This window comes from Egicoccus sp. AB-alg6-2, from assembly GCF_041821025.1.
Lineage (GTDB): Bacteria > Actinomycetota > Nitriliruptoria > Nitriliruptorales > Nitriliruptoraceae > Egicoccus.
Genome location: NZ_JBGUAY010000005.1, coordinates 56,842 through 114,512 on the forward strand (window position 1 = coordinate 56,842; position 57,671 = coordinate 114,512).

Sequence of the window (57,671 nt, forward strand, 5' to 3'; positions counted from 1 at the left end):
CCGGCCACCCCCGCCCCGTGATGCGAGGCCGAGGCGGTGCTGGCAGGGCGAGGTCTGCCTCTGGTCGACCGCACGCCCGCGCCGCCGCATCACGGGGTTTGCGCGGCCTTTACGGAAATCTCACCTTCGCGTGCGCATGCCGGCCCATGCGCTCGCGCCCGCGGGACCATGGCCGATGGGACGGTTAGCCTGATTGCCCGCTGCCTTGTCACGACCCGTGAGCACGCCGTGCAGAAGTCGCGCCGACCCGGATCGTCCCGGTCCGACACCGTCACCCGCCGCCGCACCTTCGGTTCCGGCCCACCGCCGGAGTCCGAGGCCTGGCGCGACAAGCGGGTCTGGCTCGCCACCGCCGCACTGGCCGTCCTCATCGGTGGCTGGATCGCGCTGAGCTGGCCGGCGCCCCAGGCGCTTCCTCAACGGGTCGTGCTCTCCGAGGCCATCGCGCACATCCGGACCGGCGAGGTGGCGTTCGCCAGCATCGACGACAGCCGCCGCGAAGTGCTGCTCGTGCTCGGCGCCCCCGCGGCCGACTCGCCGCAGGTCGCCGCCGACGGCAGCTTCGCGCTGCCCGAGGGCGAACAGGTGGTGGCGGCCTACAACGACGGCTACGGACGCGACCTCGCGGCGATGCTGGCCGAATCCGACGTGCCCTTCACCGGCGAGCCGCGGCCGATCCCCGACCGCCTGACCCCGGTGCTGACCAACCTGCTGCCCGCCGTCATCATCGTCGGGTTCCTGCTGTGGTTCGTGGCCCGCAAGGGCGGCTTCGGCCAGTTCGGCAAGTCCAGCCGCGGGCCGGCCGCCGTGCCCTCGACCCGGTTCACCGACGTCGCCGGCGCCGACGAGGCCGTCTCCGAACTGGCCGAGGTCGTCGAGCTGCTGCACGACCCGTCCCGGTTCGCCGCCAGTGGCGCCACCGTCCCGCGCGGTTTCCTCCTCGAGGGCCCTCCCGGCACCGGCAAGACCCTGCTCGCCCGTGCGGTCGCCGGCGAGGCCGGGGTCCCGTTCTTCTCGCTGTCGGGCTCGGAGTTCGTCGAGATGTTCGTCGGCGTCGGCGCCAGCCGCGTCCGCGACGTGTTCGCCAAGGCCCGCAAGCACGAGCGCGCCATCATCTTCATCGACGAGATCGACGCCATCGGCAAGTCGCGTGGCAACGGCCCCACCTCGGGCGCCAACGACGAGCGCGAGGCCACGCTCAACCAGCTGCTCGTCGAGATGGACGGCTTCGAGGGCTCGGGCATCATCACCCTGGCCGCCACCAACCGCGCCGACGTGCTCGACCAGGCACTGCTGCGGCCCGGCCGCTTCGACCGGCGCATCGTCGTCCCGGCGCCCGACCGTGTCGGCCGCACCCGCATCCTCGAGCTGCACACCCGCAACCGCCACCTGCACGAGGACGTCGACCTGGTCGCCCTCGCCCGCCGCACCCCCGGCATGACGGGCGCCGACCTCGCCGCCCTCGTCAACAGCGCCACCCTGGAAGCGGCACGTCGCGGCGACGAACTGGTCGGCAACGACCACCTCGAAGCGGCCCTGTCGACCGCGATGCTCGGGCGCGAACGCCGCTCGGCCGTCACCACCGACCGCGACCGCACCATCACGGCATGGCACGAGGCCGGACACACCCTGGCGGCACTGCTGCAGCCCGACGCCGACGACCCGGTCACGGTCACGATCGTCCCCCGCGGTCCCGCCGGCGGCGTCACGTGGATGAGCGGCAACGACAACGCGTTCCTCACCGCCGACGAGGCCCGCGCGAAGCTGGTCACGGCGATGGCCGGCCGCGCGGCCGAGGAACGCCTCCTCGACGGCTCGTACACCCAGGGCGCCGCGAGCGACTTCCACCACGCGACCGAGCTGGCCACCAACATGGTGACGCGGTTCGGCATGAGCCCGCTCGGGGTGGTGAGCCTGGCGCCGGAGCAGGTGGTCAACGGTCCGCTCGCCGAGCAGGTCCACGCCGCCGTCAGCACCCTCCTCGAGGAGGCGCTCGCCGAGGCCCGCGCGCTGCTGCAGGTCAACAGCGCCCTGCTCACCGCGGTCTCCGAGGGGCTGCTGCTCGAGGAGACGCTGCACCTCGCCGACATCCTGCGGATGCAGGCGGAGCTCGGCTCGGTCGGCGCCGTCTGACGATGTCGCGCCTCCGCGTCCATGTCATGCCGATCCCGCAGCGATGCGGGATCGCCGCGACAGAGCGCTGCTGACGCGACAAGGCACGGCCGACGCGACCTGGCGCGGGCGGCACTAGCGTCGCCGGTTCCACCCGACGTCGCGGGTGGCGCCGAGGAGGCCACCGTGCACGTCGATCTGCCGCTGGACGAGCTGTGGCGCTACCGCCACCGGGTCGACGAACCGGCCGACTTCGACGCCTTCTGGACGGCGCAGCGGGCCGAAGCGGACCGGCACGACCTCGCGGCCTCCTTCACGCCGGTGGACGCAGGGCTGACGACCGTCGAGGTGTTCGACGTCACGTTCGCCGGCCACGGTGGCGCGCCGATCCGCGGCTGGTTCCTGCTCCCCCGTGACCGGCGGGGTCCGCTGCCCGCGGTGGTCGAGTACGTCGGCTACGGCGGCGGGCGCGGCCTGCCGCACGAGCGGCTGTTCTGGTCGGCAGCCGGCTTCGCCCACCTCGTCATGGACACGCGCGGGCAGGGCGCGTCGTGGTCCGTCGGTGACACCCCCGATCCCGGTGACACCGGCGCACCGTCGACCCCGGGGTTCCTGACGCGCGGCATCGGCGATCCCCACGACCACTACTACACCCGGCTGTTCGTCGACGCCGCCCGGGCCGTCGACGCGGTGCGCACCCGCACGGAGGTCGACCCCGACCGGGTCGCGGTCCTCGGGGGCAGTCAGGGCGGCGGGCTCGCGCTGGCGGCCGCGCATCTCGCCGAGCGCCCGGCCGCCGTCAGCGCCCAGGTGCCGTTCCTGGCCAACTTCCCGCGTGCCCTCGAGGTCACCGACGCCCGTCCCTACGCCGAGCTGGCGAAATACTGCAGCGCCCATCGCGACCGCGTCGACGACGTGTTCCGGACGCTGAGCTACCTCGACGTCGTCAACCACGCCACGCGGGCGTCCGCGCCGGCCCTGTTCTCGGTCGGGCTGGCCGACCGCGTCTGCCCCCCGTCGACGGTCTTCAGCGCCTTCCATGCCTACGACGGCGACAAGGACATCGAGGTGTACGCGTTCAACGAGCACGAGGGCGGCGGTGCGCACCACGTGCGCAAGGAGCTGACGTTCCTGACCAAGGTGCTGGCGTAGAGGCCACGACGTGCCATGCGGCGCTGCTTCAGCCGAGGTCCGCGAGTGCCGCGGCGATCTGAACGGCGGCGGCCACCGGGTTGTCGGCACGGGTGATGGGGCGGCCGACGACGAGCAGGTCGGCACCGTCACGCACGGCGGCGTCGGGCGTCGCAGCGCGGGCATGGTCGTCCTCCCCCGCACCGGCGGGACGCACGCCGGGCGTGACCAACAGCACCTCGCTGCCGACCGTGTCGCGCACGGCCGACAGGTCCCGGGGGGCGCACACCAGTCCCGGCACGCCCGCGTCGACCGCCAGCCTGGCCAGGAGCGGCACCTGGGTCGCGGCGCCCGGCGCGCTGACGTCCGCGAGGTCCTGCTCCGACATCGAGGTGAGCACCGTCACCGCCAGCACACGGCCGTGGTCACCGAGCCCCTCGACGGCGGCCTCGAGCATGGGCGTCCCCCCGCCGGCGTGGACGGTCAGCAGCCCCACACCGAGGTCGGCGATGCGCTGCGCCGCGCGTGCGACCGTGGTCGGGATGTCGTGCAGCTTGACGTCGAGGAAGACCGGGCCGAACGCCCGGATCGCTTCGACGGCCGCCGGTCCGTGCGCGGCGAACAGCTCCAGACCGACCTTGAACCAGCCGACGTGCCCGGCCAGCTGCCGTGCGAGCGCCTGCGCCTCGTCCAGCGTCGGGACGTCGAGCGCGACCGCGATCCGTTCGTGGGGTTGCATCAGTACACGGCTCCCTGGAGTTCGGCGATCGAGCGGATCCCGCGCGTCGCCAGCCACGCGCGCAGGTCGTTGACGAGGGTCTGGCCCGCGAAGGGGTCGACGAACGTGGCCGTGCCGACGGCGACCGCGGTCGCACCGGCGCGGGTGAACTCGATCACGTCGGCGACGTTTCGCACCCCGCCACACCCGATGATCGGCACCCCGGGCAGCGCCTGGTGCACCTGGTGGACGTTGCGGACCGCCACCGGTCGGATGGCCGGCCCCGAGAGTCCGCCGTAGGTGTTCGACAGCCGCGTCCGGCCCGTCTCGGGGTCGATCGCCATGCCGAGGAGGGTGTTGATCAGCGTCAGCCCGTCCGCGCCGGCGTCGACGACCGCGCGCGCCACCGCGACGATGTCGGTCACGTCGGCGGTGAGCTTGGCGAAGACCGGGACGTCGGCCTCGCGGGCGACGGCCGCGATGACGGTCGCGGACTGGTCGGGCGAACAGGCGAACACCAGACCGCGGTGTTCGACGTTCGGACACGACAGGTTCACCTCGAGCCCCACGATGCCGGCCTGACGCCGCAACCGATGGGCGACCTCGCGGTAGTCGTCGACGGTTCGACCCGCGATCGAGGCGATGACCTTGGCGCCCCGCCCCTGCAGCCACGGCAGGTCGCGGTCCAGCCAGGCGTCGATGCCGGGGTTCTGCAGGCCGATGGCGTTGAGCATGCCCGACGGCGTCTCGGCCATCCGGGGCGTCGGCAGCCCCTCGCGCGGTTCCAGGGTGATCGACTTGACCACGATCGCCCCGAGTTCGGCGACGTCGTAGAAGCGATCGATCTCCGCGCCCGAGGCGAAACAGCCCGACGCCGTGGTGATCGGGTTGTCGAGCGCGATCCCGGCCAGGTCGACCGACAGGTCGACGTCGTCGGTCGGGATGGCGCGTTCGTCGACCTCCGCGAGGGCGGCCGGGTCGATGCGGCGGACGTCGGGGCTCATGCGTCACCCCACAGCTCGGCGTCGGTGAGCCGTTCGACGGGCTCGTCGGGTTCAGGTTCCTCGTCGAGTACCAGCGGTTGCGAGGCGTAGCGGGTCTGGTCCCAGGCGATCCGCGCACCGTTGAACACCGGGCCGTCGATGCAGCTGCGCTTCATGCGTACCTCGCCGTCCTTGGTCCGCAGCGGCAGGACGCACGTGAAGCAGACCCCGATGCCGCAGGCCATCTGCTCCTCGACTGCGACCTGGACCGGCAGCTCGAGCTCCGCACAGCGCTCCGACACGGCGCGCAGCATCGGGTTGGGACCACACGCGTAGACCACACCGGTCCGGCACTGGGTCGCGACGTCCTCCAGCACGTCGGTCACCCGGCCCCGCTCCCCGAGCGAACCGTCCTCGGTGGTGAAGGTGACGCTGGCCGAGATGCGTTTCGCCTCGATGACGTTGAGCATCCGCGCCTGGCTGGCGGCGCCGACGATCATGTCGACCCGTAGGCCCTGGCGTGTGAGCTCCTCGGCGAGGAAGAACAGCGGCGCCGCGCCGTATCCGCCGCCGACGAGCAGGCAGGACACCTTCCGTTGTGGCAGCGGGAAAGCCCCGCCGAGCGGTCCGACGACGTCGATCACGTCGTGCACCGCGATGCCCGTCAACCACTCGGTGCCGGGCCCGTGGGCGTCGAACACCACGTCGACGGTCCCCGCGAAGGCGCCCTGCCGCGACACGCGGGCGATCGAGAACGGGCGCCGCAGCAGCGCACCGGGGCTCTGCACCGCAATGTTGACGAACTGTCCCGGACGGGCCCGTTCGGCGATCTCCGGCGAGGAGAACGAGAGCAGCCAGTACGCGCCCTCGCGGCGCCGGGCGACCACCTCGCACCGCGCCCGGACCGGCAGGTCCTTGTCGTCGCGACCCTGGACGGCGGCGGGCCGCCTCATACCCCCACCTCCGCGTCCTGGTCCCGGAACGCCGCCTGGTACTCCTGCAGCGAGTGGACCTGGAACCGGCCCCGCTTCACGGCCTCGACGCCGTGGACGGCCGCGAGAATGCCCGACAGCGTCGTGATGCAGGGCACGCCGTTGGTCACCGCCGCCTGGCGGATCTCGTAGCCGTCACCACGCGTGCTCGACCCGAACGGGGTGTTGAGCACGAGGCCCACCAGGCCGGACTCGATCCGGTCGAGGATCTCGCTGGATCCGTCGGAGACCTTCCGTACGACGCTGACCGGGATGCCGGCGCGGTCGAGCACCTCGGCGGTGCCCGCGGTGGCGACCACCTCGAAACCGAGGTCGATCAGGCGCATGACCGGGAACACGATGGCGCGCTTGTCGCGGTTGGCGACGGAGACGAACACCTGCGTCCGTCGCCCCGACACGTCGGTACCGGCCTGGTCGGCTCCGGGAGGAAGATCGGGCGCGGGCAGCACCATGGTCCCGGTGCCGGCCTGCGACTTGGCGAAGGCGGCCCCGAAGTCGTGGTCGATGCCCATGACCTCACCGGTCGAGCGCATCTCGGGGCCGAGCAGGGCATCCACGCCCGGGAAGCGGTCGAAGGGCAACACGGCCTCCTTGACGGCGATGTGGCGCGGCCGCGGTCCCTGCACGGCGTCGGTCGCGGGCAGCACCCCGGCGGTCCGCAGCTGCGCCAGGGTCTCGCCGGCCATCACGCGGGCCGCGACCTTCGCCAGTGGCACGCCGGTCGCCTTGGACACGAACGGCACGGTCCGCGAGGCCCGCGGGTTGGCCTCGATGCACCACAGGACGTCGTCCTTGAGGGCGTACTGGACGTTGATCAGGCCCCGGACACCGAGGCCGCGTGCGATGCCCTCGGTGACCCGGCGGATCTCCTCGACCTGTGCACCGCCCAGCGTGATCGGCGGCAGCGTGCAGGCCGAGTCGCCCGAGTGGATCCCGGCTTCCTCGATGTGTTCGAGCACCCCGCCGACGAAGATCTCGTCACCGTCGTAGACCGCGTCGACGTCGACCTCGATCGCCCCTTCGAGGAAGCGGTCGACGAGGATCGCAGGGGGCCGCGAGGCCGAAGGGTGGGCGGCATCGAACAGCTCGGGGGCGGCCCGGAGCGCTTCGCGCAGGTAGCGCTGCAGCCCCTCCTCCTCGTAGACGATCTGCATGGCCCGGCCGCCGAGCACGTACGAGGGCCGGACCAGGACCGGATAACCGATGGACCGCGCGATCTCGCGGGCCTCCTCGAACGAGCCCGCGATGCCGCCGGGCGGCATCGCCACCCCGAGGTCGCGCATCAACGCGCCGAAGCGGCCCCGGTCCTCGGCGGCGTCGATCGCGTCGGGGGCGGTGCCCCAGATCGGGATCCCCGCAGCTTCGAGCTGGCCCGCGAGCTTGAGCGGGGTCTGACCACCCAGCTGGACCAGCACCCCGACCGGCTGTTCACGGTGACAGATCTCGAGCACGTCCTCGAAGGTGAGTGGCTCGAAGTAGAGGCGGTCGGCGGTGTCGTAGTCGGTGGAGACGGTCTCGGGGTTGCAGTTGACCATGATGGTCTCGTAGCCGGCGTCGCGCAGCGCGAACACCGCGTGCACGCAGCAGTAGTCGAACTCGACCCCCTGCCCGATCCGGTTGGGGCCCGATCCGAGCACGATCACCTTGTCGCGGCCGGAGTCGGTGACCTCGTCCTCGTCCTCGTAGGTCGAATAGTGGTAGGGCGTGTACGCCTCGAACTCCGCCGCGCAGGTGTCGACGGTCTTGAACACCGGCCGGATCCCGGCCGCGTGACGGCGCGCCCGGACCGCGTCCTCGGACGTGTCGAGCAACCGGGCGAGATGGGCGTCGGAGAACCCCTCGGACTTGGCGGTACGGAGCAGCCCGTCCGGCAGCGCCGCCAGATGCTCGTGCGCACGCAGCTCCCGCCGGCGCTCGACCAGCTGCAGCAGCTGGTCGGCGAACCAGGGGTCGAACCCGGTCAGTTCGCTGACGCGCTCCACGGTCCAGCCGCGCGTCAGGGCTTCGTCGACGGCGTCGAGTCGTGTCGCGGTCGGCCGGCGGAGGCGGGCTTCGAGTTCGTCGTCGTCGATGTCGAGCGATGGTGCCGCGCCGAAGCCGACCTGACCGTCCTCGAGGCTGCGCAGCGCCTTGTTCAGCGCCTCCTTGAAGGTCCGGCCCATGGCCATGACCTCACCGACCGACTTCATCTTCGTGGTCAGGGTGTCGTCGGTCCCGCCGAACTTCTCGAAGGCGAAGCGCGGCACCTTGACGACGACGTAGTCGATGCTGGGTTCGAAGGCGGCCTTGGTGCGGCGCGTGATGTCGTTGGCGATCTCGTCGAGGGAGTACCCGATCGCGAGCTTGGCGGCGATCTTCGCGATCGGGAAGCCGGTCGCTTTCGACGCCAGCGCCGAGGAGCGCGACACGCGGGGGTTCATCTCGATGACGAGCTGCCGGCCGGTGGCCGGGTCGACGGCGAACTGGACGTTCGAACCGCCGGTCTCGACGCCGATGCGACGCAGGACCGCGAACGCGGCGTCGCGCATCTGCTGGTACTCGGGATCCGACAGCGTCATGGCCGGCGCGACCGTGATCGAGTCGCCGGTGTGCACGCCCATGGCGTCGAGGTTCTCGATCGAACACACGATGACGCAGTTGTCGTTGCGGTCGCGCATGACCTCGAGCTCGTACTCCTTCCAGCCGAGCACCGATTCCTCGACCAGGACCTCGTGCACCGGGGAGTCGGCCAGGCCCTGACGGATCATGCGGCGCAACTCGTCCTCGCCGTAGGCGATGCCGCCGCCCTTCCCGCCGAGCGTGAACGAGGGCCGCAGCACCACCGGGTAGCCGTATTCCGCGGCGGCCTCGAAGGCCTGCGACTCCTCCTTGACGTAGGTGGAGCGCGGCGACTCGAGCCCGATCTCGGCCATCGCCTCCTTGAACCTGAGGCGGTCCTCGGCGGTCTGGATCGCGAGCAGGTCGGCGCCGAGCACCTCGACGCCGTACTCGTCGAGCACACCGGACTCGTACAGTTCGACGGCGAGGTTGAGCGCGGTCTGTCCGCCCAGCGTGGGCAGCAGCGCGTCGGGGCGTTCCTTCTCGATGACGGCCCGCACGGTCGCGACCGTCAGCGGCTCGATGTAGGTCGCGTCCGCCATGGCCGGGTCGGTCATGATCGTGGCGGGGTTGGAGTTGACCAGGACGACCCGCAGGCCCTCCTCGCGCAGGACCTTGCAGGCCTGCGTGCCCGAGTAGTCGAACTCGCTGGCCTGCCCGATCACGATCGGGCCGGAGCCGAGCACCAGCACACTGGCGATGTCGTCACGCCGTGGCACCACGGACCTCCTCGATCAGGCGGGCGAACCGCTGGAACAGGTAGCGGGCGTCGGTGGGGCCGGGCGCCGCCTCGGGGTGGTACTGGACGCTGAAGGCGGGCACGTCGAGCGCGGTCAGCCCCTCCACCACGTCGTCGTTGAGGTTGACGTGACTGACCTCGACGCGACCGTGGTCGCGGGTGGCGAACGTGTGCCCGTCGACCTGCTCCCCCAGTGTCGAGGCGCGCACCGCGAACCCGTGGTTGTGGCTGGTGATCTCCACCGCGCCGTCGCGACGGCGCAACACCGGCTGGTTGACGCCGTGGTGGCCGAAGTCGAGCTTGTAGGTGTCGGCACCCAGCGCCTGCCCGAGCAACTGTGAGCCGAGGCAGATCCCGAAGGTCGGCACCTCCCCCAGCAGCGCCGCCGTCGTGGCGATGCCCTGCGACACCGTCGCCGGGTCGCCCGGCCCGTTGGACAGGAACAACCCGTCGGGTTCGCGTTCGCGCACCTGCTCGGGGGTGGCGAACGCCGGCAGCACGTGCACCTCGGCGCCCTGCTCGCGCAGATGACGGCTGATGGACCGCTTCATGCCGAAGTCGAGCGCGACGACCCGGAACCGCCGTTCGCCGACCGCATCGAGCACGTACGGCTCGGGCGTGGTGACCTCGCTGGCGAGCTCGGCCCCCTCCATGCCGGGACTGTCGAGGACGCCGGCGAGGAGCACGTCGGCGTCGAGGACGTCGGTCGACAGCCCGGCGCGCATCGCCCCCTTGTCGCGGAGCAGACGCGTGAGGCGCCGGGTGTCGATGCCCTCGATGCCCACGACCCCGGCGTCGGCCAGCGCATCGCGCAGGTCCCGCTGTGACCGCCAGTTCGAGGGGCGGCGTGCGGCCTCGCGCACCACGAAGCCGGCGACCTGGATCCGGTCGGACTCCATGTCGTCGTCGTTGAGGCCGTAGTTGCCGACGTGGGGGGCCGTCATCGCCACGATCTGGCGCCGGTAGGAGGGGTCGGTCAGGACCTCCTGGTAGCCGGCCATCCCGGTGTTGAACACGGCCTCGCCGTACACCGTGCCTGCGGCGCCGATGGAACGGCCACGGAAGGCGCTGCCGTCCTCGAGCACCAGCAGGGCCGGCAGGCTGCGCCGGGGGGCACCGGGGAGCGTCTCGTAGCCGGTCATGCCTCGACCTTCCCGTCGCGCAGGGTGAAGCGTCCACGAAGCAGCGTGTGGACCGGCCGGCCGACCAGCTCGGAGCCGTGGAAGGGCGTGTTGCGGGCCTTGGAGTGCAGGCCGCGACCGTCGACCGTCCAGCGCGCCTGCGGATCGAGCACGGTGAGGTTGGCCGCGCCGCCGGTGGCCACCGCCGACCCGTGCGCGCCGACCGAGCGCACGCCCGCGGGCCCGGTCGTCAGGCGGGCGATCGCGGTGATCGGGTCGAGCAGGCCGCTGCGCACCAGCTCGGTGTTGACCACGGCGAACGCCGTCTCCAGGCCGAGCATCCCGCACGGGGCGTGCTCCCACTCCTGGTCCTTGAGCTCGGGCGCGTGGGGGGCGTGGTCGGTTGCGACGCAGTCGATGGTCCCGTCCACCAGGGCGTCCCGCAGCGCGGTGACGTCCGCCTCGGTGCGCAGCGGCGGGTTGACCTTGAGCACCGGGTCGTAGCTGCTCACGAGGTGGTCCTGCAGGCTCAGGTGGTGCGGCGTCACCTCGGCGGTGACGCGGACGCCTCGGGCCTTCGCGGCCCGGATCAGCTCGACCGCGCCGGCGGTGGTGACGTGCGGCACGTGCAACCGGGCGCCCAGGCCGGCGGCCAGGATCAGGTCGCGCGCGATCATGATCTCCTCGGCCTCGTGCGGCCAGCCGGGCAGCCCCAGGGTCGAGGACATCTCGCCCTCGTTCATCTGGGCCTCGGCGGTGAGGTCGGGATCCTCGGCGTGGTTGCAGATGACGGCGTCGAACGCGCCGGCGTACTGCAGGGCGCGACGCATGACGAGGCTGTCGGCGACGGGCTTGCCGTCGTCGGAGAAGAAGTCGACGCGGGCCGCCGAGTGGCGCAGCTCGCCGAACTCGGCCAGCTCCTCGCCGCGCAGGCCCTTGGTGATCGCCCCGACCGGGAAGAGGTCGACGAGCCCAACCTCCTGGCCGCGGCGCCACACCGACTCGGCAACGGCCGCGGCGTCGCACACGGGGTCGGTGTTCGCCATCGGGCACAGGGCGGTGTAGCCGCCCGCGGCGCCGGCGGCCGAGCCGCTGGCGATGTCCTCGGCGTCCTCGAAGCCCGGCTCGCGCAGGTGGGTGTGCAGGTCGACGAATCCGGGCGCCACCCACAGGCCGTCGCAGTCGACGACCTCGGCCGCGACGGCGGACAGGCCGGAACCGGTTTCGACGACGAGTCCGTCGCGGACCAGGACGTCGGTGACGGTGTCGGTCCCGGAGGCGGGATCGAGGAGGCGTCCGCCGCGAAGCAGCACCGGCTGAGCGCCCGAAGCGGCGGTGGTGTGGTCGGTCATGCGCTCACCTCGGTGCCCTCGGCGTCCCCGGACAACAGCAGGTACAGGCAGGCCATGCGCACCGCGATGCCGTTGGTGACCTGCTCGACGATCACCGCCCGGTCGGAGTCGGCCACGTCGGCGGTGATCTCCACGCCACGGTTCATCGGGCCGGGATGCATGACGATCGCGTGCTCGGGCAGCAGGTCGAGCCGGGCCACGTCGACGCCCCAGATCCGGGAGTACTCGCGCGAGGTGGGGAAGAACGCGCGGTGCATCCGCTCGCGCTGCACCCGCAGCAGGTAGACCACGTCGGCGTCCGGCAGGACCGCGTCGAGGTCGCCGGTGACCTTCACCCCCCAGCGTTCGACCTGTGGTGGCAGCAGGGTGGGCGGACCGACGAGCGTGACGCGGGCGCCGAGCAGCTTGAGCGCCTGCACCTCGCTGCGGGCCACCCGCGAGTGCAGCACGTCGCCGACGACGACGACGTGACGTCCCGCGAGGTCGCCGAGGTGGCGTCGCATGGTGAACACGTCCAACAGCGCCTGCGTGGGGTGCTGGTGCCAGCCGTCCCCGGCGTTGAGGATCGGGACCTCGAGGTAGCGCGAGAGCTGCAGGGGCGCTCCCGAGGAGCCGGATCGCACGACGACGCAGTCGACGCCCATCGCGTCCAGGGTCAGGGCGGTGTCCTTGAACGACTCCCCCTTGGAGACCGAGCTGCCCTTGGCGGAGAAGTTGATGACCTCGGCGGAGAGCCGCTTGGCCGCGAGGTCGAAGCTGATGCGGGTGCGCGTGGAGTCCTCGAGGAACAGGTTGCACACGGCCTTGCCGCGCAAGGTCGGCACGCTGTTGCGGCGCCGTTCGGCGATCGGCAGCAGCTGCTCGGCGGTGTCGAGGATGCCGACCACCTGGTCGCCGTCCAGGTCCTCCATGGAGATCAGGTTCCCGAGCGGCTTCATGCGTGCACCTCCGCGGACGGGGCGGGCCGGGACGGCGGATCGGCCACGACGCCGTCGCGGCCGTCGACCTCGTCCAGCAGGACCCGGATGCGGTCGTCGGGTGCGGTCGGGAGGTTCTTGCCGACGTGGTCGGCCCGGATCGGCAGCTCCCGGTGGCCCCGGTCGACCAGCGCGACCAACCGGATGCGGGCGGGACGCCCGAGCTCGAGCACGGCCTCCATCGCGGCGCGGATCGTGCGGCCGGTGTAGAGCACGTCGTCGACCAGCACGACCGTGCGCCCGTCGACCGACACCGGGACCCGGGTCTCCCCGAGCGGCAACGGCCCGCGGCGGGTCAGGTCGTCGCGGTAGAGCGTGACGTCCAGCGCGCCGGCGGGGACCTCGGTGCCCTCGATGTCGCGGATCAGCCCCGCGAGGCGGCGCGCGAGCGGCACGCCGCGGGTCTGGATGCCGACCAGGACCAGGTCGTCGGCACCGTGGTTGGCCTCGAGCAACTCGTGGGCGAGGCGCTTGAGCGCCCGCGAGACCTCGTCAGCCGTGAGCAGTTGCGTCACGCCGGCTGCGAGCGGCGGGGACGCGCGCCCGGACGACGGGCGCAGCACGACAGGGAACGCACCTTGATGCTCCTTCCCGGCCTCACAGGACCGGTCGTTAAAGGAAGCGCGCCGCTCGGGTTGCCCGCGAGCGACCGCGGGGTTCGCCGGGCGACGCTAGCACGCCCACTCGCCTGCGCCACCTCACCGACGTGCGCCGAGCCAGGCGCTGGCGGCGGCGCGACCCCGGTCGGCGAGTGCAGCGCGTTGCTCCGCCGACAGGCCGAAGTCCAACGACGGGTAGCCGGTGGTGTCGACGAAGATCGTGCGCTCGATGACGCGGGGATCGTCGAGGTGGCGCTGGTCCCATGCGGTCACGGCGGTCCCGATCACGGCGCGCAGGTAGCTGACCGGGCCCGTGACGGGCTGGACGATCGCTGCGGTCCCCTCCGGACGTGCGGAGAGCTTCACGCCGATCGTCGGCCAGCGCGGCGGCTGCCCGTCGTGGCGGTCGAAGACGTCGACCGGGAAGTTCGACAGCAGGCCGCCGTCGACGAGGACCGCCGTGTCGGCACGGTCCGGGAACGGCAATCGGACGGGTTCGAAGACCAGCGGGATCGCGGCCGAGGCCGCGACCGCCTGCACGACCGGTTGGGCGTCGGGGTCCAGGCCGTAGTCGGCGTAGTCCCACGGCAGCAGGACGCGGCGGCTGCGGGTGACGTCGGCCGCGGCCAGCACCAGCCGGTACTGGCGCCGGCCGCTGGGGTCGTCGCCGTCGTCGTCGCGACGGAGGTCACCGAAGGTGCGTACGCCCAACGCCGACAACCGCTCGTGCAGCCACGCCTGCATCGGTCGGTGGTCGTACAGGCCGAGTTCGAGCAGCACCGACAGTCCCCGAAGCCCCTGCCCGAGCGTGCCGAGACGGTCCAGCGGTCCGGCCGGCACGAGGTCGCGCAGGTCCAGGTCACGGGCGAGTGCGTCGAGGTCGGCCGGGCGCATGCCCGCGGCGAGCAGGGCGGCCACGACGGCGCCGGCCGACGTGCCGGCGATGCGTTCGAACCGGACCCCGCCGGCATCCAGTCCGGCCACGGCACCGGCGAGCGCGACGCCCTTCGCGCCGCCGCCCTCGAGCACCAGGTCCGCCTGCACGCCTCGCTCCCGTCGGGTGCGCGGCGACCTTAGCCCTCGGCCGGAACGTCCTCGCCGGCGACGGAACGGCGGACGGACTCCAGCACGCCGTTGACGTAGCGGCCCGAGTCGTCGGTCGAGAGCGATTTCGCCAGCTCGACCGCCTCGTTGATGACCACGGCCGGGCTCGTGTCCTCGTGGGTCAGCTCGAAAGTGGCGAGTCGCAGGACGGTGCGGTCGACGACGGGCATGCGGCTGATCGCCCAGCGTCGCGCGAACCGTTCGATGAGCTGGTCGATCTCGACGCGGTGCTCGTTCACGCCGACCACGAGCCGACGGGTGAACGCGTCGATGGGCGAAACCTCGCCGGCCGCTGGCACGTCGAGGTCGTCGAGCATCGCGCGGGCGGACGCGTCGGTCGTCACCCGCTCGAGCGTCTCGAGCGGGTCCGCGTTGCGCAGGTCGGCCTGGAACAGGATCTTGAGCGCCCGTTCACGCGCACGGCGTGGGTCGTGGGTGCCCTGCCGGCGGCCGCTCCTGCGCCGCCCCTGTGGCGCGTCGTGCGGCGCGTCGTGCGGTTGCGTCATCAGGCGCGCGAGAGGTAGGCGCCGGTGCGCGTGTCGACCTTGATCTTCTCGCCCTGTTCGATGAACAGGGGCACCTGCACCTCCTTGCCCGTCTCCAGCGTCGCCGACTTGGTGGCGCTGGTCGCGGTGTTGCCCGCGACGCCCGGCTCGGTGTAGGTGATCTCGAGCGCCTTGGACGCCGGCAGCTCGACGCCGACGATGCGGCCGTCGTACATCTGGATCTGCAGCTCGTCGCCCTCGACGAGGTAGTCCGAGGCCTCACCGATCGCGGCGGCGGGCGCGGTCTGCTGCTCGTAGGTCTCGTTGTTCATCAGGACGTAGTCGTCGCCCTCGCGGTACAGGAACTGCACCGTGGAACGCTCGACGATCGCCTGCTCGACGTCCTCGCCGGCACGGAAGGTCTTCTCCACCACCTTGCCGGTCTCGACCTCCTTGAGCTTGGTGCGGACCACCGCGCCGCCCTTGCCGGGCTTGTGGTGGTTCCAGTCGACGATCTGCTGCAGCTTCCCGTCGATCAGGAGGGTCATGCCGTTCTTGAGGTTGTTGGTCGAAACCACGATGGGACCTCGCAGGATGCCGTGGCGCGCTCTAGAGGATGCGCAGCTCGCGGGGGGCGGTCGTCAGGATGCTCGGCGGTCCGTCCGCGGTGACCACGATCGTGTCCTCGATGCGGACGCCGCCGACTCCGGGCAGGTACACCCCGGGCTCGACGGTCAGCGCCATTGCGGCCGAAAGCGTAGCAGCCGACCCTTTGGCGACCGCCGGGGCCTCGTGGATGTCGAGCCCGACACCGTGACCCGTGCCGTGGACGAAGTGGTCGCCGTAGCCGAGGTCGTCGAGGAGGTCGCGACAGGCCGCGTCCACGTCACCGGCGCTCGCGCCGGCCACCGCAGCGGCCCGGCCCCTGGCCTGCGCGGCCTCGACCGCCGAGTGGACACGCACGAGCTGGTGGTCGAGGTGGCCAAGCGCGACCGTGCGGGTGCAGTCGGCGTGGTAGCCGTCGACGAGGGCGCCGCAGTCGACGGTCAGCAGGTCACCGGGCCGCAGCGGGCGTTCCGTCGGGGCATGATGGGGCACCGACGCGTTGGGACCGCTGGCGACGATGGACGCAAAGGCCACCCCGTCGGCGCCGAGGTCGACGAAACGGCGTTCGAGGGCGGTCGCGAGCTCACGTTCCGTCCGGCCTTCGGCCACCACCTCGGCGAACAGCCACGCGAGGGCGTCGACGGTGAAGGCGCAGGCGGCTTCGAGGCGGGCGAGCTCGGCGTCGTCCTTGACCACCCGCAGCCCTTCGACCACCGGAGCGGTCGGGCGCACCTCGATGCCGGCCTCGTCTGCGCGCTCGCACCAGCGCTGTGCCTGCGCCCACGGCACGTGCTCGGCTTCGATGCCGAGGACCGCCCCGGAGGCGGCGCCGTCGAGCGCGACGGCGAAGGGGTCGCGGCTGAGCGCTACCGCCAGGCCGGGCGACTCGGTGGCGGCACGCTCCTCGTACCGGGCGTCGGTGACGAGGCGGTCCGTGTTCGCGTCCGCGCCGACGAGGACCTGACCGTTGCTGCCGGCGAACCCGCTCAGCCAGCGGACGTTGGCGGGCGCGGTCACCAGCAGTGCCTCGACACCGTGGTCGGCCAGCGCTGCACGCAGCCGGTCGCGACGCCGCAGATGGTCGGCCGCCGGCAGGTCGCCTCGCGGCCCGGCCGGCGCTCGCCCGTTCGTTTCCGCGGCGCTCACGCCGACGTCTGCGGCAACAGCGCCATCGCAGCGCGGACGGCGAGTGGGTAGCCGGCCGTTCCGAAGCCGGCGATCGACCCGTCGCAGGCGGCGGCGATCACCGAGTGCTGGCGGAAGTCCTCGCGCGCATGCACGTTGGACAGGTGCACCTCGACGCAGGGAACGGGCAGCAACTCGAGCGCGTCCCGCAGGGCATGGCTGTAGTGGGTCAGGGCGCCGGCGTTGATCACCACCGCCCCGGTGCCGTCCGTGCGGGCGGCGTGGAGGCGTGCGACGAGCTCACCTTCGGACTCGTACTGCTCGGCGACGAGCTGCGCGCCGGCGTCGACCGCTTCGTCGCGGGCGGCGGTCACGACGTCGTCGAGCGTGTCCATGCCGTACTGCAGCGGGTCCCGGGTGCCGAGTTGCGACAGGTTGGGGCCGTGCAGCAACAGAATCGTGGTCATCGTCCGCCTTGGTCGCCGATCGCGCCGGCAACCCTACGCAACCGTGGCGCCGGGACCGGTGCGGCGTCGCACGCCGCGCCGGTCCAGCGCCACGGAGAGGTTCAGTCGTCGAGCTCGAACGTCACCAGCAGGTTGACCTGGTACCCGGTGACCTTGTTGTCGGTGATGGCGACGCGCTGTTCCTTGACCCATGCCGACTCGACGTTGCGGAGGGTCTTGCAGGCGCGTTCCACACCGGCGTTGATCGCGTCCTCGAAGCTCTTCTCCGACCGGGCGCTGATCTCGGTGACGCGTGCGACGCTTGCCATGGGTGCTCCTCGTGGTTGGGTGCGATCCCCATCCTGCACCCTTCACGCGGCGGCACAACCCGCCCGCCCCCACATTCCGACCGTGCTCGCCGGTACGGGTTTCCGGGGGCCGAGAGGAGCTTTGTCGGGGGCCCCGCGGCGCGTCAGCCGGCCAGTTGGTCGCCCTCGGTGCCGTCGCCGGCGTCGGGCGCCGCGAAGGCACCGAGGTCATCGAGGACCGCTTCGACGTCGACGCGGTCGGGGGTCACCACGGACGGGTCCGCCAGCGCATCGAGCACGACGAAGCGGACCCCGCCGGCGTCGGCCTTCTTGTCACGGGCGATCGTCTTCCAGACCTCGTCGCGGTCCAGCGCCGGTCCGCGGGTCGGCAGGCCGAGCCGTTCGAGCAGCGCCTCGGCCCGTTCGGCGAGCTCCGGCGGTGTCCGTCCCAGCCGGACACCGAGGCGGAGTGCGACGACGGTGCCGATCGCGACCGCCTCGCCGTGCAGCACCTCGTCGTAGCCGGTGAGCGATTCGACGGCGTGGCCGTAGGTGTGTCCGAGGTTGAGGTGGGCACGGACGCCGCCCTCACGTTCGTCCGCCGCGACGACGCGGGCCTTGACCGCGACGGCGCGGTGCACGATCTGTTCGAGCAGTCCGGGGTCGCCCTCCAGCACCGACTCGGAGCGGGTCTCGAGCAACTCGAGCAGCTCGGGGTCGGCGATGAGGCCGTACTTGACGACCTCGCCGAGCCCCTCGACCCGGATGCGTCGGGGCAGCGTCGCGAGCGTGGCGACGTCGCAGGCGACCGCGACCGGCTGGTGGAATGCCCCGACCAGGTTCTTGCCCTGGGGCAGGTTGATCCCGGTCTTGCCCCCGATGGCGGCGTCGACCTGTGCCAGCAGCGTGGTCGGCACCTGCAGCACGCCGACACCCCGGTTCCAGGTCGCGGCCGCGAAACCGGCCAGGTCGCCGACCACGCCGCCACCGAGCGCGACGACGAGATCGCGGCGGCTGAGCGGCGCCTCGGCGCAGGCCTCCCACAACTCGCGCAGCACGCCGGCGGTCTTCGCCGCCTCGCCGTCGGGCACGTCGTAGCGGTGCACCTCGATACCGGCCTGCTCCAGCGTGGCGACCACGCCGTCGACGTGGCCGGCCGCGTCGATCGGTTCCTGGGTCACGAGCACCACACGTGCCACACCGTCGGGAAGGCTGACGTGGTCGAGGAGCCGGTCGAGCCAACCGGTGCCGATGATGACGGGGTACGCCCGGCCTGCGAGCTCGACCTGGACTCGGGTGGGAGCGCTCACCGCATCACCTGTTCGTGTTCAGACGGCGTCAGCACGTCGCCCTGGGCCAAGGCCCATTCGAGGATCTCGTCGACGACCTGTTCGGGTGCTCGGGCGGCGTCGACGGTGACGTCGGCGACCGCCCGGTAGCGCGCCTCGCGGGCCTGCCAGGTGGCGTGGACGCGGCGTTCGAGTTCGTCGGGCGCGCCGAGCAGCGGGCGGTCGCTGCTGTCCTGAAGACGCGCAACGAGGACGTCGGGCTCGGCCCGGAGTTCGACCAGGACGCCGGTCAGCAACAGCGAAGCGACGTTGTCATCGCGCAGGACGGCGCCGCCGCCGAGGGCGATGACGAGATCGTGGAACTTCGCCAGCTCCTCGATCACCTGCCGCTCGAGGTCGCGGAAACCCGACTCGCCATATTCGGCGAACAGCTCCGGGATGGAGCGGCCGGTCCAGCTACGCAGTTCGTCGTCGGTGTCGGCGACGCGGCGGCCGAGGCGGTCGCCGAGCAGCGTGGCCACGGTCGACTTGCCGGCCCCCATCATCCCGTGGAGGGCGAGATTTCGACTCATCATCAGCGTTCGGCCACCTCGGCGAGATACGCCGCGAGGTTGCGCTGGACCTCGGCGAGGGTGTCACCACCGGTCTTCTCCAGCAGCGCGTCCGCGAGTTCGTGCGCGACGACGGACTCCAGCACCACGCCGGCGCGCGGCACCGCGCAGGCGTCGGAGCGCTGCGTGATCGCGACCGCCTCGTCGTGGGTGTCGATGTCGACCGTCCGCAGCGGGCGGGGCAGCGAGGAGATCGGTTTCATCGCGACGCGCAGCCGCAGCGGTTGTCCGGTCGACATGCCGGCCTCGAGGCCGCCCGCGCGATCGGAGAGCCGGGCGTAGGTGGAGCCGTCGTGGACGATCTCGTCGTGGGCCTGGGAGCCGGGGCGGTCGGCGAGCGCGAAGCCGTCGCCGAACTCGACGCCCTTCATGGCCTGGACCGACAGGCACGCGGCCGCGAGCCTGGTGTCGAGCTTGCGGTCCCAATGGACGTGGCTGCCGAGTCCCGGAGGCAGGCCGTACGCGATCACCTCGATGGTGCCGCCGAGCGTGTCGTTGTCGGCATGGGCCCGGTCGATGCGCTCGATCATGGCCCGAGCGGTGGCGTCGTCGAAGCAGCGCACCTCGGAGGCGTCGATGCGGTCGAGGTCGTCGGGTCCCGGACGCGGGGCGTCGTCGGGGGCGCGGACCCCGCCGATGTTGACGACGTGGCTGACGACGGCGATGCCGACCTCGGCCAGCAGCCGCTTGGCGATCGTGCCGACGACGACGCGAGCCGCGGTCTCGCGGGCCGAGGCGCGCTCCAGCGCGTCGCGGACGTCGTCGTAGCCGTACTTGAGCGCGGCGGTGAGGTCGGCGTGTCCGGGCCGCGGACGCGTCAGGCGTTGTCCCCGGCCCGTTTCCCGGATCGTGTCGAGGTCGTCCCGAGGCTCGGGATCCATCGCGTCGACCCACTTGGGCCACTCGGTGTTGCGGATCAGCACGGCGATGGGCGCACCCATGGTGCGGCCGTGACGGACGCCGCCGAGGATCTCCAGCTCGTCGACCTCGAACGCCATCCGTGGCGAGCGGCCGTGTCCGAGCCGGCGGCGTGCGAGCTCCTCACCGAGCAGCTCGCTGGACACCGTCAGGCCCGCCGGCATGCCCTCGAGCGTGGCGACCAGCGCAGGACCGTGCGACTCCCCTGCGGTCAGGTAGCGCAGACGCGGCACGGCGAACAGTCCTCGGACGGCGGTGATGCACGGCGGAGCCTACCGGCGCGCCCACCTGCGCCCGACGCGGGGTCGGCCGCTCAACCGGATCCGAAACTGGTGGTCCCGGTGTGCTCCTCGCGCCAGCCCTGCACCGTGAAGTCGTCGGCGACCACGTCGCGGAACCGTTCGTCGTAGTGGAACTTCCAACCACCACGTCCGTCGAGCGTCCGACAGACGATCGACCCGTAGATGTCGCCCTGCGCGTTGGGGCCGGCGCAGTCGGAGGTGGGGGCGTAGATCCCGGCCGCGATACTGGTGTGGTTGTTCGCCGAGACGGTCCCGTTCGCGAGGTAGATCAGCAGCGCGGTCGCTTCCGGTCGCGGTGTCAGCGTGCTCGCGTTGAAGCCGCTGGGGAGATTGACGCAGGCGACCTTGGTGCAGTCGGGGTCGTTTCCCTGTCCCTCGAGCCGCAACGTGCCCGACGGCGCGATGTAGATCCGCGTGGGCTCGGTGGTTGGCGGGTCAGCGGCCTGCAGCTGGTGGTTGCCCGCGGGAAACGTGACGTTGCTGAAGCAGTAGGTGTGCCCCCTCACCAGGCGGTACTGCCCGGTGTACGCGCCGTCATTGCGGCCGAAGCAGGGCCCGTCGTCGGCGTAGGCCTGCTCACCGAGGTTGGGGAGGTAGGCCGGCTCGGGAACGGTCTCCACCCCGACGACCACGGTGCCCTTCTCGCCATAGGTCGCGTTGTTGTAACGCATCACCCAGTCGACGGTCGCGTTGCCGCGAAGTGTGATCTCGTTGTTCGAGCCGACGCGTCCCAGGCGGTTGGTCCCCGTGGCGTTGTAGGAGTCGGAGACGTTGCCGCCTCGGAGTTCGATCCGCAGATCGGCGAACGCGGCCAGGCTGAACACCTGGTGGGGGCCGATGGTGGCCTCGACCACGCGGGTTGCCTCGCCGAACCGGCCCTCCGAGCGCACCTGCCACCGCGTCTCGCCGACGCGGGTGGCCGTCCAGCTGGTCTCGCCACCGTCGATCGGCAGGACTTCGTCGAGACTCTGGATCGGGTCGTCCGGCTCGATCAGCGCCAACTGCGTGAAGGCGCGCTGCACACCCGCGTCCGCCACCTGGATCGCCTGGTTGAAGTCGCGGTCGCTGCGTGCGGTGAGCTGGCCGGTTCGTACGTCGCTGAAGACGACCACGATCAGCCCGCCGATCACGATCGACGCGAGCAGGACCATGATCAACGAGCCGGACTCGTCCCGATGAAGACGTGTAAGCATTTCAGCCGCTCCTGTACCGCATGTTGCGGACGGTGATGTAGGTCTCGGCGCGCACCGGCGACTGGTCGGACAGCGTGCGTTCGAGGCGGAGGCCGATCTTGTAGGCGTCGGAGTAGGCCAGGTCGCACGCCTCCGACGGACCAGGCGTCGGAGGGGTGCACACGATCGGGTCCCCGTAGTCGTCGAAGTAGGTGAAGACGGGGTCGGAACCGTTGTCGACGGCGGTGACGAGGGTTCGGCGCGGCAGGGTCGTGAGCTCGACGACGCCGCTCTCGATGTCGGCGATGTCGCCGATGGCCGTGTCCTGGACCAGGAACTGCTGGCCGTCCTCCTCCACCACGGCGAACGAGATGACCTGCACCTGACCGTTGCGCACGACCTCCGCACCGATCTGGGTGCCGTAGGCGCCGTTCTCGCTGACGTAGAGCGGGTCGGCGGCGCGAAGTTCACGACCGACGCGTTGCAGGGCCACCTCGAGCTCGTGGATGGCCATGGTGCGTGCCGTGGTCGTTCGGGCGCTCTGCATCCCGGTCACGATGGCACTGACGACCACCGATCCGACGACACCAAGCAGCACCATCGAGACGAGAAGCTCGACGAGGGTGAATCCCTGTTCCGACGATCGCTTCATTCGCAGCTCGAGTCGAGTTCGACCCGGTTCGGCTGGCGGACCTCGAGCTGCGAGGACTGGACCGGACCGGCCGACCCTCCATCAGCCGTACGCGCGGCGCTGACGCTGAATCGCGTGCGGTCGTTCTTGCGGAATCCGTGGCTGTCGCCCATCGGCAACGTCAGGGTGAAGTACGTGCCGGCCGGCGAGATGGTGGCCGGGTCGGGAGGAACCATGGCCTGCGTGCGCTGCTCGCGGTTGGCGGTGTAGCTGACCGTCACGGAATAGTCGCCGGGGGTCATGCCGGTGACCAGCGCAGTCACCTCGACGGTGCGGTAGAAGCGTCCATTGGCGTCGAGGCAGACCCGATGCCGGTTGACGATCGGTGTGCCGACCGTCACGGCATACGACGTCGCCGGTTCATCCCCGCCAGGAGGCGGCGTCACGACGGGCGGCAGGGCCTCACCGGAGTCCGTGGGATCGAGGCGCTGCGGGAAGGGCGTGCCGCCCCAGAACGACGCGGTCGTCGTGCCGCCGAAGGTCTCGGTGCCCGAAGCAACGGTGAGCGAGCCGGTGACGCGAAAGGGCCGCGGTCCGTTCGGGAAGCGGTGTTCACTCGGCACGGTGCCCTCGAAGGCGAGGAACAGGCCGGTTTCGGGATCCGTGACGGACGGCGTCAGGTGCAGGGTGCGCTGCTCCAGCGGCGGTGGTGGCGCCTGTTGTGGCTCCTCCTCCGGCGGCTCGGTCGGCGCCTCCTCGGATTCGTCGACCGGTTCGGGCTCCTCCGGCACGAAGAAGTGGTCCGCGGGGATGCTGAAGTAGCTGACCGACGCGGCCTCCACCCCCCGACTGAACCGCACCACGACGTTCAGCGGCTGCGTCGGGCTGTCCACCAGCGATCCGGCGTCGGGGCCGCGCAGCTCCATCGGCGACGGACCGACCTGGAACTGGATGACCCGTGGACGGAGGGGGTCACCGGCCTCCGCTGGCGTGGCCGCGCGCATGCTGTCGAAGCGTTGCGTGATCGTGTTGCCCATGACCTCCCACCGCAGGAAGGTGGTGAAGCGCTTGATGCCGCCGTCGTCCTCGTCCCAGGTGACGAGCTGGAACACCTCGTAGTCACGTCCGTCGATGGTCAAGGTCGGCGGCACGGCATAGGGCACGAGGTCACGGCGAGAGGAGCACGGGGCGGGTGGCGCGGGGCAGGCGCCCGGCCCCTCGAGGAGCACGAGGTCGCGCCCCTCGAAGGTCTCGGCGTCCGGGTCGAAGGTCGCCGCGATCTCCGGGAGGTCCGCCAGCCCGTCCAGTTCCTGGTCGTAGAGGGCGGTGTCCGACCAGGGCAACGCCTGCAGTTCCTCGTGGAGGCGATTGGCGACGGCCGTGGCCTGCACCCGGCGCTCGTTGTCGACGGCGCTGCGCCCGAAGGTGATGAGCGAGCCGGCCGCTGCCGCAAGGATGATCGAGAGCAGGCTGAACGCGACGATGAGTTCGACGAGGGTCAGACCCGCCTCGTCGCGCATGGGCTTGCCGTCGGTTCTCACGTCCGGGCACTCCGACACGTGTGGAGGGACCGCGATCCGGTCCCTCCACACATCGGCACCTCGACCGGTCACCTTGAGCTGGCCGGGGCCACTGGTTCGGCCTCCAGGCAGAGTCGAATGGCACCCTCGACATGCAGCACCTCGGTGCAGGTCCCGTCGATGGCCAGGAGCACGAACTCGTCCGCGAACGACTGGCCGGGCACGACGCCGTACAGGCGGGGACCGACGCGGATGACGGCGAAGGCCGAACCGTCACCGATGGGCTGGACGGCAGCCAACGTCACCGGCCTGCCGGCGCAGAGGATGATTCCGTCCTGCAGTGTGCAGGTCGGCGCGCTCGGATCCGGAGCGGGCTCGGTCGGCTCGGGTGACGGCGGCAACGGGACGACGGGTTCCGTCGGCTCGGGAGCCGGTGGCACCGGCGTCGGTTCCACCGGGATCCACGGTGCGGGCTGGGAGGGATCCGGTTCCCACGGCACCGGCTCGGTGACCGGCGGTGTCGGCGCTGGCTCGGAGGGTGTCGGCGTCGGGGTGGGATCGACGCCCTCGTCTGCAGCTGCCGGCTCGGGCACGACCGGCTTGAAGGGGTCGTAGGAGAGCAGCAGTTCGACGGCGTCACCCTGCGTCGTGGCCTCGGCCGGCGTGGCGTGCCCCTCCTCCGCGACCGGTGACTCCTCCGCCGCGTCGGTCCCGTCCTGTGTCGCTGCGGGTGCGACCGGCAACGACGTCGGTGACTTCCACAACAGGCTGGCACCCAGCACGGCGACGGCGAGGAGCGCCAGGATCCCGAGGACGACGAGGAGCCTGGACGGACGTCGGGACGTCACGGCTTCCATCGGTGCGGTGGTTGTCGTCGACATCATCGGTCCCCCATGGCGATGTCCGTGTCGGACCCGCCGGCCTCGGGTGCGGACGGGTCACCCTCCGCGTCCGTGTCTGCCTCGGCCTCCGGCGGAGGCGGGGTCGACGGAGCGAGCGTGTAGATCGTTCCGCTCAGCGACACCGTCAGCAGCGGGTACTCGCCGCGCGCGACCGTCACGTTGGTCCACTGCAGACCGCGAGCGGTGATGGTCGGGTCCTCGATGCGGCGGAAGAAGTCGACGAGTTGGAAGTAGCTGCCCTCGACCTGCGCGGTCAGGTCGATCGCCGTGATCGGCTGGACGCTCTCCGGGAGCGGTGACGGCCTCGAGGTCGACACCGCGAGCATCGTGATGCGGGCATCGTCGGCGGCACGCTGCAGTTGGGCGACGGCCGCCGGCAGGGCCGTGTCCTCGGGAACGATGGCCGCCATGGCCGTCAACTCGGCCTCGACCTCGGGTGCCCGGTCGCGGATCAGCTGCAGGCGCTCCAGCTCCAACCGCAGCCGTGCCTGTTCGTCCTCCTGAGCCACGATGCGGGTCTCGACCGCGGCCAGTTCCTCGCGTTGCGGGCGGAACATGAGGAACCAGTACATGCTCGTCACCAGCACGCTGGCGAGGACCACGAGCAGGATGGTCTGGCGTTTCATCGCATGGCCTCCGGCAGACCTTCGGCGTAGCGGTTGGTCCGCGCAAGGGGCGCCAGTTCTCCGTCGATGGAGAACGATGCGACGTCACCTTCGCCGTCGTCGAGCGACGAGGAGTTGAAGTACAGGTTCTGGAAACTGGCCAGCCTGCTGAGTTCGTGGAGGATGGCCTCCACGCCGGGGGCGTGTGCCTCCACCGACTTCCCGGTCAGCGTGAACGAGCCGACGTGCGGGCTCTCGGCCACTGGGCGCGGCAGGTTGATCGAGATCGTCTCGAGTTGCGCATCGCGCGGCATCACGGTGGCGAGGTCGTAGAGGATCCAGGAGAGCGACACCTCGTGACCGAGCGCGTCGTGCAGCGCCGCCGCGGCGTTCTGTCTCCGCAGCTCGAGTTCACGGAACTCGCTCATCGCGTTGACGTCGTTGCGGACAAGAGCCGTCGCGCTTTCGGCGGCAAGCAACCGCTCCTCCGCGTCACGTACCTGGCCGACGGACCAGACGTGCACGGCGCCCAGTGACGCGATCAGCGCCAGTCCGGCACCGGCCACCATCCGTCGCTGACGGGCGGCGCGGCGGCCATCGCGGGTCGACTGCGGGAGCAGGTTGACGCGGACGCTCATTCCAACCCTCCGAGCGCCAGGCCGATGGCCGTGGTCAGCGTCGGGCCGACGGCGCGTAGGCCTTCGGCGTCGTAGGCCTTGGTCTTCGCCCGCGTGTAGTCGAACGGGCTGGCGAGGTTGACCGGGAGGCGCAGGTGCTGTGCCAGCCGATCCGCGAGGCCGACGAGGCTGGCACCGCCGCCGCTGATCACGACCGAGGACACCGGGCGACTGCCGGGCTGCGCCTGGTAGTAGGCGAGCGAACTGCGGAGCTCGTCGATGAAGCGATCGACGTGCCCGGTGACCACCTGGCTGGCGGCATCCTCGCCACCCAGTCGGCACCGACGCTTCTGTGCCTCTGCGTCGGCCGTGTCGGTGCCGAGCCCCTGCGCAAGGGCGTCGGTGATGGCGTCGCCCCCGGTCGACAGGATGCGCACGAAGGTCGGCGTACCGGCTTCGTGCACGATCAGGCTGGTCACGCCGGCGCCGAGATCGATGAGCGCCTCGCTGCCGCGTTCGAGCGACGAGGTGTTGCCGACTGCGCGCAGCAGCGCGAAGCAGTTGAGGTCGACGCCCTGCGGCTTGAGCCCGGCGCGCGTGGCGACCTCGACGTGGCTGGCGAGCATCTCGCGGTGCGCAGCGACCAGCAGCACGCGCTGCAGGTGGTCGCCCTCCTCGGTGACCCAGTCCGCGACGACGTGCAGGTCGATCTCCGCTTCCTCGACCGCGATCGGCAGGTGCTCCTGCGCCTGGTAGCGGATCGAGGTGCGGAGCTCGTCGATCGGCATGTAGGGCATGTCGATCTGGCGAACGACGACCCGTGGATTCGCCACGCCGAGCCAGACCTTGCGGGTCTTGAGCTTGGCGCTGGCGAGCACTTCCTTCAGCGCCTCGGCGGCGGCGACGGGGTCGAGCACCTCGCCGCCGTTGACGATCGTGGCGGGCAGTTCGATGCCGCCGAAGTTGGTCACGACGGCGCCGGAGCGGGCTTCACTGACCTCGGCCACCGTGATGGTGTGCGTACCGATGTCGATCCCTACGGAGCGATTGGCCACGATTCAGCCGTTCGAGAGCGTGGCGTACCAGGCGGATTGCTGGGCGCGTCAAGACGTTCCGTCGGCAGCAGAGGGCCCGGGCTTGAGCGAATAGGCCGTGCCGCGCGCCCGCGCAGCCGATACGCCCATGTTGCGCGGGTGGTTACCGCGCCCGGCTCAACCGAGACCGAGGACCGATCGCACCACGGCAGCGCTGCCGTCGGGGGCCAGGACCGGGATGAGCGCCCCCGCCGCGAGGTAGGGACCGAAGGGGATCCGGCTGGCGAGCTTCGCGCGGCGCATCGCCAGGAGGACGACGACCACGATGACCGCACTGATCATCGTTCCGTACGCGAACGCAACGAGGTGCACCCCGCCGAGGTAGCCGACGACGAGCCCGATGGAGATGGCGAGCTTGACGTCACCCATACCCATGCCCGTCTGCCCGCGGACGAGCCGGAACGCCTCGGCGAACAGGAACATGATGCCCGGGACGGCGACGGCCCAGATCAGTGCACGGCGTAGATCGGTCCACGTGCCAGTGAAAGCCGCGGCGGGAACCAGCAGCGCCAGCAGCACGAAGGGCAGCCGGTAGGTCAACCGGTTGGGGATGATGCGGTGCTCGAGGTCGATCGCCGTCGCGACGACGAGGGACCACGTGAAGACCAGCAGGACGGGCAATATCGGGTCCAACCCCCACACCCAGGCGACGGCCCCGAACAGGATCGCGGTCGTCGCCTCGACGACGGCGTAGCGCGCGGCGATGGGCGCGCCGCAGTGGCGGCACCTCCGCTGCAGGAGGAGCCACGAGACGACCGGCACGTTGTCCCGCGCCGAGATCAGCGCCCCACATGCGGGACATGCCGATCGCTTCGGCGAGGTGACCGTCCCCCCACGCGGCCACCGATGGATCGGCACATTCGCGAAAGACCCGACCAGCAGACCGATGATCACCGCCAGCGCAACGACAGCCGCGTCCACTTCCGCCCCTTCAGCCGCGCGAAAACTAGCCCAAGCCGAAGGGGCGGCCCGCAGGCCGCCCCTTCAGATGCTGATCTCTCACTCCCAGGGCGAGTTGGCCAAACCGCCGTCAGCGGCGTCGTACACCAGCGTGTTCTCCCCGTCGTCCAGCAAGGCGTGCGTACCCGTGATGGTGTAGGTGTTGCCATCAGGGGCGTAGCTAAGCGTGACATTGTCCGAGATCGTGACCGAGACGCCGGAATCTGCGCCGTCTACGAGCAGTGGTTCCGTGGCTGGACCTTCAGTCTCGCCGAGAGCATCGGGATAGACACCGTCGCGGGTCATGACGGTTTCGATCTGAATGGCGGCGTTGCGGAGGTCGGACTCGACGGCGGAGCGCCACGCGTTCTCGCGCTGGTTGAGGAACACGGGGATGGCGATCGCGGCGAGGATGCCGATGATGAGAACCACGACGAGCAGTTCGATGAGGGTGAAGCCCTCTTCGTCCCGCTTGGTGCGGATGGTGCTGAGCATGGAACGCTCCTTGGATGATGGCGATGATGAACCTGTGCGACGTCCCCGCTCGCTTCCCCTGCACAGGCCCCATCGGCGATGGAGCGTCCTGCGCGAGGCAGCCCGGCCGACCTGCCCCGATGAAGGTGGGGTGAGGTCCCGTTGGCGTTGCTCGCCCGCCTCTCGACGGAGTCGCCCTTGTCACGCGCTTGCGGTTGGTCTCCCGAGTCATCGGCCGCGGGCGTGACCTACTTGAGCTATTGATCCATCAGTGCGTCGCGCGCACCTGGGGGACCTTCAGCCGATCATCTCGAAGATCTTGAACATCGGCATGTACAGCGCGATCACCATGCCGCCGACGATCCCGCCGATGACGCCGATCATCAGCGGCTCCATCAACGCCGTCAGCTGTTCCGTCATCGTCTCGATCTCGGTGTCGTAGAAGTCCGAGATTTTGCCGAGCATCCCGTCGATGTTGCCCGTCTCCTCACCCACCGCGATCATCTGGACGACCATGGGTGGGAACACCTCGTGCTGGGACAGCGGCCGGTTCATCGACTCGCCCTGGCGGACCGAGTCCTTGACGTCAGTCACCGCGTTCGCGATCGGGCCGTTGTTGACCGTCTCGGCCGTGATCTCGAGCGCCTGCAGGATCGGCACACCTGCTGCCAGGAGCGTGGAGAGGTTGCGGGCGAAACGCGTCAGTGCGATCTTGTGGAACAGCGAACCGAAGACTGGCAGCCGAAGCTTCATCACGTCGAGGACGAACCGGCCCTTCTCGTTGGCGCGGATCTGCTTGTAGGCGGTCCACAGCACCACCGGCACGACGATGTACGTGATGATCCCGAGCCACGACGTCACGAAGTCGGACGCCCTCACCAACTGCGCGGTGAGCCAGGGCAACTCGCCACCGAGATCGGCGAACATGCCGTCGAAGACCGGGACGATGAAGATCAGCATCACGGTGGACAGGCCGATCGCCATGAAGAAGACGATCACCGGGTACGTCATCGCGGACTTGATCTTGCTGCGCAGCTTGACGTCGGCCTCCAGCATCATCGCGACGCGCAGGAGCACCTGGTCGAGCATGCCGGCCGCCTCACCGGCCTTGACCATGGCGATGTAGAGCTTGGGGAACACCTTGGGGTGCTCGGCCATCGCGCCCGACAACGACGCGCCGGCCTCGACCTGACCACGGATCTCGTCGATGACCTCGGCGAGCTTCTTGTTCTCGGTCTGGTCGTGGAGGATCGACAGCGCCCGGATGAGCGCCAGGCCGGAACTGATCATGGTCGCGAACTGGCGCGAGAAGATCGCCAGGTCCTTGAGCTTGACCCGGTCCGACAGACCGGGGATCCGGATCTCGGTGTTGAGACCCTTCTCGCTGACCTCGGTGATACGCACGGGCGCGTAGCCCATCGAGGTCAGCTTGCTGGCCACCGCCGCGGAGGAGTCGGCCTCGAGCTGGCCGGAGACGAGCTTTCCGCTGCGGTCGCGGACCTGGTAGTCGAACTTGCTGAGTGTGGACGTCGCCATCGTTTCGCCTCTCAGGCCCGGCCGGCGAGACGCTGGAACTCGGCCACGTTGTTGGCCTTCTCCAGCGCCGCGTCGTAGGTCACCCTGCCCTGCTTCACCAACGTGGCCAGGGACTGGTCCATCGCGACCATGCCGTGCTGCGCACCGGCCTGGATCGCGCTGTAGAGCTGGTGCGTCTTGCCCTCACGGATCAGGTTCTTCACCGCGGAGGTCGCCGTCATGATCTCGACCGCGGCAGCGCGGCCGGCGCCGTCGGCGGTCTTCATCAGCGTCTGACACACGACCCCCTGCAGCGCACCGGCGAGCATCACGCGGATCTGTTCCTGCTGGTGCGGTGGGAACACGTCGATGATGCGGTCCACCGACTGCGGCGCGTCCTGGGTGTGCAACGTGCCGAAGACGAGGTGGCCGGTCTCGGCCGCGGTCAGCGCGATCTGGATCGTCTCCAGGTCGCGCATCTCGCCGACCAGGATCACGTCGGGGTCCTGACGCAGGACGTGCTTGAGCGCCTGCGTGAACCCGTGGGTGTCGGCGCCGACCTCGCGCTGGTTGACGACCGACCGCTTGTGCTTGTGCAGGAACTCGATCGGGTCCTCGACCGTCATGATGTGCGACGGACGGTTGCGGTTGATCAGGTCGATGATCGAGGCCAGCGTCGTCGACTTGCCCGACCCGGTCGGGCCGGTCACGAGCACGAACCCACGCGGGAGGTAGGCGAAGTTGGCCACCTGCTCCGGGATCCCGAGCTTTTCGAGCGGCAGGATCTCGAACGGGATGACACGCATCACCGCACCGATGGAGTCGCGCTGCATGAACACGTTGACGCGGAACCGGGACTTGCCCGGGATCGCGTAGCTCATGTCCAGCTCGAGCTCGTTCTCGAACTGTTCGCGCTGCTTCTGCGTCATGATCGAGTACAGCAGCTTCTGCAACTCGTCCGGCGTGCAGACCGGGTAGTCCTCCAGCGGCGTGAGGTCGCCGTGCACGCGGATGGTCGGCGGGACGCCGGCCGTCAGGTGCAGGTCCGAGCCCTTGCGGTCGACGAGCTCGCCCAGGAGCTCGTCGAGGTCGATGACGGCCGTCTCCTCGTGCGGCAGCGCCGGATCGCCGACATCGGCCATGGTCATCGCAGCCGGCGGTGGCGAGGTCGGAGCCGCTCCCCCGTTGACGACCGTCAGCGACGGCGCGCCGACACCCGCACCGACCGGCGCGACCTGCGCCGCGATCGCCTCGGTCAGCTCCCGCCTGGGAGCCAGCGCGAGCGCCACCCGCATCCCCAGTTCCTGCTCGAGGCGCGGCCGCAGCGTCGCGTCGTGAGGATCGGCGACGGCGACCACGATCTCGTCACCGGCGCCGAAACCCACCGGGAGCGCCAACAGCTCACGCGCCACCTCGCCGGCCAGCAGCGCCGCAGCGTGTGGGTCCACGTTGGCCGCGTCCACCTCGGCGTACGGCATGCCGAGCGTCTCTGCGAGCGCACGCACGAGCTGCGACTCGGTGGCCAGCTGGTGGTCGAGCAGGACCTTGGGCAGGCTGCCGCCGCCGGCCGCGGAACGTTCCGCGGCCCAGCGCAGCTGGTCCACGGTCAACACGCCGTGGCGGACCAGTGCCTCGCCCAGTGCATCCATTGCGGTTCTCCTCCCGGCCGCCGTCTCAGACGACGACACGGCCGATCTCCTCGAGCGTGGTCCGGCCGAGCAGCACCTTCGCCAGCCCGTCCTCGCGCAGCGTCTGCATGCCCTGTTCGATGGCGGTCCGTGCGATGACCTCGGTGGACGCGCGCGAGACCGCGAGCCGCTCGATCTCCTCGGTCACCGTCATCACCTCGTGGATCGCCATGCGTCCGCGGTAGCCGGTGTTGCTGCACGCCGAGCAGCCGCTCGCGCGCGGCAGTTCGGGCCGTTCGTTGACGATGTCGGCCGGGAAGCCGGCCGCGGCAAGCATTTCCGGCTCGGGTCGCACCATCTCGACGCAGCGCGGACACACCTTGCGAGCGAGGCGCTGCGCCAGGACGCAGTCGACCGCGGAGCCGACCAGGAACGGCTCGATGCCCATCTCGGTGAGCCGGGTCACGGCCGACGGCGCGTCGTTGGTGTGCAGCGTCGACAGCACGAGGTGGCCGGTGAGCGCGGCCTCGATGCCGATGTGCGCCGTCTCGCGGTCTCGCATCTCGCCGACCAGGACGATGTCGGGGTCCTGACGCAGGATCGATCGCAGCGCCGAGGCGAACGTCAGCCCCACCTTCGGGTTGACCTGCACCTGGCTGATCCCCTGCAGGCGGTACTCCACCGGGTCCTCGGTGGTGATGATGTTCACGCCGGGCTCGTTGAGCACGTTCAGCGTGGCGTACAGCGTCGTCGACTTGCCCGACCCCGTCGGACCGGTCACCAGGATCGTCCCGTAGGGCTTACGGAACGCCTCCTCGAAGCGCTTGTGGTTGTGCTCGAGGAAGCCGAGGTCCTCGAGCTCGAGCAGGATCGACGTCTTGTCGAGGATGCGCATCACGACCTTCTCGCCGAACACCGTCGGCAGGGTCGAGAAGCGCAGGTCGATGGCCTTGTTGTTCGACGTGACGCTGATGCGCCCGTCCTGCGGGATCCGCCGCTCGGCGATGTCGACGTCGGCCATGATCTTCAGGCGGCTGATGACGCCGGACTGGATCGTCTTGGGTGAACGCATGACCTCGTGGAGGACGCCGTCGATGCGGTAGCGGACCCGCAGGTCGCGCTCGCCGGGCTCGATGTGGATGTCCGACGCGCCGTCGGCGACCGCCTGCGAGATCAGCAGGTTCACGAACTTGACGATCGGTGCTTCCTCGACCACGGCCCGGATGGAGCGCAGGTCGTCGTCGCCGTCCTCACCGTCGGCGATGTCGCCGGCCATCGCCTCGATGTCGTCACCGAGGTGGGCGAAGCGGTCGATGGCGGCCTGGATGTCGTCGCGCGTGGCGACCACCGGCTGGATGTCGAGCTTGGTGATGGTGCGCACGTCGTCGATCGCGACCACGTTCGACGGGTCGCTCATCGCGACCAGCAGCTTCTCGCCGCGCATCGCGTAGGGCAGCACCGTGTGCTTCTTGAGCGTCTGGGCGCTGACCATGGTGGCCAGCCGTGCGTCCACCTCGGCCTCGGCGAGGTCGACGAAGTCGAGGCCGATCTGTTCCGCCAGCGCACCGACCAGCTGCTTCTCGCTCAGCACCCCACGGTTGACGAGGACCCGGCCGAGCGAGCCACCCTCCGCGCGCTGGACCTCCTCGGCCTGGCGCAGCTGCTCGGGATCGACGAGCTGTCGCGCCAGCAGCGTCTGCGCCAGGGACCTCACGAGCCGACCGCCCGGGCCGAGGCCGCGGGCGGTCCGGCGGGACCGTCGCCGGCACGCGCGCGGAGCCGCTGCGCGACCGCGTGGAGCAACGCGAGCAGGACGCGCTTTACGTCCTCACGGTCGCGGACGTCGGTGGCGAGCACCGCTACCTCGGCAGGGACGTCGAGGTAGCCGCGCACCCGGTCGAGCACGGTGGCGGTGTCGCTGTTCGGGCCGAGCTTGTTGACCGCGACGACCAGCGGGACGTCGGCGAGGCCGGCGAAGTGCACCTGCTGGCCGCGCGCCTCCACGAGGGTCTCGGGACGTCGTGCGTCCACGACCAGCACGAACCCGAGCATGCCCTCCGCCAGGATGTCCCACATGAACTCGAAGCGTTCCTGGCCGGGCGTGCCGAACAGGTGCAGGGCGAGGTCGCGGTCGATCGCAATGCGCCCGTAGTCCATCGCCACCGTGGTGCGGCCGGAGTTGCCGCCCGCGACCGTGTCGGAGGCCCAGTCGCTCACGTCACGCTCGGTCGAGACGACCTGCACCTCGGAGATCGTCTCGATCAGCGTGGTCTTGCCGGCGTCGAACGGACCGGTGACGAGCACCTTGAAGCTGGGATGGCGGGCACTGCCGACGACCGGCCGTCGGTGGGAACCGGCGAACCGGACACCAGTCACAGCTTTTCCACGCCGTGGATCAACCGTTGCAGGATGTTCTGGTCGACCCCGTTGTTGTCGTGCCCGCCGCCGCCCAGCCGCTCGGCGCGGACCCGGGTGTGCAGGCCGCGGGGACCGCTGCCCTCGTAGACGACGGCCGGCGGTGCCGGGATCGACGGTGCTGGTGCCGGCTCGGCCACGGGTGTCTCCGCCGCGGCAACCGGCACAGCCGGCGCCGGCTCGGGGCGCGCGAACAGGTCCTCGTCGGTGCCCGGTTCGTCGGTCATGGTCACCTCGGCCGACACCTCGGCGGGCTCGACGGGTACCTCGGCCACCGTCGGCTCGTCCGCCGCGGCGTCTTCGGTGATCGGCGTCGCCGGCACGTCGGTGGCCGCGGCGGGAGCGATCAGGCCCTCGTCGAGCAGTTCGGCGAGGGCGCGGTGCGCCGCGTAGTCACCGCGGCCCCAGTGGGCCGCCAGCTCGGCGACCGGGCGACGGCCGTCGACCAGCGACACCAGCCGCCAGCGGTCGGCGGTCAACGTCACCGGGTTGTGGTGGTGCGGGGCGGCCAACGCGAGCACGGCGTCGCGGCCGCCGACCCGTTCGGTGAGTTGCGGCCATTCCTGCAGCCGGCGGCGTGCCTCCTCGAGCAGGGGATCGGTACGGGGCGTGTCGGGTGCGGGCGACTGCTCGGCCGGGCCCTCGAAGTGGAACCGGCCCGAGCGCAGCGACAGCAGGTCGACCAGGCCGTCGACGCGTGCGTCGTGGCGCAGGTCACCGTCGTCGGCCGGCGAGCCCGGGAGCCGGTCGGAGGCGTCGCCCGCAGGCGAGATCTCCGTGAGCAGCCCTTCGCGCACGTCGAGGCGCGCGGGCACGCCGGCGGCGTCGAGCTCCAGGCGTCCCGTCTTAGCGGACGCGTTCAGCAGCTGCAGGATGTCGAGGAGACGGAAGTCTCCGAGTTGGCCTTCGAGCACGGCACTCACCTACCCCCAACCGTTTGCGGACGTCGACTCCTGGCGGCCCCAGGCGTGACTCGGTGCATGGTCACCACCGGTTGCCCGACGCACCTCGAACAGCGCCTCGGTCAGCAGGTCGTGGTCGTCGGACGGACGCAGCGGCTCGGTGGCGATCACGTTGCGCAGCGCCTCGTCGGCGTCGTCGGCCGGGGCCCCCGGCGCGATCGGCGCCGCCGCCGGGCTCTCGAACGTGGCTGGAGGCGAAGCGACCGGCGAGGGGCTCGCGACGGCACGCAGTTCGCCCAGTGCCGCGAACGGCGACTCGTCGTGGTCGGTCGGCTCGGGAGCCGGCGCGGGCACGAACGGCTCGGGCTCGGGCGCGCGCTCCGTGACGGCTTCGAACGCCTCCGGCATGGGCGACGGTGCGTCGAAGGCAGCGGGCGCCTCGAAGGCGACGGGCGCCTCGAAGGCAGCGGGCGCCTCGAAGGCAGCGGGCGCCTCGAAGGAAGCGGGCGCCTCGAACGCAGCCGGGGCGTCGAACGCGGCGGGAGCGGGGGCGGCGAAGGCCTCGACGACCTCCTCGACGGGGCTGGGCTGCAGGTCGGCGGGTGCCGGCGCGGCCCACGGGTTGACGTTCGGCGCCGGCAGGTCGAGGTCGGTGTTCGGGGCCAGCAGCGTGCCGATGCGCTCGGCGGCCTGGCGCATCTCGAACAGCATGAACCCGATCTTGGCCTGGCGCGCCGCCACGGCGGCGAGGACCGCCTGGTCGCGGCAGCTCATCAGGAACACGAACCCGTGCTCGCCCTCGACGAAGACCTGGTTGAGCTGTCCCCGTCCGAGTCCGAGTGCGGCCTGCTCGCCCAGGGACAGCAGGGCCGCGCTCATGGCGCCGACCCGGTCCTCGTCCAGCTCGTCGGGCAGGGCGCTGGCCATCGGCAGCCCGTCGAACGAGACCACGGCGGCGGCCTCGACGTCGGGCGAGGAACCGAGGAAGTCGTCGAGTGCGGCGGCGAGCCTGGCCGCGCGGGTGTCGAGGTGGTCGAACACGTGGTCTCCGTTCGCGCATGAGGTGCAGTCGGAGGCGGTCGTCGACCGCTACCCCGCTCTCCTCCATCGGCTGGAGACCCCGGGCTCTTGAGCACTAGCCCGAATGACGTTCGATGCGCGACCGGGCCGGGTCAGGAACGGTGGGTCAGCGCGGCCAGCGCGGCCGCCGACATGACCTCGACGGGCGCCGGCATCCCGGTCCAGCGCTCGTAGGAGGCCGCCGCCTGGCCGACCAGCATCCCGAGACCGTGGAACGCCTCGGCGCCGCGCTCGCGCGCCGCCTGCAGGAACGGGGTCGGCTCCACTCCGGGGGCGGAGGGCGTACGTGGGTACAGCAGGTCGTAGGCGACCTGGCCGGGGTGCAGGCCGTGGAAGGCCGCCGGCAGGTCCTCGCCCCGCAGGCCGAGCGGAGTGGTGTTCATCACGATCCTGGCCTCGCCGACCGCCCGCGCCACCGCCTGCCCGTCGGCGACGTCGACGGCCCGCGGGTCGCTGGCACCCGCCCGCTCGCCGAGTTCCGCCAGTGCCGCGGCCGCGTCGGGGCGTCGGCCGACCACCGTCAGGCGGCACCCCAGACGTCCCGCGGCCACCACGGCGGCTCTGGCAGCGCCGCCGGTCCCGAGCAGCACCAGGCGGTCCCCCGCGGCGACGGCGACGTCGGCCCGGAGGGCATCGGCCAGGCCGACGGCGTCGGTGTTGTCCCCGAACAGCCCGTCGGCGTCCCAGCACAGCGTGTTCACCGCACCGATCAACTCCGCTTCGGGCGACTGCCGATCACACAACGCGACCACGTCCTGCTTGTGCGGAACGGTGACGTTCGCACCGACGCCACCGACCTCACCGAGGCTCGTGACCACGCGACGTAACGCCTCGGGTGGACACGGCAACGCCAGATACACCAGGTCGAGGTCCTGTTCGCGGAAGGCCGCGTTGTGGATGACCGGGGACAGCGACTGCGCGACCGGCCACCCCAGCAGCGCGACCGGGCGGGTCGCCGCGGTCGGCCAGGGCGCACCGTCCTGGGGGCGGCTCACGGGGTGGCCACCGCGCGCGGGCCCTGCTGTCGCGACCACGCTGGCGTCATCCGGGCAGGTCCTCGCCCTGGCAGCGGCCGGCGTCGCGGAAGGCGGCGACGTTGACGTTGTGCTCGTCGAGGGTGTCGGCGAAGACGTGCGTGCCGTCGCACTCGGGCGAGAGCACGTAGAACAGGAACGACACGTCACTCGGCTGGAAGGCAGCCAGCAGCGAGGCACGGCCCATCCCCGAGATCGGGCCGGGCGGGAGGCCGTCGACGCGGTAGGTGTTGTAGGGGTGGTCCACCTCGAGGTCCTCGAGCAGCACCACGTCGCGGTCCTCGTCCAGGGCGTAGAGGACGCTGGCGTCGATCTGCAGCCGCATGTCCTGATCGAGCCGGTTGACGATCACGCCGGCGACGGTCTCGCGTTCGTCGTCGACGCGGGTCTCGCGTTCGATGAGGCTGGCGAGCGTGAGCACGTCGAAGCGCTCCAGGCCACGGTCGGCGGCGGCGGTGACCTGCTCCTGCGGCACCTCCGACATCACCAGATCGAGCTGGTCGACCATGCGCTGCAGGATCTGCAGCGGCGTCGCGTCGCCCGGCACCTCGTAGGTCTCGGGGAACAGCAGCCCCTCGTAGGGTTCCTCGACCACCTCGGGCGCCTCGGCCGGTTCGGGCACCCACTCGGGCAGTCGCAGGACACCGTCGTCGTTGCTGCCGGCGGCGGTCCGTTCGTCGAGGACGGTGCGGAAGTCCACCTCGTCGAACTCGTCGAACTGTGCTGCCAGCCGTTCGAGGGTGGTGTCGACCGACAGGCCCTCCTGGACGGTGAAGCGGATGCCGGCGGTCGGCCCACCACGCGCCGGCCCGGCGAGCAGCACCTCGAGTGCCGCGTCGGAGCTCATGCCGGTCTCGAGGTCGTACTCCCCCGGCTGCAGGCGGGAGGCGAGCTCGGCCTCGCCGGCGGCGATCCGGAACGTGGTGGCGTTGCGGACCACGTCGAGTTCGGCGAGCCGGTCGGCGACCGTCCGGACCGACTCACCGGACTCGACCGTCAGGACGACCTCCTGGCCGGCCTCGACCTGGTCCACCTCGGGCAGGGCGTCCTGCAGCCACATGATGCCGGCGCCGACGCCGACGGCGACGAGTCCGAGGAACCCCAGGAACCATTTCGAGCCCCGACTCAACGCCACCTTCGCCACTCCTCGTCCACGTCGGCCTGAAGGCCGCTCCACGGTCCCCGGTGCGCGTTTCTAGCCGGTCCGGCGGCGCCGCTGCGCCTCGAGCACCGACTGCAGGAACAGGCTGGCGGCGACGCCGTCGATGCTACGCCGACGCTCGTCGCGCGAGGCGTCCTGCGCCAGCATGATCCGTTCCGCCTCGGTCGTGCTGAATCGCTCGTCCCACAGGGCCACCGGCAGGCCGGTCCGCTCGCGCAGACGTTCGGCGAACCAGCGCGCCCGCTGTGCCGGCGGGCCCTCGCTGCCGTCGAGTTGACGCGGCTCACCCACGACGACGCCGGCGACATCGTGCCGGCCGACGGCGTTGACGAGTGCGTCCAGGGCCGGTCCGTCCTGGTTGCGCGGCACCTCCAACGTCTCGGCGGGGGAAGCGATGGTCTGCGTGGGGTCGGACACGGCCAGGCCGATCCGCACCTCACCGAGGTCGATGGACAGCAGGCGTCCGCTGGTCGGGAGGTCGTCGGAGAACCGTTTGCCGAGTGCGTACCCCATCAGCGGCCACCGACGGCGGCGCGTGCCTCGCGGGCGGCCACCTGCAACGCCTCGTCGAGCTTGGCGCCCTGCTTGCCACCGGCCTGGGCCAGGTCACCCTTGCCGCCGGCACCGCCACCGACCACCTGGGCGGCCGGGTGAAGGATCGGTCGGGCCTCGACGCCGGCCGCGGCCAGGTCGGCGGACACCGCGCAGATCAGCTGCGCCTTGCCGTCGTCGGTCGCCGTGCCGACCACCACCACGGCACGCTCGCCGAGGTGGTTGCGCAGTTCGGTGGCCAGCCGCCGCAGGTCGTCGTGGCCGAGACCGTCGGCGCGTTGCACCACGACCGCGAGGCCGTCGTCGCGCGGGGCCGCGTCGGCGATCTGCTTGGCCTGCTGGGACAGGTTGGCACCCCGCAGCTTCGCCAGTTCCTTCTCGGCCGTCTTGAGGCGCTCCAGCAGCTGGCCGACCCGCTCGACCGCCTGCTCGCTGGGGACGTCGACCAACCGCGAGACCTCCTCGGCGACCAGGCGTTCGCGCGACAGGTGGTTGAACGCGTCCAGGCCGGTGAGCGCTTCGATGCGGCGGGTGTTGGACCCGATCGACTCCTCGCGAACGATCGTGATCGTGCCGATCTTCGCGCCCGAGGGGACGTGGGTGCCGCCGCACAGTTCCTTGGAGAACTCGCCGATCGTGACCACGCGGACGACCTGGCCGTACTTGTCGCCGAAGTTGGCGACCGCTCCGGCACGCTTGGCGTCGTCGAGGCTCATGACCTCGGTGTGGACGTGGGGGTCGCGCAGCACCCGTTCGTTGATCGAGCCCTCGATCTCGGCGAGCCGGTCGCGCGAGACCGACTCGAAGTGCGGGAAGTCGAAGCGCAGGCGCCCGGGCTGGACCAGCGAGCCGGCCTGCTGGGCGTGCTCGCCGAGGAACTCCTTGATGGTCGCGTGTAGCACGTGCGTCGCGGAGTGGCTGCGGGCCGTCGCCACCCGGCGCGAAGGATCGACGTGTGCCTCGACGGGTTGTCCCTGGCGGACCTCGCCGGCGGTGACGCGGGCACGGTGGACGGTCAGGCCCTCGATCGCCTCCTGCGTGTCGAGCACCTGCAGCCGTCCGGTCGGCGTCTCGAGCACGCCGATGTCGCCGATCTGGCCGCCGCCCTCGGCGTAGAACGGCGTGCGCGGCAGGACGATCTCGACCTCGTCGCCCTCGCCGGCGGTGTGCTGCACGCCGCCGGGCGTGACGATGGCGCCCAGCTCCGCCTCGGCGGTGAGCGACTCGTAGCCGAGGAAGTCGGTCGTGCCCACGACCGCGGCCGCCTCGCGGTAGGCCTCGACCGGGATGCCGCCGCCGCCCTTCTTCGCGCCGGCACGGGCACGATCGCGCTGCTGCTGCATCAGCGACTCGAACGCATCGCGGTCGAGGTCGAGCCCGGCGTCCTCGGCGATCTCCGCGGTCAGGTCGACCGGGAACCCGAACGTGTCGTGCAGTTCGAACGCGACGTCGCCCGGAAACGCGTCGCCGTCGGCGGCGCGGACCGCGGTGATCGCCTGGTCGACCCGTTCGAGCCCCTGCCGGATCCGGGCACCGAAGTCGTGCTCCTCGGCGGTGGCGATGCGCGTGATCAGCTCACGCTGGCGTTGGAGGTCGGGATAGCTCTCGCGCATCTGCTCGATGACCTGCTCGACCATCGGCAGCAGCAGCTGCTGGCCACCGCCGACGTCCATGCCGAGCAGCTGACCGTGCCGGATCGCGCGGCGCATGAGCCGACGCAGGACGTAGCCGCGGCCCTCCTTGGACGGCAGCACGCCGTCGGCGATCAGGAACGCCGACGTGCGGGCGTGCTCGGCGATGACCCGCAGCGACACGTCGTGGTCGTCGCGCTGCCCGTAGCGGACCCCGCTCAGCTCGCCCGCACGGGCGAGCAGCGGCGCGAACAGGTCGGTCTCGAACACGTTGTCGACGCCCTGCAGCAGCACGGCCATGCGTTCGAGCCCGAGCCCGGTGTCGACGTTCTGTGCCGGCAGCTCGCCCAGGATGGTCCCGGCGTCGTCGAGTTCGTGCTGCATGAACACCAGGTTGTAGAACTCGAGGTAGCGCTCGTCGTTGACCGCCGGGCCGCCGGCTTCGCCGTACGCCTCGCCACGGTCGTAGTACAGCTCGGTGTTCGGACCACCCGGTCCGGCGGCGTGGGTCCACCAGTAGTTGTCCTCGGCGCCGAGCCGCTGGATCCGCTCGGCCGGGACGCCCGACTCCTCGAGCCACAGCTGCTCGGCCTCGTCGTCGTCCTCGTAGACGGTGACCCAGATGCGTTCGGGGGCGAGGCCGAAGTGCTCGGTCGACAGCTGCCAGGCCCACCGGATCGCCTCGCGCTTGAAGTAGTCGCCGAAGCTGAAGTTGCCCAGCATCTCGAAGAACGTCAGGTGGCGGGTCGTGTGGCCCACGTTCTCGATGTCGTTCGTGCGGGCGCACTTCTGGTAGCTCGTCGCGCGCGGCGTCGGCGGCGTCGCGTCACCCATGAAGTAGGGCTTGAACGGCAGCATGCCGGCGATGGTGAGCAGGACGGTCGGGTCCTGCGGGATCAGCGACGCCGAGTCGTAGCGCCGGTGGCCGTGTTGCTCGAAGAAGTCGAGGAACGTCTTGCGGATGGTCAGGGAGTCCAACGTCGTCTCACTGTGGTTGCGATTGCGCCACGTCCGGCCGGGAGGACCGGGGGCGCAGGGCGGTGGGGCTGGCGGTGGCGTGCGATCAGCTCACTCGCCGACTGCGGTGGTCAGGTCGGGCACGCGGTAGCGGGTGCGCAGTTCGGCCTCGCGCACCTGTGCGGCGCGGCGACCCTCCTCGGCGGCGAACCGCAGGCGCTCCGCGAAGGTGCCGGCGGCCTGTCCGGCGCGGCCGGCCACGTGGACCGGTGACGTGGCGCGCTTGGCGGCGTCGAGCTTGCGTACGGCGTAGGCGCCGACGAGCAGACCAGCACCGAGTCCGAGGGCGAGCGTGAAGACGCGCATGTCGAGGCTTTCGGTCAGCTGCGCAGGGCCCGGGCGGCCTTTGCGGTTCCGGCGGCCACCGCGGCGGCCTTGATCAGCGGGTTGGCGAGGGTTGCGTGCACGACGCCGAGGATGCGGTCCGTGGTCGAGGTGATCGACTGCACGCCCGCCATGATCGTGTCCACGCGCGCCAGCTCGACGTTCACCCCCGCGACGGTCTCGTTGACCCCGCGCAGGATCGGCACCGTCTCGTCGGTGACGCGCCCGACGGTGCCGATCACGCTGTCGAGCACCTTCACCGCCCGCATGACCAGCAGGCACAGCGTGAGCACGAGCACGCCCCAGAAGAGTGCGGCGGCCACGATCGCCCAGTCCCTGACGGTCACGTCGGCTTGTCTCCCTGTCTGCGGTGGGTACCCCGACCGGGCTGGTCGCGCTGGTCGCGGAGGACCGCGACCCGGTCGGCAACCGCTGCCTCGTGGCCGTGACGGGATGGCTCGTACAGCCGCGTCCCGTCCAGTTCGTCCGGCAGATACTGCTGCCCGGGCGCGAACCCGCTGGGGTGGTCGTGAGGATAGTCGTACCCGGCGCCGTGCCCGAGGGCGCGCGCGCCCTTGTAGTGGGCGTCGCGCAGGTGCGGCGGAACCGGCGCGTTCCCGTGGGTCCTGACGGCGTCGAGGCCGGCGCCGATCGCGCGGGTGACGCTGTTGGACTTCGGCGCGACCGCGAGCGCGATGGCCGCATGGGTCAGGGCGAACCTCGCCTCGGGCAGACCCACCTTGTCCAGGGCGTCGAAGGCGGCGACGGCGAGCGGCAGCGCCTGGCGGTCGGCCAGCCCGATGTCCTCGGAGGCGAAGATGACCATGCGGCGCGCGACGAACCGCGGGTCCTCGCCGCCCTCCAGCATCCGCAGCAGCCAGTAGACCGCCGCGTCCGGGTCGGAGCCGCGCATCGACTTGATGAAGGCGCTCACGATGTCGTAGTGCTGATCCGAGGCCTTGTCGTAGCGGAACCGCTGCATCGCATCGGCCACGTGCTCGACCTGCAGCGTGGCGGTCGGCCCCTCGGCTCCGGGCCGGGTGACCCCGGCGGCGGCGGCAGCGATCTCCAGCGCGGTCAGGGCCGCACGCGCGTCGCCGTCGCCCACGTGCACGAGGTGGTCGACGGCTTCCCCGTCGAGGCTGACGCGATCACCGAAGCCTCGGACCGGGTCCGCGACGGCACGCTCGATCAGCGCCCGCAGGTCGTCGTCGGTGAGCGACTGCAGCCGCACGAGCTGGCAGCGCGACAGCAACGGCGGGTTGAGTTCGAAGAACGGGTTCTCCGTCGTCGCGCCGATCAGCGTCACCCAGCCGGCCTCGACGCCGGGCAGCAGCGCGTCCTGCTGGCTCTTGTTGAACCGGTGGATCTCGTCGACGAACAGCACGGTCCGACGTCCCCGTAACCCGAGACGGCTGCGGCCCTCCTCGATGATGCGCCGCACGTCCTTGACGCCGGCGGTCACGGCGGACAACTCGGTCCAGGCGGCGTCGACGTGGGCCGCGATCACGGTGGCGAGGCTGGTCTTGCCGACGCCCGGCGGCCCCCACAGGATCAGCGAGCGCAACTCCCCCTGGTCGAGCATGGCGCGCAGCGGCTTGCCGTGCCCGAGGGCGTCGAGCTGGCCGACGTACTCGTCGAGATCGCGCGGCCGCATGCGGGCCGCCAGCGGCATGCCGGCGGGCACGCTGCCGGGTCCTGACCGGTCGCCACCGATGGAGGTGTCGGGCGGCGCGGACGCCGAGGGCCCGTCATCGAACAGCTGATCGCTCATCCGGGCACCGTACCGGCGGGCGCAGGGACCACGGCTCCGCCCAGCAGACGGACGCTCCGGAACCCCGGGCGACGCGATGCCGTCACACTGACGACGGATGCCGGCGGATACCAGGAGTCACGACCATGCGAACCGGGAACGTCATCGGTCTCGCACTGCTCGCGTCCCTGGTGGCGGCGTGTGGTGGCACCTCCGGAGCGTTCGAGCCGCCGATCGGTTCGGGCCCGGCGCCCGACGCCACCGTCACGGCACCGGGCGAGGAGGAGCCGGACGCCGGCCGGGACGTGTGCCGCCCACCACTCACCGGCGACGACCCGAACCCGCTGACCGAGGCGTCCGGTCAGCACGAGCGGTTCGCGGGCGAGGACTGGGTCGAGCCGGTCATGCAGGCGGCCATGCGCGATCATGCCGACGAGTACGCGGGGCTGTGGCTGGACCAGGCGGCGGGTGAGCTGGTGGTGATGCTGGCGGCCGACGACCCGGTCGCGGTCCTGGAAGACCTGCGGACCCACACCGAACACCCCGACGCCCTCGTCTGCATGCGGGCGACGTACACCGAGGCGGAGCTCGCCTCCCTGCTCGACGAGGCCTACCGCGCCCTGCAGGCCGAGGGCAGCCCCGTCTCCGGCCACGTCGACACGCTGCGCAACCGCGTCGAGCTGCAGTACGAGGGTGATCTGACGGCCGTGGACGACGTGCTCGGGGACCTCGCCGACCACCCCGCCCTGCGGGTCGTCCGGCCCGAGTGCGCCGAGACTGTGAAGCTCCCGGACGGCGCGACCGCCCTGCCCGGCGGGGGTTCGACCTGCTCCATGATGCAGGCGCTGCTGAGCGGCACCCTCGCTGGAGATCCCGCCACCGGTTGCCTGTGGATCGAGGCCGCGGACGGAGCACGGTTCGACGTCCTGTGGCCACGCGGGTGGTACGTCACCGCCGACGGGGTCGTGCACGACCACCACGGCGAGCCGCGCGCGGTGGTCGGCGACGACGTCGAAGCCGGCGGCGGTCACTCCCCCACGGCCGCCGAGGCGCTGCCCGAGACCTGCCTTGCCGGATCGCAGGACGCGTTCGTGCTCGGCAGCCTCGAATCCGCCGGCCGAGGGTGAATGCGTGCGTCCTGGCGCGCAAATTCCCACGTCAGGGTGCACACATCCGGCGGGTCGGTCGGCCCTCGGCTGCGACGGCGGTCAGTCGGCCTTCGGCTTCGGCAGCTCGCGCAGGCCGAGGTCCTTGAGCGCGTCGGGGTCGTAGGGCGCCGGAGCGTCGGTGAGCGGGTCGCTGCCGGTCTGCGTCTTCGGGAAGGCGATCACCTCGCGGATCGACTTCTCGCCGCAGATCAGCATCACGGTGCGGTCGATGCCCGGCGCGATGCCGGCGTGCGGCGGGACGCCGTGGCTGAACCCGCGCAGCAGGAACCCGAACTTCTCCTCGGCGGCCTCGTCGGAGATGCCGAGAAAGCGGAACACCCGCCGCTGGAGCTCGGCGTCGTGGATACGCACCGACCCCGACGCGAGCTCGGTGCCGTTGAGCACGATGTCGTAGGCCCGGGCGGTGGCCACGTCGGGACGCTGTTCGAAGTCGTCGAGGTACTCCGGAGCCGGCGAGGTGAACGGGTGGTGGTTGGGCACCCACCCGGCCGAGGTCGCGGCCGTCGGGTCGTCGGACTCCGAGGCCGCGTCGAACATCGGCGGTTCGACGACCCAGCAGAACTCCCAGCGCCCTTCGGGGATCAGCCCGCGGTCCTCGGCCAGCGCGACCCGCAGCGCACCCATGAGTTGGCGTGCGAAGTTGCGCGGGCCGGCGCCGAAGAACACCGCGTCGCCGGGCTGGGCGCCGGTCTCGCGCTTCACGCCGGCAAGTTCGTCGTCGGACATGAACTTCGACAGCGGACTGCGGAGCGACCCGTCCTCCTCGACCACGCCCCAGGCCAGGCCCTTGGCGCCGCGGCGCTTGGCCCACTCGGTCCACTCGTCGAACTCGCGACGGGTCAGCTCGCCGCCCTTGGGCAACGCGAGCGCCACGACGGCGCCGCCGGACTCGAGCACGCCCTTGAACACGCCCACCTCGGTGGTCGCGAACACCTCGCCGAGGTCGGCCAGCTCCATCTCGAAGCGCAGGTCGGGCTTGTCCGAACCGAAGCGGCGCATCGCGTCCTCGAACCGGATGCGGGGGAACGGAACCGGCAGGTCGACGTCGAGGACCTCGCGGAAGATCTCGGCGAACATCTCCTCCATGAGGCTGAAGACGTCCTGCTCGTCCCCGAACGACATCTCGAGGTCGAGCTGGGTGAACTCTGGCTGACGGTCGGCGCGCAGGTTCTCGTCGCGGAAGCAGCGGGCGATCTGGTAGTAGCGCTCGATGCCGGACACCATCAGCAGCTGCTTGAACAGCTGCGGCGACTGCGGCAGCGCGTACGTGGTCCCCGGCTGCAGACGTGACGGCACGAGGAAGTCACGGGCACCTTCGGGCGTCGGACGGGTCAGCTGCGGCGTCTCGACGTCGATGAAGCCGTTGCGCTCCATGACCCGGCGGATGATGGACACCACCTGGGCCCGGACCTGCAGGTTGCGCAGCATGCGCGGCCGACGCAGGTCCACGTAGCGGTGGGTGAGCCGGCGTTCCTCGGCGACCTCGACGTCGTCCTCGACCGGGAACGGGGGCGTCTGCGCCTCGGAGAGCACCTCGATCGAGGTGGCAGCCAACTCGACGTCGCCGGTCGCGAGCCGGTCGTTGCGCATGCCCTCGGGTCGAGCGCGCACGACGCCGGTGACCTTGACCACCCACTCGGTGCGGACCCGGTGCGCCGCCGCGAGCGCCTCGGACGACTCGGGGTCGGCCACCACCTGCAGGATGCCGCTGCGGTCACGGAGGTCGAGGAAGGCCACGCCGCCGTGGTCGCGACGGGTGTCGACCCAGCCGGCGACGGTGACGGTCTCGCCGGCGTGCTCGGCACGCAGGGTGCCGGCGCCGTGGGTGCGCATGGCGCCGAAGGGGGTGATGCTCACGTCGTCGTCCTCGTGTGTGGTGGAAGTGGCGCCCGTGGCAGGACGGGCGCCGGGCCGTGGGCGTCAGCGCCCGAGCAGCCGGTGCAGGTGGTCGACCAGGTCGGCTTCGGCGACGGTCGTCTGCTCGCCGGAGCCGAGATCCTTGACCGCGACGGTACCCGCGGCGCGCTCGTCGGCCCCGCGGATCAGCGCGAGCCGGGCCGCACGGCGGTCGGCGTGCCGGAACTGCTTGCCGAGCTTGCCGCCGCCGACGTAGACGTCGGCGCTGAAGCCCTGCGCACGCAGCCGCTGCGCGGTCGCCAGGGCGTCCGCCGCCGCGTCGTCGTCCATGACGGTGACGAGCACGTCGGGACCCCGCGGGGCGGCCTGCTCCTGCTGTTCGAGCAGCAGCAGGATGCGCTCCATGCCCAGCGAACCGCCGGTGGCCGGCACGTCCTGGCCCTGGAACATGCCGATCAGGCCGTCGTAGCGCCCACCAGCGGCGATGGTGGCGTGCAGGCCGTCGTGGACCACCTCGAAGACCGGACCGGTGTAGTAGCTCAGCCCGCGCGCGAGGACGGGCGAGAACGACACCACGCCTCCCGGGACGTCGCCGACCAGTTCCAGGACCCGGTCGACCTCGGCGAGGCCGGCACGTCCGCGCTCGGTGCCCGACAGCCGGTCGCGGACACGGTCGGCGAGGTCGTCGGCGCCGAGGTCGTCGGCCAATGCCGCGACCGCGGCCGCCGGTACGTCGCGCTCCCGCAGTTCGCTCGCGACGCCGTCCGCGCCGATCTTGTCGAGCTTGTCGAGCGCCACCAGCGCCGAGTTCTCGAGCGCCTCGGGGACGCCGTACGCCTCGATGAGCCCCTGGAGGGCCTTGCGCGAGTTCAGCTGCACCCGGAAGCCGGACAGCCCGAGCCGGTCGAGCACGTCGGCGACCGCCTGCAACGTGGCCGCGTCGGCGACCAGCGAGTCGGAGCCGACCGTGTCGACGTCGCACTGGAAGAACTCGCGGTAGCGGCCCTTGCCGGGCCGGTCCGCACGCCAGACCGGGGCGATGTGGTAGCGCTTGAACGGCATCGCCAGCTGCGAGCCGTACCGGGCGACGACGCGTGCCAGCGGCACGGTCAGGTCGTAGCGGAGGGCGTGGTCGGCCTCGCCGGTGGCCTCGTGTTCGCCGCGGCGCAGGATCTTGAAGATGAGCTGGTCGCCCTCCTCGCCGTACTTGCCGGTGAGGACCTCGAGCCGTTCGAAGGCGGGCGTGTCGAGCGGCTCGAAGCCGTGCGCGTCGAAGGCGGCGCGGATCGTGGCGAACGCCCGCTCGCGGCGCATCACCTCACCGGGCAGGAAGTCGCGCGTGCCCGACGGCGGGTTGGCGTCGATGGTGGCCATGGGGAGCAGGGACCTTCGAGGGACGGCGGCATCCGCCACGACGGGGATGCGCGGCGGCCGGTCCGCGAGGCTAGCGGCGGTCCCCGGGATCGCCGACGTGCAGGCCGTCGGGACGGGCCGTCACCCCGTGCAGGTGGCAGGCCACCTCACGGCCGGCGACGTGCTGCTCGTCGGGTTCGGGGCCGGGACCGAAGCGGACGGTGACGCCGTCGGGGCCGGACTCGACGTCTTGGACCGCGCTGAACACGCTGGTCGGAAGGTGTTCGCCCTGGTCCTTGAGCCACTGCGCCAGCTCGGGCGATCCGGAGCCGAAGCGGACGTGGTCCTCGGCCACGTCGGCGCTGCCGAGGTCGCCGACCAGCGCGAGTTCGCGCTCGAAGGTGTCCTCGTCGACCTCGGTCCAGCGGTCCTCGAGGGCATCGATCAGGTCACGACCCTCCCAGCCGCACGGGGCGAACGCCACCGGGCAGCGCGGGTGGAACCGGCAGCCGAGCGGTGGACGCAGGGCGTCGGGGATCTCGCCGCGCGGCAGTTCCTTGACCCGGTCGCGACGGCTGGGGTCGGGCAACGGGATCGCGTCGAGCAGTGCCCGCGTGTAGGGATGCTGCGGGTCGTCGAAAAGCCGGTCGGTGTCGCCCCACTCGGCGAAACGGCCGAGGTAGAGGATCCCGATGCGGTCGCACAGGAACCGGGCCGTGGCCAGGTCGTGGGTGATGAACAGGTAGGTGAGATCGAGGTCGCGCTTGAGCTCCAGCATCAACTCGAGCACGCGAGCGCGCACCGACATGTCCAGCGCCGCCACCGGCTCGTCCGCGACGACGAACTTGGGTGAGGTGATCAGGGCGCGGGCGATCACCACGCGCTGCTTCTGACCGCCGGAGACGTCCTCGGGGTACTTGTCGAGGAACGCCTCGGGCGGGTTGAGGCCGACGCGGTCCAGCATGTCACGCACCTGCGCCCTGGCTTCGTTGCGCGACGAGGCCAGCCCGTGGATGCGCAGCGGGTGACCGACCCCCTGCCCGATCGTCATCGCCGGGTTCAGCGACGCGTTGGGGTCCTGGAAGATCAACGCGAGTTCGCGGCGCAGCGGACGCATCTCGCGTTCGGCCAGCGGGACCAGATCGCGGCCGCGGTAGCGCACGCTGCCGCCGGTCGGTTCGACGAGCTTGAGCACCGAGCGACCGAGCGTGGTCTTGCCCGAGCCACTCTCGCCAACCAGCCCGAAGACCTCGCCCGCCTTCACGTCGAAGCTGACGCCGTCGACCGCGCGGACCACCAGGTTTTCGCCCCTGCCGAACAGCGAGGAGCGCACCGGGAAGTGGGTCTCGAGGTTGCGGACCTCGAGCAACGGGGCACCCGGCGCGGCAGCGGCCGCCTGGGCGTCGGTCTCGGACGCGGGGACGGCGTGGCTCATCGGAGCACCTCGGCGCCCTCGGCCCCCGGGTACAGCAGGCACGCGGCGCGTTGACCGTCGCCGACGTCGGTCAGCACGGGGTCGATCGTCGGACAGTGCGCCATCACGGCCGGGCACCGCGGCGCGTAACGGCAGCCCGACGGGGGGTCGACGAGGTCGGGCGGGTAGCCCTCGATGGTGTGCAACTCGGTGGTCTCGAGGGAGATGGTCGACGCAAGCAGCCCCTGCGTGTAGGGGTGCTTGGGGTTGGCGAAGACCTCCTCCACCGGCCCGATCTCGACGATCCGGCCCGCGTACATCACCGCGACCCGGTCGCACGTCTCCGCGACGATGCCGAGGTTGTGCGTGATCAGGACCAACCCGACCTGGGCGTCACGGCGCAGGCGGTCCAGGATGTCGAGGATCTGCGACTCGACGATGACGTCGAGCGCGGTGGTCGGTTCGTCGGCGACGACGAGCTTGGGCTGCAGGACGATCGCGAGCGCGATCATGATGCGCTGGCGCATCCCGCCCGAGAACTCGTGCGGGTAGTCGTCCACGCGCGTGGGCGGAATGCCCATCTGCGCCAGCGCGGCCCGCGCCATGTGACGGGCCTCGTCCTTGGACACGTCGCTGCGGTGGGCGCGGATCGTCTCGACGAAGTGCGTACTGACCTTCATCAGCGGATCGAGCCGGGTCATCGGTTCCTGGAACACGAGCGCGATCTGCTCGCCGCGCCGCTGGCGCAGCGAGCCGGCGCCTGAGCCGACGAGTTCCTCGCCGTCGAGTTGCACACTGCCGCGCACCCCGGCGCCAGGCGGCAGCAGTTGCACCAGCCCGCGTCCGAGCGAGGACTTGCCGCAGCCCGACTCCCCGACCAGGCCGACCGACTCGCCGGGCGCGACGTCGAGATCGATGCCGTCGACGGCCCACAGCGGGCCGCGTGCGGTCCGGTAGCCGACGCGGAGGCCGCGCACGCGCAGGACCGGCTCGGACGACGCCGCGGGGACGTCGCCGACGAAGCTGATCTCGGCGCTCATGGCGATCCTCCCGGGTCACGGCGTGGGGTGACGTCGTCGGGCTGGGGTGCGGCACCGGCGGTCGACTCCGGCCCCGCGTCCACGCCTCCGCCGGCGGAGGTGGCGGGGGCGTCGTCGAGCTTGGCGCCGGCCGCGCCGCGACTGCGCAGCAACGGGTTGATGACGTCGTTGAGTCCCTCACCGACCAGCGTGAGGGCCGCCACCAGTGTCACGATGGCCAGGCCCGGCCACAGCGCCGTCCACCACACGCCGGAGGTGATGTCGATGACCGCCTGCGAGATGTCGTAGCCCCATTCGGGCGTCGGCGGCTGCACACCGAATCCGAGGAAGCCCAGCGACGCCAGGGTCAGGACGGCATCCGCGGCGTTGAGCGTGAAGATCACCGGCACCGACTGGATCACGTTGAACGCGACGTAGCGGGTGATGACCGTGCGTTCCTTGGCCCCCAGCGACTTCGCCGCCTCGACATAGGGCTCCTGCTTGATCGACAGCGTGTGGTTGCGCACGACGCGGAAGTACTGCGGGATGTACACCACCCCGACGGCGGCGGCGGCCGAGGGCACGCCCCGCGCCAGGCCGGCCTGCAGCAGGAAGGCCACGATGATCGCCAGCAGCAGGGGCGGGAACACGTACACCGCGTCCATGATGGTGACGATCACGCGGTCGAGTTTGCCGCCGCGGTACCCCGACAACAGACCCAGCGGCACCCCCACCGCCATGGCCAGCAGCGTGGAGAAGAACACCACCGCCAGCGCGAGCCGGCCACCGTCGATGATGCGGGCCAGCACGTCGTAGCGGTCCCGGGTGGTCCCGAGCGGGTGCTCGGCCGACGGCGGCGCCAGGCGCGGCAGCTGCTCGTAGCTGCCGTCCTCCTGCTCGACGCGGTACTGGATGCCGTCGTACTCGTAGAAGTTGGGTCCGACGAAGGCGACGACCCCGAACACCAGCGTGATGAGCAGTCCGGCGGTGACGAGGACGCGGGCGGTCCGGCTCGCCTGTCGGAACGGGCGGGCCGCGTGCTCGAGTCGGACGCGCAGCTGGGAGGCCATCAGTAGCGGATCCTCGGGTCGACGAGTCCGTTGATGAGGTCGATGATCAGGCTGATGACGACCACGACGATCGCGAAGAACGTCACGATGCCCTGCACCCCGACGTAGTCGCGCGCCTCGAGAAAGCGCAGGATGGCGGTCCCCATGCCGGGCCACGAGAACACCCGCTCGGTCAGGATCGCGCCGCCGAGCAGGAGCGCGAACTGCAGGCCGACGATGGTCACGACCGGCACCAACGCGTTCTTGAACGCGTGTCGGAACAGCACCGTCCGTTCGTTGACACCGCGGGCGTGGGCCGCCTCGACGTAGTCCGCGCGCAGGGTCTGAAGCATGTTGACCCGGACCAGGCGGACGAAGATGCCGCCGATCACCAGGCCGAGCGTGGTGCCCGGCAGGATCAGGTGGTGGAGGCTGGCCATCAGCGCCGGGGCGTCGAGCGTGATGATCGAGTCCACGACGTGGAGCCCGGTGATCTCGCGAGGGGCGTCGAAGCCGGTCATCCGCGAGCCCGTCGGGAACCAGCCGAGGCGCAACGAGAACAGCAGCTGCGCCAGCAGGCCGAGCCAGAAGATGGGGGCGGCATAGATCAGGATGCCGAAGAGGCGTCCCCCGACGTCGAACGGGGTGTCGCGCAACCGGCCCGAGATCGCACCGATGAGCACGCCGACGCCGATGGCGACCACCATCGCGAACAGCGTCAGCTCCAGCGTTGCCGGGAAGGTGTCGCGGATCACCCCGACGGTGGTGCGCCGGTCGGTGATCGGGTTGCCGAGGTCGCCCGTGAGGGCGCCGGCGAGGTAGCGGCCGTACTGCACGATGAGGGGATCGTTGAAACCGAGGGCCTCGCTGCGCGCCTCGATCTCCGCCGTCGAGAGGCGGTCACCGAGGGTGGCCCGGATCGGATCCCCCGGGGCGACGCGCAGCAGCAGGAACACGATCGTGAGCAGGATCAGCAGCATCGGCAGCGTCAGCGCGACGCGCGTCAGCAGATACCGGCGCAGCGAACCGCCCGCCTTGGCTGAGCTCATGCACCCACCACCGTCGGCCACGGGGCCGCAACATCGAAGGTCACCGACGGACGCAGGCTGCCACACGCGCCGCCGGGCACGGACATCCGACGGGGCGGTACCGCGGGCCGGAAGCTGCTCCGGTCGCGATACCGCCCGTCGGCGGGACGAGGAACGTCAGTTCTTGCTCACCAGCCAGTAGCGCATGATGAGCGTCTCGTCCATGGTGTCCTCGAGACCGCTGATCTCGGGCCGTGCGAACACGTACGGCACCTCCTGGAACAGCGGGATGTTGACGACGTCCTCGGCCGCCTTCTGCTGGATCTGGTCGAAGATGTCGGTGCGGGCGTCCGCGTCGAGCTCGGCCTGCTCGGCCAGCACGAGTTCGTCCATCTCGGGGTCGTTGTACATCGATCCCACGAAACCCTCGGACCAGTAGAACTGCTCCACGTAGGTGTCGGGGTCGATGTAGTCGGGGTTCCAGCCGAGCATGAAGACCGGGTACTGCCCGTCCTCGCCCGGCCACGCCTCGGTGGTGAACTGGGCCCAGTCGGTGGAGACGAGCTCGACCTCGAACAGGCCGCTCTCCTCGAGCATGCGCTCGATCACCTGGACCAGCGAGGGCTCGGTCGGGCCGTAGCGCTCACCGCCGTAGTGGAGGCTGAACGAGACGGTCTCGTCGATGAAGTCGCTGGGCTCCATGTCGTCGTACTCCTGGAAGTACGGCTGCGACTCGGGGTAGCCCGGCGGAATCATCGAGTAGATGGGCTCGACCTTGCCGTTGAAGACGTCCTCGGAGATGCGCTCGCGGTCCATGGCCGCGGCGATCGCCCGGCGCACGTCGGGGTCGCTGACCTCGTCGTGGAACGGGTTGAGCACGATGTAGCGCGTGCGCCCGCCCTCACCGGCGATGACCTGGATGTCGTCGTTGCCTTCGAGGTCGGCCTGCTCGTCGGGGCTGAAGTCGCGGTGCGCGACGTCGATCTCGCCACTCTCGAGTGCCAGCTTCATCTGGCTCGAGGTCTGGAAGAAGCGGATCATGACCCGGTCGTTGGCCGGGGCGTCGCCCCAGTAGTTCGGGTTGGCCTCGAGGGTGATGGACTCACCCTCGCGGAACTCGGCCACGGTGTAGGGGCCGGTGCCGATCAGCTCCTCCTGGACGAACTCCTCGGCGGCCGTCTCGGCCTCCTCGGCGTCCTCTTCCTCGATGGCGTTGCTGGGCGCCGGGTAGCTGCCGTCGCTCGGCACGATCGTGGCCACCGTGTAGGCCAGACGTGCGAGGAAGGTGCTGTTGGGCTGCGACAGGTTGACGACGGCCGTCCGCTCGTCGGGCGTCTCGACGCTGTCGATGACGAACAGCATCGAGGCAGCACCCGCCGGGTGGGCCATGTCGACGACGCGGTCCAACGAGAACTTGACGTCCTCGCTGGTGAGTTCGTGACCGTTGGAGAAGGTCACGCCCTCACGGATCGTGAAGGTGTAGGTGAGCCCGTCGTCGGAGACCTCCCAGTCTTCCGCGAGCAGCGGCGCCGGCTCGGTCTCGCCCGGGGGGAAGCCGACCAGCGTCTCACCGACGTTCTGCAAGATGTTCGACGAGGCGAAGTCATAGGCCTTCGCCGGGTCGAGCGTGACGACCGTGTCGGTCGTCCCGAAGATGATGTCGCCACCGCCGCCGGTGGCCTGGTCCCCGTTGTCTCCCTGGTCCGTGGTGTCGGTGTCGTCGGTGCCCTCGGCACCTTCGCCCCCACCGCCGCCACAGGCGGCCAGCGCCAACGTCAGCGCAAGGGCTCCCGCAAGTGCCCGTCCCTGGTACTTCGAACGCACAACCTCTCCTCTCGAGGGGGTCTACGACCGCAGTCGTACCAACGTTCATACCCGTGGTCGGGCCCTCCGAGCGCGCCAGGTGCGCCGAGCGCCCGAAACACGCCGCCTCGACACGGTATGCCCGTGCCAACCGCCAGGACGGACTACACGCCGTGACGGTCGGCCGCCTCGCGCAGGAACGGATTGGTCCGTCGCTCGCGGCCGACCGTGGTGTCGGGACCGTGCCCGGACAGGATCAGCGTGGCGTCCTCGAGGGGCAGCACGCTGTCCACCAGCGACTGCGACATCTGGGCACTCGAGCCGCGGGGGAAGTCCGTCCGTCCGATCGACCCGGCGAAGATCAGGTCGCCGGAGAACAGCACGTCGTCACTCGCCGAGTCGGCCGAACCCAGCGGGAAGTCGATCGGCGCTTCGGCCAGCTCGCGCCCGAGGTAGGTGACGTGCCCTGGGGTGTGACCGGGGTTGTGACGGACGTCGAAGCGAATGCCGGCGAACGACAGTCGGGCACCGTCGTGCACGGCCTGCAGGCGCTCGTCCGGCGGGTCCCAGTGCAGGCCGAACTGCTGCGCCAGCACCTCGGGCGGGGCCCCGAAGGCGGCCGCGGGATCGTCCCACAGCCAGCGGTCGTCCTCGTGCAACAGCACCGGTACGTCCAACGAGCGGGCCAGGTCCGGGACTGCCCAGACGTGGTCGATGTGGCCGTGGGTGAGCAGGATCGCCTCGCACGCGACCCCGGCGGCGGCGAGGAGGCGGGGCACCTCGACCGCGCCGTGCTCCCCGGGATCGACGACCACCGCACTCCCCCGGGCGCGGTCCCCGACGACCCAGCAGTTGGTCTGCCACCGGCCCAGCGGCAGACCGAGCACGAACCGGTCGGTCATCGCGTCCTCCTCGTCGGGCGGCGCGACGCTAGACGAATCCCCCGTGCCACTGGGAAGACGTCGCGCTGCGGCATCGAGGGAACACGGCGGTTCCGCGCATGTCGGTCACCCGACCGTGTGACGCCAGATCGAGGACGTGATCCCAGATCGGGGCCAACCTCGGTCTGGCGTCACAGCCACGTCCTCACGTCACATCGCCCGTGACCAGGGCCTGGACGCTGAGCCGGTGATTCTGGGCGACCGTCGCAACCCCGACGCCGCACTTCTGCCCTCCGAGACGTTCGGGTCTGCACCGGTTGACGAAGCCACAGCAGCTGCTGTCGCGTCAAGCCGCAGAAGAGGTAGGGGCAACCCCCGATGCCGCCGGTCGCGGCTACACGCGACCATGACGCAACGAGGCAGGAGGGAACGGCGTTTGGCGGGAGCTTGACAGATCGCCTCCGGGAGCGGATAATGAACACTGTTAGGTTATCCGAACGACGTTAGGGCGAGCCCGATGGCGCTGGACGGCACGCCGGTCCGTGACCGGCGGCACCTGCAGACGCGAACCGACATCGTGCGCGTCGCCTGGGCGTTGGCGGAACGGGACGGCATCGCCGGGCTCTCGCTGCGCGAGGTGGCGCGCGAGGTCGGGATGCGGGCCCCCTCGCTGTACACCTACTTCGCCAGCAAGGCGGCGATCTACGACGCCATGTTCGCCGAGGGCTACCACGCGCTGGAGGCGCACTTCGACCTGGTCGCGTTCGAGCCCGCCGATCCGGTCGCGTCGCTGACGGCGTCCATCGAGGCATTCCTCGACTTCTGCACCGCCTCGGTGGCCCGATTCCAGCTGCTGTTCACGCGGGCGGTGCCCGGGTGGCAACCGTCTCCCGACGCCTACGCCGTGTCCGTCGCGACGTACGCGGCGATGACGGCACGACTCGCGCGCCTCGGCATCACCGAACCCGACGACGTCGACCTGCTGACGGCGTTGACGGTGGGGCTCGCCTCGCAGCAGCTGGCCAACGATCCGGGCGGTGACCGGTGGCGGCGTCTGAGCCGTCCCACCGCCGAGATGTATTTCGCCCACACCAGGAGACGATGACCGTGGGACTGGACACGACGACCGTGGTGGCCGACATCCGGCGCATCACCCGCGACCGCGACGCCGCCGAGGTGGCGACGGCCGCCTACGAGCAGATGATCCGCTTCCTCGAGGAACTCGAACCGACGGACTGGACGAGCCCGACCGAGTGCACCGGGTGGGACGTCGCGGCGATGGTCGGCCACGTCATCGGGGCTGCGAAGTCCTGCGCCTCGATGCGCGAGGCGGTACGGCAGCAGCTGCACGGCGCCCGGCACGCGGGCGAGTACGGCGGCAACAGCCTGGACGCGGGCAACGCTCTGCAGGTCCGCGAGCACGCGCACCTCACCCCGACCGACCGGATCGCCGAACTCCGCCGCCTGGCTCCTGCCGCCGTGCGTGGCCGCATGCGCCTGCCCGGCCCGCTGCGCAGGATCTCGCTGCCGATGGACCAGGGCGGCTCGACAGCCGAAGGCATGCCGGCGCGGTTCCGGCTCGGTGACCTCATGGACGTCATCTACACCCGCGACGTCTGGCTGCACACCGTCGACATCGCGCGGGCGACGAGCAGGGCGCACCCGGCCGACGCCGAGCTCGACCGCCGCATCGTCGCGGACGTCGTCGCCGAGTGGGCCAACCGGCACGGGCAGCCGTTCGAGCTGACCCTGACCGGTCCGGTCGCAGGGCGCTACCGCCACGGCTCGGACGGCGCGTCGATGCGGCTCGACGCGATCGAGTACTGCCGCGTGCTGTCCGGGCGCGCCGAACCCGACGAGGTGGGTGCCGACCTCACGCCGGATGCCGTGGCGCTGCTGCGGACCCGCCTGCTCTTCTAGCGGGACGCGGCCGTCTGCGGCACGACCCGGTAGGCGTCGTAGACGCCGTCGACGCGACGCACGCTGCGGAGTGCGTACTCGAGGTGGGTCGGGTCGCCGAGCTCGAACTGGAACCGCAGGACGGCCACGCGGTCCTTGCGGGTGGCGACCTGTGCGGAGGTGATGTTGATGTGCAGGTCGCCCAGCACGGCGGTGATGTCACGCAGCAGGTGCTTGCGGTCGAGCGCTTCGATCTGCACCGAGACCAGGAAGTTGGCCGTGACCTCGCCGGACCAGTCGACCGGCACGAACCGCTCGGACTCGTTCTCGAGGTCGGCGACGTTGGAGCAGTCGGCGCGGTGCACCGAGACCCCGCGGCCCCGGGTGACGAAACCGATGATCTCGTCGCCGGGGACGGGCGTGCAGCACCGGGCGAGCTTGACCAGCATGCCGCTGTCGCCCTCGACCTCGACGTCGTCGCCGCTGCCGCGGGCCAGCCGGATCGGTGCGCTGGTCGTGGTCGGCGGGAGCTCGTCCGCCGGCTCCTCCTCCACCTCGGTCAGTTCGTTGAGGACCTGCTGCGCCACCGTCCCCGCGCTGACGTGGTTCTCGCCGACGGCGCGGAACAGGGCCTCGACGTTCTTGTAGGACAGGGCGCGCGCCACCTCGGTGAGGTCACCGGAGGCCATCGCACGTGGGTAGCTGATGCCCTTGCG

General features: G+C 71.0%; 53 protein-coding genes and 1 riboswitch (1 of these 54 running past the window's edge). Of the genes, 5 read left to right on the forward strand and 48 right to left on the reverse strand.

Annotation, left to right across the window (positions count from 1 at the left end):
* Window positions 1-228 precede the first annotated feature (228 nt).
* Both ACERMF_RS09740 and ACERMF_RS09745 read left to right on the forward strand, forming a co-directional pair.
* A complete protein-coding gene (locus ACERMF_RS09740) occupies window positions 229-2,133 on the forward strand; it encodes an ATP-dependent metallopeptidase FtsH/Yme1/Tma family protein (protein ID WP_373668885.1) in 1,905 nt (634 codons plus the stop codon).
* Between the two features lie 165 nt (window positions 2,134-2,298).
* Window positions 2,299-3,264, forward strand: coding sequence for an acetylxylan esterase (locus ACERMF_RS09745; protein ID WP_373668886.1), 966 nt, complete (start codon window positions 2,299-2,301; stop codon window positions 3,262-3,264).
* A 28-nt stretch (window positions 3,265-3,292) separates the two neighbouring features.
* Here the strand turns inward: ACERMF_RS09745 and pyrF are convergent, their stop codons facing one another.
* From pyrF to ACERMF_RS09940, 39 genes are all read right to left on the reverse strand, one after another.
* A complete protein-coding gene (pyrF, locus tag ACERMF_RS09750) occupies window positions 3,293-3,982 on the reverse strand; it encodes an orotidine-5'-phosphate decarboxylase (protein WP_373668887.1) in 690 nt (229 codons plus the stop codon).
* Window positions 3,982-4,965: a dihydroorotate dehydrogenase gene (locus tag ACERMF_RS09755; RefSeq protein WP_373668888.1), complete on the reverse strand. Its 984-nt coding sequence runs from the start codon at window positions 4,963-4,965 to the stop codon at window positions 3,982-3,984. The genes pyrF and ACERMF_RS09755 overlap by 1 nt, the downstream gene beginning before the upstream one ends.
* On the reverse strand, window positions 4,962-5,897 hold the full coding sequence (locus ACERMF_RS09760; protein ID WP_373668889.1) for a dihydroorotate dehydrogenase electron transfer subunit: 936 nt from the start codon (window positions 5,895-5,897) through the stop codon (window positions 4,962-4,964). The genes ACERMF_RS09755 and ACERMF_RS09760 overlap by 4 nt, the downstream gene beginning before the upstream one ends.
* Window positions 5,894-9,253, reverse strand: a complete 3,360-nt coding sequence (gene carB / locus ACERMF_RS09765) for a carbamoyl-phosphate synthase large subunit (protein ID WP_373668890.1) — start codon at window positions 9,251-9,253, stop codon at window positions 5,894-5,896. The genes ACERMF_RS09760 and carB overlap by 4 nt, the downstream gene beginning before the upstream one ends.
* Entirely contained in the window at window positions 9,240-10,415 is a 1,176-nt protein-coding gene (gene carA, locus ACERMF_RS09770) for a glutamine-hydrolyzing carbamoyl-phosphate synthase small subunit (protein WP_373668891.1), read from the reverse strand. The genes carB and carA overlap by 14 nt, the downstream gene beginning before the upstream one ends.
* Window positions 10,412-11,746: a dihydroorotase gene (locus ACERMF_RS09775; protein ID WP_373668892.1), complete on the reverse strand. Its 1,335-nt coding sequence runs from the start codon at window positions 11,744-11,746 to the stop codon at window positions 10,412-10,414. Before ACERMF_RS09775 ends, carA begins: the two co-directional genes overlap by 4 nt.
* On the reverse strand, window positions 11,743-12,684 hold the full coding sequence (locus ACERMF_RS09780) for an aspartate carbamoyltransferase catalytic subunit (RefSeq protein WP_373668893.1): 942 nt from the start codon (window positions 12,682-12,684) through the stop codon (window positions 11,743-11,745). The genes ACERMF_RS09775 and ACERMF_RS09780 overlap by 4 nt, the downstream gene beginning before the upstream one ends.
* Window positions 12,681-13,238 (reverse strand): bifunctional pyr operon transcriptional regulator/uracil phosphoribosyltransferase PyrR, encoded by a 558-nt coding sequence (gene pyrR / locus ACERMF_RS09785; protein ID WP_373669247.1) that lies wholly within the window; start codon window positions 13,236-13,238, stop codon window positions 12,681-12,683. Before pyrR ends, ACERMF_RS09780 begins: the two co-directional genes overlap by 4 nt.
* A 183-nt stretch (window positions 13,239-13,421) precedes the next feature.
* Window positions 13,422-14,366: a patatin-like phospholipase family protein gene (locus ACERMF_RS09790; RefSeq protein ID WP_373668894.1), complete on the reverse strand. Its 945-nt coding sequence runs from the start codon at window positions 14,364-14,366 to the stop codon at window positions 13,422-13,424.
* Window positions 14,367-14,395: 29 nt separating this feature from the next.
* Window positions 14,396-14,932, reverse strand: coding sequence for a transcription antitermination factor NusB (gene nusB, locus ACERMF_RS09795; protein WP_373668895.1), 537 nt, complete (start codon window positions 14,930-14,932; stop codon window positions 14,396-14,398).
* Window positions 14,932-15,489, reverse strand: coding sequence for an elongation factor P (gene efp, locus ACERMF_RS09800; protein WP_373668896.1), 558 nt, complete (start codon window positions 15,487-15,489; stop codon window positions 14,932-14,934). Before efp ends, nusB begins: the two co-directional genes overlap by 1 nt.
* A gap of 31 nt (window positions 15,490-15,520) precedes the next feature.
* Window positions 15,521-16,663, reverse strand: coding sequence for a M24 family metallopeptidase (locus ACERMF_RS09805; protein WP_373668897.1), 1,143 nt, complete (start codon window positions 16,661-16,663; stop codon window positions 15,521-15,523).
* The gene (locus ACERMF_RS09810; protein WP_373668898.1) at window positions 16,660-17,109 is read right to left on the reverse strand and encodes a type II 3-dehydroquinate dehydratase; all 450 of its coding nucleotides are present in this window, start codon (window positions 17,107-17,109) and stop codon (window positions 16,660-16,662) included. The genes ACERMF_RS09805 and ACERMF_RS09810 overlap by 4 nt, the downstream gene beginning before the upstream one ends.
* Before the next feature lie 101 nt (window positions 17,110-17,210).
* Complete coding sequence (locus ACERMF_RS09815) at window positions 17,211-17,417, reverse strand: dodecin family protein (RefSeq protein WP_373668899.1); 207 nt, start codon at window positions 17,415-17,417, stop codon at window positions 17,211-17,213.
* Between the two features lie 143 nt (window positions 17,418-17,560).
* Window positions 17,561-18,706 (reverse strand): 3-dehydroquinate synthase, encoded by a 1,146-nt coding sequence (gene aroB, locus ACERMF_RS09820; RefSeq protein WP_373668900.1) that lies wholly within the window; start codon window positions 18,704-18,706, stop codon window positions 17,561-17,563.
* Window positions 18,703-19,260 (reverse strand): shikimate kinase, encoded by a 558-nt coding sequence (locus ACERMF_RS09825; RefSeq protein ID WP_373668901.1) that lies wholly within the window; start codon window positions 19,258-19,260, stop codon window positions 18,703-18,705. Before ACERMF_RS09825 ends, aroB begins: the two co-directional genes overlap by 4 nt.
* Complete coding sequence (gene aroC, locus ACERMF_RS09830) at window positions 19,260-20,447, reverse strand: chorismate synthase (protein ID WP_373668902.1); 1,188 nt, start codon at window positions 20,445-20,447, stop codon at window positions 19,260-19,262. The genes ACERMF_RS09825 and aroC overlap by 1 nt, the downstream gene beginning before the upstream one ends.
* Window positions 20,448-20,527: 80 nt before the next feature.
* Window positions 20,528-21,709 carry a hypothetical protein gene (locus ACERMF_RS09835; RefSeq protein WP_373668903.1) on the reverse strand — a complete coding sequence of 394 codons (1,182 nt, stop codon included), beginning with the start codon at window positions 21,707-21,709 and terminating at the stop codon, window positions 20,528-20,530.
* 1 nt (window position 21,710) lies between these two features.
* A complete protein-coding gene (locus tag ACERMF_RS09840) occupies window positions 21,711-22,340 on the reverse strand; it encodes a type II secretion system protein J (RefSeq protein ID WP_373668904.1) in 630 nt (209 codons plus the stop codon).
* A complete protein-coding gene (locus ACERMF_RS09845) occupies window positions 22,337-23,860 on the reverse strand; it encodes a prepilin-type N-terminal cleavage/methylation domain-containing protein (RefSeq protein ID WP_373668905.1) in 1,524 nt (507 codons plus the stop codon). The genes ACERMF_RS09840 and ACERMF_RS09845 overlap by 4 nt, the downstream gene beginning before the upstream one ends.
* Before the next feature lie 68 nt (window positions 23,861-23,928).
* Window positions 23,929-24,687, reverse strand: a complete 759-nt coding sequence (locus ACERMF_RS09850) for a hypothetical protein (protein WP_373668906.1) — start codon at window positions 24,685-24,687, stop codon at window positions 23,929-23,931.
* Window positions 24,688-24,719: 32 nt separating this feature from the next.
* Window positions 24,720-25,367: a hypothetical protein gene (locus tag ACERMF_RS09855; RefSeq protein WP_373668907.1), complete on the reverse strand. Its 648-nt coding sequence runs from the start codon at window positions 25,365-25,367 to the stop codon at window positions 24,720-24,722.
* Complete coding sequence (locus ACERMF_RS09860; RefSeq protein WP_373668908.1) at window positions 25,364-25,984, reverse strand: PilN domain-containing protein; 621 nt, start codon at window positions 25,982-25,984, stop codon at window positions 25,364-25,366. The genes ACERMF_RS09855 and ACERMF_RS09860 overlap by 4 nt, the downstream gene beginning before the upstream one ends.
* Window positions 25,981-27,018, reverse strand: coding sequence for a type IV pilus assembly protein PilM (gene pilM / locus ACERMF_RS09865; RefSeq protein ID WP_373668909.1), 1,038 nt, complete (start codon window positions 27,016-27,018; stop codon window positions 25,981-25,983). Before pilM ends, ACERMF_RS09860 begins: the two co-directional genes overlap by 4 nt.
* A gap of 156 nt (window positions 27,019-27,174) precedes the next feature.
* Window positions 27,175-27,978: an A24 family peptidase gene (locus ACERMF_RS09870; protein WP_373668910.1), complete on the reverse strand. Its 804-nt coding sequence runs from the start codon at window positions 27,976-27,978 to the stop codon at window positions 27,175-27,177.
* A 78-nt stretch (window positions 27,979-28,056) separates the two neighbouring features.
* Window positions 28,057-28,491 (reverse strand): type IV pilin protein, encoded by a 435-nt coding sequence (locus ACERMF_RS09875; protein WP_373668911.1) that lies wholly within the window; start codon window positions 28,489-28,491, stop codon window positions 28,057-28,059.
* 93 nt (window positions 28,492-28,584) lie between these two features.
* Window positions 28,585-28,677, reverse strand: a riboswitch (cyclic di-GMP riboswitch).
* 90 nt (window positions 28,678-28,767) lie between these two features.
* Window positions 28,768-30,006, reverse strand: a complete 1,239-nt coding sequence (locus ACERMF_RS09880) for a type II secretion system F family protein (protein ID WP_373668912.1) — start codon at window positions 30,004-30,006, stop codon at window positions 28,768-28,770.
* 11 nt (window positions 30,007-30,017) lie between these two features.
* The gene (locus ACERMF_RS09885; RefSeq protein WP_373668913.1) at window positions 30,018-31,634 is read right to left on the reverse strand and encodes a PilT/PilU family type 4a pilus ATPase; all 1,617 of its coding nucleotides are present in this window, start codon (window positions 31,632-31,634) and stop codon (window positions 30,018-30,020) included.
* Window positions 31,635-31,659: 25 nt separating this feature from the next.
* Complete coding sequence (locus tag ACERMF_RS09890; protein WP_373668914.1) at window positions 31,660-33,327, reverse strand: GspE/PulE family protein; 1,668 nt, start codon at window positions 33,325-33,327, stop codon at window positions 31,660-31,662.
* The gene (locus ACERMF_RS09895; RefSeq protein ID WP_373668915.1) at window positions 33,324-33,989 is read right to left on the reverse strand and encodes an ATP/GTP-binding protein; all 666 of its coding nucleotides are present in this window, start codon (window positions 33,987-33,989) and stop codon (window positions 33,324-33,326) included. Before ACERMF_RS09895 ends, ACERMF_RS09890 begins: the two co-directional genes overlap by 4 nt.
* Window positions 33,986-34,951, reverse strand: coding sequence for a DUF4388 domain-containing protein (locus ACERMF_RS09900; protein ID WP_373668916.1), 966 nt, complete (start codon window positions 34,949-34,951; stop codon window positions 33,986-33,988). Before ACERMF_RS09900 ends, ACERMF_RS09895 begins: the two co-directional genes overlap by 4 nt.
* The gene (locus ACERMF_RS09905) at window positions 34,952-35,971 is read right to left on the reverse strand and encodes a roadblock/LC7 domain-containing protein (protein ID WP_373668917.1); all 1,020 of its coding nucleotides are present in this window, start codon (window positions 35,969-35,971) and stop codon (window positions 34,952-34,954) included.
* Window positions 35,972-36,102: 131 nt separating this feature from the next.
* Window positions 36,103-37,005: a shikimate dehydrogenase gene (gene aroE / locus ACERMF_RS09910; RefSeq protein ID WP_373668918.1), complete on the reverse strand. Its 903-nt coding sequence runs from the start codon at window positions 37,003-37,005 to the stop codon at window positions 36,103-36,105.
* Window positions 37,006-37,051: 46 nt separating this feature from the next.
* Complete coding sequence (gene mltG / locus ACERMF_RS09915) at window positions 37,052-38,179, reverse strand: endolytic transglycosylase MltG (protein ID WP_373668919.1); 1,128 nt, start codon at window positions 38,177-38,179, stop codon at window positions 37,052-37,054.
* A gap of 60 nt (window positions 38,180-38,239) precedes the next feature.
* Window positions 38,240-38,719, reverse strand: a complete 480-nt coding sequence (gene ruvX / locus ACERMF_RS09920; RefSeq protein WP_373668920.1) for a Holliday junction resolvase RuvX — start codon at window positions 38,717-38,719, stop codon at window positions 38,240-38,242.
* Window positions 38,719-41,367, reverse strand: coding sequence for an alanine--tRNA ligase (gene alaS / locus ACERMF_RS09925; protein WP_373668921.1), 2,649 nt, complete (start codon window positions 41,365-41,367; stop codon window positions 38,719-38,721). The genes ruvX and alaS overlap by 1 nt, the downstream gene beginning before the upstream one ends.
* 90 nt (window positions 41,368-41,457) lie before the next feature.
* Complete coding sequence (locus ACERMF_RS09930) at window positions 41,458-41,712, reverse strand: hypothetical protein (protein ID WP_373668922.1); 255 nt, start codon at window positions 41,710-41,712, stop codon at window positions 41,458-41,460.
* Window positions 41,713-41,726: 14 nt separating this feature from the next.
* Window positions 41,727-42,077, reverse strand: a complete 351-nt coding sequence (locus ACERMF_RS09935; protein ID WP_373668923.1) for a DUF948 domain-containing protein — start codon at window positions 42,075-42,077, stop codon at window positions 41,727-41,729.
* Entirely contained in the window at window positions 42,074-43,504 is a 1,431-nt protein-coding gene (locus tag ACERMF_RS09940; protein WP_373668924.1) for a replication-associated recombination protein A, read from the reverse strand. Before ACERMF_RS09940 ends, ACERMF_RS09935 begins: the two co-directional genes overlap by 4 nt.
* A 125-nt stretch (window positions 43,505-43,629) precedes the next feature.
* On the opposite strand from ACERMF_RS09940, the gene ACERMF_RS09945 reads away from it, so the two are divergent.
* Window positions 43,630-44,610, forward strand: coding sequence for a hypothetical protein (locus ACERMF_RS09945; protein ID WP_373668925.1), 981 nt, complete (start codon window positions 43,630-43,632; stop codon window positions 44,608-44,610).
* Between the two features lie 81 nt (window positions 44,611-44,691).
* Here ACERMF_RS09945 and aspS read toward each other — a convergent pair whose 3' ends face one another.
* The 8 genes from aspS to ACERMF_RS09985 form a co-directional block, all read right to left on the reverse strand.
* Complete coding sequence (gene aspS / locus ACERMF_RS09950; RefSeq protein WP_373669248.1) at window positions 44,692-46,485, reverse strand: aspartate--tRNA ligase; 1,794 nt, start codon at window positions 46,483-46,485, stop codon at window positions 44,692-44,694.
* A gap of 87 nt (window positions 46,486-46,572) precedes the next feature.
* A complete protein-coding gene (gene hisS, locus ACERMF_RS09955) occupies window positions 46,573-47,883 on the reverse strand; it encodes a histidine--tRNA ligase (RefSeq protein ID WP_373668926.1) in 1,311 nt (436 codons plus the stop codon).
* Between the two features lie 70 nt (window positions 47,884-47,953).
* Window positions 47,954-49,297: an ABC transporter ATP-binding protein gene (locus tag ACERMF_RS09960; protein WP_373668927.1), complete on the reverse strand. Its 1,344-nt coding sequence runs from the start codon at window positions 49,295-49,297 to the stop codon at window positions 47,954-47,956.
* The gene (locus tag ACERMF_RS09965; protein WP_373668929.1) at window positions 49,294-50,316 is read right to left on the reverse strand and encodes an ABC transporter ATP-binding protein; all 1,023 of its coding nucleotides are present in this window, start codon (window positions 50,314-50,316) and stop codon (window positions 49,294-49,296) included. Before ACERMF_RS09965 ends, ACERMF_RS09960 begins: the two co-directional genes overlap by 4 nt.
* On the reverse strand, window positions 50,313-51,365 hold the full coding sequence (locus tag ACERMF_RS09970; protein ID WP_373668930.1) for an ABC transporter permease: 1,053 nt from the start codon (window positions 51,363-51,365) through the stop codon (window positions 50,313-50,315). Before ACERMF_RS09970 ends, ACERMF_RS09965 begins: the two co-directional genes overlap by 4 nt.
* Window positions 51,365-52,393: an ABC transporter permease gene (locus ACERMF_RS09975; protein ID WP_373668931.1), complete on the reverse strand. Its 1,029-nt coding sequence runs from the start codon at window positions 52,391-52,393 to the stop codon at window positions 51,365-51,367. The genes ACERMF_RS09970 and ACERMF_RS09975 overlap by 1 nt, the downstream gene beginning before the upstream one ends.
* Window positions 52,394-52,549: 156 nt before the next feature.
* Window positions 52,550-54,196, reverse strand: a complete 1,647-nt coding sequence (locus tag ACERMF_RS09980) for an ABC transporter substrate-binding protein (RefSeq protein WP_373668932.1) — start codon at window positions 54,194-54,196, stop codon at window positions 52,550-52,552.
* Between the two features lie 143 nt (window positions 54,197-54,339).
* Window positions 54,340-55,077: an MBL fold metallo-hydrolase gene (locus ACERMF_RS09985; RefSeq protein ID WP_373668933.1), complete on the reverse strand. Its 738-nt coding sequence runs from the start codon at window positions 55,075-55,077 to the stop codon at window positions 54,340-54,342.
* A gap of 496 nt (window positions 55,078-55,573) precedes the next feature.
* On the opposite strand from ACERMF_RS09985, the gene ACERMF_RS09990 reads away from it, so the two are divergent.
* Window positions 55,574-56,161, forward strand: a complete 588-nt coding sequence (locus ACERMF_RS09990; protein ID WP_373668934.1) for a TetR/AcrR family transcriptional regulator — start codon at window positions 55,574-55,576, stop codon at window positions 56,159-56,161.
* Window positions 56,158-56,976 carry a maleylpyruvate isomerase family mycothiol-dependent enzyme gene (locus ACERMF_RS09995; protein ID WP_373668935.1) on the forward strand — a complete coding sequence of 273 codons (819 nt, stop codon included), beginning with the start codon at window positions 56,158-56,160 and terminating at the stop codon, window positions 56,974-56,976. Before ACERMF_RS09990 ends, ACERMF_RS09995 begins: the two co-directional genes overlap by 4 nt.
* On the opposite strand, the gene ACERMF_RS10000 is transcribed toward ACERMF_RS09995, so the two are convergent.
* Window positions 56,973-57,671 carry the 3' portion of a bifunctional (p)ppGpp synthetase/guanosine-3',5'-bis(diphosphate) 3'-pyrophosphohydrolase gene (locus tag ACERMF_RS10000; RefSeq protein WP_373668936.1) on the reverse strand. It continues 1,629 nt past the right edge of the window, so the window shows 699 of its 2,328 coding nt (coding positions 1,630-2,328); its start codon lies beyond the right edge, outside the window — the gene reads right to left on this strand; its stop codon occupies window positions 56,973-56,975. The genes ACERMF_RS09995 and ACERMF_RS10000 overlap by 4 nt on opposite strands.

Bases quoted from the DNA above. Each gene is read 5' to 3' on its own strand.
- ACERMF_RS09970 (WP_373668930.1), bottom strand. From the start codon at position 51,365: ATGGCCTCCCAGCTGCGCGTCCGACTCGAGCACGCGGCCCGCCCGTTC.
- ACERMF_RS09840 (WP_373668904.1), bottom strand. From the start codon at position 22,340: ATGAAGCGATCGTCGGAACAGGGATTCACCCTCGTCGAGCTTCTCGTC.
- ACERMF_RS09995 (WP_373668935.1), top strand. From the start codon at position 56,158: ATGACCGTGGGACTGGACACGACGACCGTGGTGGCCGACATCCGGCGC.
- ACERMF_RS09825 (WP_373668901.1), bottom strand. From the start codon at position 19,260: ATGATGAGTCGAAATCTCGCCCTCCACGGGATGATGGGGGCCGGCAAG.
- ACERMF_RS09875 (WP_373668911.1), bottom strand. From the start codon at position 28,491: ATGCTCAGCACCATCCGCACCAAGCGGGACGAAGAGGGCTTCACCCTC.
- ACERMF_RS09930 (WP_373668922.1), bottom strand. From the start codon at position 41,712: ATGCGCGTCTTCACGCTCGCCCTCGGACTCGGTGCTGGTCTGCTCGTC.
- ACERMF_RS09780 (WP_373668893.1), bottom strand. From the start codon at position 12,684: ATGAAGCCGCTCGGGAACCTGATCTCCATGGAGGACCTGGACGGCGAC.
- ACERMF_RS09965 (WP_373668929.1), bottom strand. From the start codon at position 50,316: ATGAGCGCCGAGATCAGCTTCGTCGGCGACGTCCCCGCGGCGTCGTCC.
- ACERMF_RS09960 (WP_373668927.1), bottom strand. From the start codon at position 49,297: ATGAGCCACGCCGTCCCCGCGTCCGAGACCGACGCCCAGGCGGCCGCT.
- ACERMF_RS09940 (WP_373668924.1), bottom strand. From the start codon at position 43,504: ATGAGCGATCAGCTGTTCGATGACGGGCCCTCGGCGTCCGCGCCGCCC.
- ACERMF_RS09945 (WP_373668925.1), top strand. From the start codon at position 43,630: ATGCGAACCGGGAACGTCATCGGTCTCGCACTGCTCGCGTCCCTGGTG.
- ACERMF_RS09760 (WP_373668889.1), bottom strand. From the start codon at position 5,897: ATGAGGCGGCCCGCCGCCGTCCAGGGTCGCGACGACAAGGACCTGCCG.
- aspS (WP_373669248.1), bottom strand. From the start codon at position 46,485: ATGCGCACCCACGGCGCCGGCACCCTGCGTGCCGAGCACGCCGGCGAG.
- nusB (WP_373668895.1), bottom strand. From the start codon at position 14,932: ATGACGCAACCGCACGACGCGCCGCACGACGCGCCACAGGGGCGGCGC.
- ACERMF_RS09860 (WP_373668908.1), bottom strand. From the start codon at position 25,984: ATGAGCGTCCGCGTCAACCTGCTCCCGCAGTCGACCCGCGATGGCCGC.
- ACERMF_RS09990 (WP_373668934.1), top strand. From the start codon at position 55,574: ATGGCGCTGGACGGCACGCCGGTCCGTGACCGGCGGCACCTGCAGACG.
- ACERMF_RS09810 (WP_373668898.1), bottom strand. From the start codon at position 17,109: ATGACCACGATTCTGTTGCTGCACGGCCCCAACCTGTCGCAACTCGGC.
- ACERMF_RS09880 (WP_373668912.1), bottom strand. From the start codon at position 30,006: ATGGCGACGTCCACACTCAGCAAGTTCGACTACCAGGTCCGCGACCGC.
- ACERMF_RS09975 (WP_373668931.1), bottom strand. From the start codon at position 52,393: ATGAGCTCAGCCAAGGCGGGCGGTTCGCTGCGCCGGTATCTGCTGACG.
- ACERMF_RS09775 (WP_373668892.1), bottom strand. From the start codon at position 11,746: ATGACCGACCACACCACCGCCGCTTCGGGCGCTCAGCCGGTGCTGCTT.
- pyrF (WP_373668887.1), bottom strand. From the start codon at position 3,982: ATGCAACCCCACGAACGGATCGCGGTCGCGCTCGACGTCCCGACGCTG.
- ACERMF_RS09885 (WP_373668913.1), bottom strand. From the start codon at position 31,634: ATGGATGCACTGGGCGAGGCACTGGTCCGCCACGGCGTGTTGACCGTG.
- ACERMF_RS09835 (WP_373668903.1), bottom strand. From the start codon at position 21,709: ATGCTTACACGTCTTCATCGGGACGAGTCCGGCTCGTTGATCATGGTC.
- ACERMF_RS09855 (WP_373668907.1), bottom strand. From the start codon at position 25,367: ATGAAACGCCAGACCATCCTGCTCGTGGTCCTCGCCAGCGTGCTGGTG.
- carA (WP_373668891.1), bottom strand. From the start codon at position 10,415: ATGACCGGCTACGAGACGCTCCCCGGTGCCCCCCGGCGCAGCCTGCCG.
- hisS (WP_373668926.1), bottom strand. From the start codon at position 47,883: ATGGCCACCATCGACGCCAACCCGCCGTCGGGCACGCGCGACTTCCTG.
- ACERMF_RS09815 (WP_373668899.1), bottom strand. From the start codon at position 17,417: ATGGCAAGCGTCGCACGCGTCACCGAGATCAGCGCCCGGTCGGAGAAG.
- ruvX (WP_373668920.1), bottom strand. From the start codon at position 38,719: ATGGGGTACGCACTCGGCAAACGGTTCTCCGACGACCTCCCGACCAGC.
- ACERMF_RS09755 (WP_373668888.1), bottom strand. From the start codon at position 4,965: ATGAGCCCCGACGTCCGCCGCATCGACCCGGCCGCCCTCGCGGAGGTC.
- ACERMF_RS09985 (WP_373668933.1), bottom strand. From the start codon at position 55,077: ATGACCGACCGGTTCGTGCTCGGTCTGCCGCTGGGCCGGTGGCAGACC.